Below are 52,683 nucleotides of genomic sequence, written 5' to 3' on the forward strand. Positions count from 1 at the left end.
GCGTTTCCGACTCTATCAGACTCTTTCGTGTCCGATTCCCGGTCGAAGCGGGCCCTCTGCGAAGCAGAAGATTTGTTACTGCGCTTTCCAGTTCTTCGCTTTCGCGTTTCCCTTTCCGGCGATTCCAACCTTACCAGACTCTTTTTCGTTTCCGTTTCCGGTCCGAATTTGATTCCGGTGGCCTTTGGAGTGGCCTTCGCCTTTCGGCGGATCCGACTTTATCAGAAGTTCTGAGTCGGAATTTCCGACCCGCTCGGGGCGGCCTCTGCGCACGAGTGCGCGGGTTGCTTCCCGGTCAGGCGGAGCCGTAAACGTACTGGAGCGGGGCGCCCGATGCAAATCGGTGGCCCCGCTCCGGAGTTCGCGCCTGTCGGAGGGTCAGACCTCGACGACGACGGGGAGGATCATCGGGCGCCGACGGTAGGTGTCGGAGACCCACTTGCCCACCGTGCGGCGGACGAGCTGCTGCAGCTGGTGCGGCTCCATCACGCCGTCCTGGGCGGACTTGTTGATCGCTTCCTCGATCTTCGGTACGACGGCGCTGAACGCCGCGTCGTCGATACCGGAACCCCTGGCATGGATGTCGGGGCCGCCCGTGATCTTGCCGGATGAGCTGTCGACCACGATGAAAACCGAAATGATGCCTTCGTCGCCGAGGATGCGGCGGTCCTTGAGGGAGGTCTCGGTGACGTCTCCGACCGAGAGGCCGTCGACATAGACGTAACCCGCCTGGACCTTGCCGACGATCTTGGCCTTGCCGTCGATGAGGTCGACCACGACGCCGTCCTCGGCGATGACGATGTGGTCCTTGGGAACACCGGTAAGAGCGCCCAGTTCGGCGTTGGCCCGCAGGTGGCGCCATTCGCCGTGCACCGGCATCAGGTTCTTCGGCTTGCAGATGTTGTAGAAGTACAGCAGTTCGCCGGCCGAAGCGTGGCCCGAGACGTGGACCTTGGCGTTGCCCTTGTGGACAACGTGGGCACCCCAGCGGGTCAGGCCGTTGATCACGCGGTAGACCGCGTTCTCATTGCCCGGGATCAGGGACGACGCCAGGATCACCGTGTCGCCCTGGACGATCCGGATCTGGTGGTCGCGGTTGGCCATCCGGGACAGCGCGGCCATCGGCTCGCCCTGCGAGCCCGTGCAGACCAGCACGACCTCGTCGTCCGGCAGGTCGTCGAGGGTCTTGACATCGACGACCAGGCCCGCGGGGACCTTCAGATAACCGAGGTCGCGGGCGATGCCCATGTTGCGGACCATCGAGCGGCCGACGAAGGCGACCCGGCGGCCGTACTCGTGTGCCGCGTCCAGAATCTGCTGAATGCGGTGCACGTGGCTGGCGAAGCTCGCCACGATGATGCGCTTCTGGGCGTTCGCGAAGACCGTGCGCAGGACGTTGGAAATGTCCCGCTCGGGCGGTACGAAGCCGGGCACCTCTGCATTCGTCGAGTCGGAGAGGAGGAGGTCGATGCCTTCCTCGCTCAGCCGGGCGAAGGCGTGCAGATCGGTGAGACGGCCGTCCAGCGGGAGCTGGTCCATCTTGAAGTCACCGGTCGCGACGGCCATGCCCGCGGGGGTGCGGATAGCGACCGCGAGGGCATCCGGGATGGAGTGGTTGACCGCGATGAACTCGCAGTCGAAGACGCCGATGCGCTCGCGCTGGCCTTCCGCCACCTCGAGGGTGTACGGACGGATCCGGTGCTCCTGAAGCTTCGCCTCGATCAGTGCGAGGGTCAGCTTGGAGCCGATGAGCGGGATGTCCGGCTTCAGGCGCAGCAGATACGGGACGCCGCCGATGTGGTCCTCGTGGCCGTGCGTGAGGACGATGCCCTCGACGTCGTCGAGGCGGTCCCGGATCGTGGAGAAGTCGGGCAGGATCAGGTCGATTCCGGGCTGCTCCTCCTCGGGGAAGAGCACTCCGCAGTCGACGATGAGCAGGCGGCCGCCGTACTCGAAGACCGTCATGTTGCGGCCGATTTCGCCGAGGCCGCCGAGCGGGGTGACGCGGAGGCCGCCCTTCGGGAGCTTCGGCGGGGTGCCGAGTTCGGGATGCGGATGACTCAAAAGACTCTCCTTACCACGCACGCCACGTACCGCTGAGGCACGTGGCGTGCATGTCATTCGTGCGCTTGCTGTTCTCTGACGTCGCTCTTGTGAGTGTTCTTCGCTTATTCAGTTGTGAAGTCTGTGGTTACAGCTGTACCCCGCCGGCGGCGAGGTCGATCTCGAGCTGGGCCGCTTCCTGTGCGGTGAGTTCCACCAGAGGAAGGCGCAGCGGGCCTGCGGGCAGGCCCTGGAGCGCCAGTGCGGCCTTGGTGGTGATCACACCCTGGGTGCGGAACATGCCGGTGAAGACCGGCAGGAGCTTCTGGTGGATCTCGGTGGCCTTCTGGACGTCACCGTCGAGATACGCCTCGATGAGGGCGCGCAGGTCGGGGGTGACGACATGGCCGACGACGGAGACGAAGCCGACTGCGCCGACCGAAAGCAGCGGGAGGTTCAGCATGTCGTCGCCCGAGTACCAGGCGAGACCGGACCGGGCGATGGCCCAGCTTGCGCGGCCGAGGTCACCCTTGGCGTCCTTGTTGGCGACGATACGCGGGTGCTCGGCAAGCCGGACCAGCGTCTCTGTGTCGATCGGCACACCGCTGCGGCCGGGAATGTCGTAGAGCATCACCGGGAGACCGGTGGCGTCCGCGATCGCCGTGAAGTGGCGGAAGATGCCTTCCTGCGGCGGCTTGTTGTAGTACGGCGTGACCGCGAGAAGGCCGTGGGCGCCGGAGCGCTCGGCCGTGCGGGCGAGCTCGATGCTGTGGCGCGTGTCGTTGGTGCCGATGCCGGCGACGACATGGGCCCGGTCCCCTACAGCTTCCAGGACCGCCCGTACGAGCTGGTCTTTCTCCGCGTCACTGGTGGTCGGGGACTCGCCGGTGGTGCCGTTGATGATCAGGCCGTCATTGCCTGCGTCCACCAGGTGGGCGGCGAGCCGCTGGGCACCGTCGAGGTCGAGTGCGCCGTCCGCCGTGAAGGGCGTGACCATGGCGGTGAGGACCCGCCCAAAGGGAGTCTGCGGAGTGGAGATCGGAGCCATGGGTAACACGCTACTCGCTGCTCAGCGCCCGGTCGTCCCTCGGGGGGACAAGGGAGAGGAGCCCGGCACTGCCTGCTCGGGGGTTCAAGCAGTGCCGGGTCCGTTTGATCAGCCTAGATGAACTTCACGAAACGTCGCAATACGGACACCGCTTACGGGGCTACGCGTCCATTCTTGTTGAAGGCTGCATGGGTGAGCGGCATGAGCCGCGCCCAATGCTCCTCCATCTGTTCGCCGACCATTTCGATCTCACGCTGCGGGAAAGACGGGACCTTGGCCAGCTCGTGCTGGGTACGCAGACCGAGGAAGTGCATCAGCGAGCGCGCGTTGCACGTGGCGTACATCGACGAGAACAGGCCGACCGGGAGCACGGCTCGGGCGACCTCGCGGGCGACGCCGGCGGCGAGCATCTCCTGGTACGCCTCGTACGCCTGGCAGTACGAGTCCTCCATCACGCGGCCGGTGAGCTCCTGCTGGGCCGCGGTGCCCTCGACGAACTCGTACTTGCCGGGGCGGCCCTGCTGGACGAGCTTGCGGGCCTCACCAGGAACGTAGAAGACCGGCTCCAGCTCCCTGTAGCGGCCCGATTCCTCGTTGTACGACCAGCCGACGCGGTGGCGCATGAACTCGCGGAACACGAAGATCGGTGCGCTGATGAAGAACGTCATCGAGTTGTGCTCGAACGGGGATCCGTGACGGTCCCGCATCAGGAAGTTGATGAGTCCTTTCGAGCGCTCCGGATCCTTGGTGACCTCTTCGAGAGACTGCTCTCCGGCCGTGGAGACACGGGCGGCGAACAGGACGTCGGAGTCGGCCGCGGAGTGCTTCACCAGCTCGACGGTCACATCGCTGCGGAAGCTGGGCTTTGCGGGCTCGGGGGTCTCGGTCACCGGCGGGGTCCTTCCAATTGCGTCGCTCGGGCGGCGCCCACTCTACGGGCCGCCACTGACAACGTGCCTCAGAAGGTCCGTCCGAGGATTTCTTCGGCGAATTCGGCGATTCGGGGCACCGAACAGGCCCACCGTGCGTCTGACTCGATAGCACCGCCCGTATCAGAGTTCAAGGAGACTTTCCTCATGTTCCGCCGGCGTGAAGCCGTCCCGTTCGCTTTCGTGGCCGAGGCCGACCGATTCCGCAGCAATGTCGCCCCGCCGCCCCGGGAGCGCGCCACCGTCTCGCAGCTGGCGGCCCGCTCCCTCGTGGGGCTGACCGTGATCGCCGGTCTCGCCGGATCGCTGCTCCTCGGCCTTCCCGCCCTCGCCCCGGCGCAGGCTCCGTCACACAGCCAGCAGACCGAGGCCGCCCACCGCTGACTCGTACGGACCCCTGGAGTGGTAGGGCGGGGGCCTGCTCGGTAGCCTCACCGGGCACAGCAATCGAGCGTGCTTGTGAGTGAGGATCAGTCGTGCCCCTGCCCTTTCTGACGGCCGACCGCGCGTTTGACGCGAGCGCTGAGGACATTGCGCTGCCGTTCGACGACCACGACAGCTGGCGGCGCCCCTACCGCCCCGGACCATGGCGGGTCGCGGCGGCGGCCACCTTGTTGTTGCTCGCCTCGTTCGTGCTCATCGCGGGCATGGTCACCGCGTTTGCCGGGGCGTTGCCCGGGGCTGCCCTATGTGTCGGGCTCGCCCTCGTGGTGATCTTCTGCGCCCTGCGACTGCTGAGGGTGGGTGCCTGGGTGAGCCGGCACGGGGTGCGGCGGGTGGGCTTCCTGGTGACGACGACCGTGCCGTGGGACGGGGCCGCCACGGTCCGTACGGTGCAGCAGCCGGTGAGGTGGCTCGGATTCCCACGCACCGTGCAGGGTCAGGCTCTGATCGTCGTACGGAAGGGTGGCGAGGCCGTGCCGCCGCTGCTCACCGACTGCACTGCGGACTTCCTCGGGCGTCGCGAGGCGTTCGACCGGGCCGCCGACACGATCGAGGCGTGGGGGGACGAGTACCGGCGCGGTTGAGGGTTGTCCCGTAATCCTTGGTGGATCGGCGCACGGCGTCAGATGCGGTGCTTCGCAAGGCGGAGGCGCGTCCTCATACTCGAGGCGGTCTCGACCGGTCGACGCATCACCCGTTGTGGATGATGCCGGCCGGAGCCGTCGCGGGTGGTGCAGTATCGGCCGCCTCTTCTGGCGGGGTCCGCCCGGGTGCCCGTCACCGCTCCCGTGTGCAGCTGACCCGAACTGAGCGTGAGGAAGTCTCGCGCGGCATCGCGGCGGGTGAGTCGGCTCGGGCGATCGCGCGCCGACCGGGCCGCTCACCGTCGACCATCCTGCGGGAGATCGCCCGCAACGGCGGTCGCGAGCACTACCGCGGCCAACGCGGAACAGGACGCCTGGTGAGCCGTCGTGTGCGAGACACCCGTCTCGGCTGCGGCATGGACGTGGCGTACGGCGGCCGGTTCTGTCCTCGGCCGCCGTACGCGCTCGAACGATGTCCTCAGTCGCCGGACGGGACCGAGGTGGCGGCCGCGCCCGGTGCGCCCGTCGGCGTCGGGTTCATGTGCAGGGCGATGGCGCGCTGCATGGCCTTGCGGGCGCGCGGGGTGTCCCGGGCGTCCTGGTAGGCGACGGCGAGGCGGAACCAGCAGCGCCAGTCGTCCGGGGAGTCCTCGGTCTCCTCGCGGCGCCGTGCGAACACCGCGTCGGCCGAGTCGCGGTCGATACGGCCTCCCGCGGTACGGACCAGTTCGTCGACCGGCAGGCCGCCCTCGGCGTCCAGCTCCGCAGCGAGGGCGTTGGCCCGGCGGACGAACTGGGTGTTCTTCCAGAGGAACCAGATACCGATCACCGGCAGGATCAGCACCGCGACCCCGAAGGTGACCGTGAGCAGCGTGCCGTTCTCGATGAGGAGCACGCCGCGGCTGCCGACCAGGACGAAGTAGAAGACCAGGACGGCAGCGGTGACGAGATAAGTGATCTTTGCGCGCATGGCGGTGGGCTCAGTCAGTTCAGGTCGAGGAAGTGTTCCAGGCCGAAGGTGAGGCCCGGGGTGGTCACCACGCGGCGTGCGCCGAGCAGGATGCCCGGCATGAAGCTGCTGTGGTGCAGGGAGTCGTGGCGGATGGTGAGGGTCTCTCCCTCGCCGCCGAGCAGCACTTCCTGGTGGGCCAGGAGGCCGCGGAGCCGGATCGCGTGGACCGGGACCCCGTCCACGTCCGCGCCGCGGGCGCCGTCGAGCGCCGTGGCCGTGGCGTCCGGCTGCGGGGCGCAGCCGGCCCTCCGCCGGGCCTCGGCGATCAGCTGGGCGGTGCGGGTGGCGGTGCCGGACGGGGCGTCGACCTTGTTGGGGTGGTGCAGTTCGATGACCTCGACGGACTCGAAGTAGCGGGCTGCCTGCTCGGCGAACTTCATGGTGAGGACTGCGCCGATGGAGAAGTTCGGCGCGATGAGCACACCGGTCTCCGGGGAACCGGAGAGCCAGGTGTTCAGCTGCGCGAGCCGTTCGTCGGTCCAGCCGGTTGTGCCGACGACCGCGTGGATGCCGTGCCGGATGCAGAAGTCGAGGTTCCCCATCACCGACCCGGGCGTGGTGAGTTCGACCACGACCTGGGCGCCGTTCTCGGCGAGGGTCTCCAGCTTGTCGCCTCGGCCGAGAGCGGCCACCAGTTCCATGTCGTCGGCGGCCTCGACGGCTCGTACGGCTTCCGATCCGATGCGGCCGTTGGCGCCGAGAACGGCCACGCGCAGCTTGCTCATTGCTCTGCTTCCTTACGGGTGGAGTTAGGAGACCGCTTCGTCGAGGCGGCCGGCCTGCTTGTCCTTGAGCGGGCCGATGACGGAGAGCGACGGTCGCTGTCCGAGGACTTCGCCGGCCACCGCCCGGACGTCATCGGGGGTGACCTGCGCCATCCGGGACAGCAGGTCGTCGACCGACATCTGCTCGCCCCAGCACAGCTCGCTCTTGCCGATACGGTTCATCAGCGCACCGGTGTCCTCCAGGCCGAGGACGGTGGAGCCGGAGAGCTGGCCGATGGCGCGGCCGATCTCCTCGTCGCTCAGTCCGTCGGACGCTACCCGGTCGAGCTCGTCACGGCAGATCTTCAGGACATCGTGGACCTGGCTGGGCCGGCAGCCCGCGTACACGCCGAAGAGTCCGCAGTCGGCGAAGCCCGAGGTGTACGAATACACGCTGTAGGCGAGGCCGCGCTTCTCCCGTACCTCCTGGAAGAGGCGGGAACTCATGCCGCCGCCGAGGGCGGTGTTGAGTACCCCGAGTGCCCAGCGGCGCTCGTCGGTGCGGGCCAGACCGGGCATGCCGAGGACGACGTGGGCCTGCTCGGTCTTGCGGTTCAGTACCTCGACCCGGCCTGCGGTGCGCAGGGTGCGAGATCCCTGGCGCGGTGCGACCGGGACGGCGTCGGTGCGGGTCAGCGCGCCGGCACGCTCGAAGGCCCGGCGGACCTGGCGGACGACCGTGGCGTGGTCGACATTGCCCGCCGCGGCGACGACCAGGTGGGTCGGGTCGTAGTGCTTCTTGTAGAAGCGGGCGATCTGGCCGCGGCTGAGCGCGTTGATCGTGTCGACGGTGCCGAGGACCGGGCGGCCGAGGGGGGTGTCGCCGAGCATCGTGTGCGCGAACAGGTCGTGCACGCAGTCGCCCGGGTCGTCCTCGGTCATCGCGATCTCTTCGAGGATGACGCCTCGCTCGGCGTCGACATCCTCGGGGGCGATCAGCGAGCCGGTCAGCATGTCGCAGACGACATCGATGGCCAGCGGCAGGTCGGTGTCGAGGACCCGCGCGTAATAGCAGGTGTACTCCTTCGCCGTGAAGGCGTTCATCTCGCCGCCGACCGCGTCGATCGCGGACGATATGTCGAGGGCACTGCGCCGGTCCGTGCCCTTGAAGAGAAGGTGCTCGAGGTAGTGCGTCGCGCCGTTCAGCGTGGGTGTCTCGTCGCGTGATCCGACGTTGGCCCAGATCCCGAAGGTGGCGGAGCGTACGGAGGGCAGGGTCTCGGTGACGATCCGCAGACCGCCGGGGAGGACCGTGCGGCGGACGGTGCCGACGCCGTTGCTGCCTTTGAGAAGCGTTTGGGTACGGGCGACGGCCCGCGCCTCGAAGGAGGCGCGGGCCGTCGTCACGGAACTACGGGACGTCACTTGGCGGCGTCGTCCTTCTTCTCGTCCTCTTCGCCCTCGATCACGGGGATGAGGGAAAGCTTGCCGCGGGAGTCGATCTCGGCGATCTCGACCTGGACCTTGGCTCCGACCGCGACCACGTCCTCGACGTTCTCCACACGCTTGCCACCGGCGAGCTTGCGGATCTGCGAGATGTGCAGCAGGCCGTCCTTGCCCGGCATGAGGGAGACGAACGCACCGAAGGTGGTGGTCTTGACGACCGTACCCAGGTAGCGCTCGCCGACCTCCGGCATGGTCGGGTTGGCGATCGCGTTGATCGTGGCGCGGGCGGCCTCGGCCTGCGAGCCCTGCTGGGCACCGATGTAGATGGTGCCGTCGTCCTCGATCGTGATGTCGGCGCCGGTGTCCTCCTGGATCTGGTTGATCATCTTGCCCTTGGGGCCGATGACCTCACCGATCTTGTCCACCGGGATCTTGACCGTGATGATCCGCGGGGCGTTCGGGGACATCTCGTCCGGGACGTCGATGGCCTCGTTCATCACATCGAGGATGTGGAGGCGGGCGTCGCGGGCCTGCTTCAGCGCGGCGGCCAGGACCGACGCGGGGATGCCGTCGAGCTTGGTGTCGAGCTGCAGCGCGGTGACGAACTGCTTCGTACCGGCGACCTTGAAGTCCATGTCACCGAACGCGTCCTCGGCACCGAGGATGTCGGTCAGGGCGACGTAGTGGGTCTTGCCGTCGATCTCCTGGGAGATCAGACCCATGGCGATACCGGCGACGGCGGCCTTGAGCGGCACACCTGCGTTCAGCAGCGACATGGTGGAGGCGCAGACCGAGCCCATGGACGTCGAGCCGTTGGAGCCCAGCGCCTCGGAGACCTGGCGGATCGCGTAGGGGAACTCCTCGCGCGACGGCAGCACCGGCACGATGGCGCGCTCGGCGAGTGCACCGTGGCCGATCTCGCGACGCTTGGGCGAGCCCACGCGGCCGGTCTCACCGACGGAGTACGGCGGGAAGTTGTAGTTGTGCATGTAGCGCTTGCGGGTCACCGGGGAGAGGGTGTCCAGCTGCTGCTCCATGCGGAGCATGTTGAGGGTGGTGACGCCCAGGATCTGGGTCTCGCCACGCTCGAACAGCGCCGAGCCGTGCACGCGCGGGATGGCCTCGACCTCGGCGGCGAGCGTACGGATGTCCGTGACGCCACGGCCGTCGATGCGGACCTTGTCCTTGATGACGCGCTCGCGGACCAGCTTCTTGGTCAGCGCGCGGTAGGCACCGGAGATCTCCTTCTCGCGGCCCTCGAACTGCGGGAGCAGCTTCTCGCCGGCGATCTCCTTGATGCGGTCCAGCTCCGCCTCGCGCTCCTGCTTGCCGGCGATGGTGAGCGCCTTGGCGAGCTCGGTGCTGACGGCGGCGGTGAGCGCCTCCAGGACGTCGTCCTGGTAGTCGAGGAAGACCGGGAAGTCGCCGGTGGGCTTGGCAGCCTTGGCGGCGAGGTCCGACTGGGCCTTGCAGAGGGCCTTGATGAACGGCTTCGCGGCCTCGAGACCGGCGGCGACGATCTCTTCGGTCGGGGCCTCGGCGCCGTCCTTGACGAGCTGGATGGTCTTCTCGGTGGCTTCGGCCTCGACCATCATGATCGCGACATCGCCGTCCTCGAGGACGCGACCGGCGACGACCATGTCGAAGACGGCGTCCTCGAGCTCGGTGTGCGTCGGGAACGCGACCCACTGGCCCTTGATCAGGGCGACACGGGTGCCACCGATCGGGCCGGAGAAGGGCAGGCCCGCCAGCTGCGTGGAGCAGGAGGCGGCGTTGATCGCGACCACGTCGTACAGGTGGTCGGGGTTGAGCGCCATGATCGTCTCGACGATCTGGATCTCGTTGCGCAGGCCCTTCTTGAAGGAGGGGCGCAGCGGCCGGTCGATCAGGCGGCAGGTGAGGACGGCGTCCTCGGAGGGGCGGCCCTCGCGGCGGAAGAAGGAGCCGGGGATCTTGCCGGCGGCGTACTGCCGCTCCTCGACGTCGACCGTGAGGGGGAAGAAGTCCAGCTGGTCCTTGGGCTTCTTGGACGCGGTGGTGGCCGACAGCACCATGGTGTCGTCGTCCAGGTACGCAACGGCGGAGCCGGCGGCCTGCTTGGCCAGGCGGCCCGTCTCGAAGCGGATGGTGCGGGTGCCGAAGGTTCCGTTGTCGATAACGGCCTCGGCGTAGTGGGTCTCGTTCTCCACTAGCGTTTTCTCCGATACATATCGTCTTCTCGCCCCCACGCCCGTGTGGCGGGGGACGGTGCGGAGAAGCCCTCCATCGGCGGGCCGGTCTTCGATCGAAGCACCCGGGTTGCTGTGTCCGGGGGCCACTACCGAGGACCGGCGGCGGGGAGGCTGCTTCCCGCTCGTCTGTAGGACGTTCTGGGACCAGGTTACTGAGAATCGGCTCAGCTTGGCATTCCGGTCGTCCGGGCGAGCCGGACACGTCCCGTGCATACAGCAAAGGGAGCGGCTCCCTCAGTCGTGGGAACCGCTCCCTTCACGGCGTCTTACTTGGCGCCGCCGGCCGCACCGCGGCGGATGCCGAGGCGGTCGACCAGGGCGCGGAAGCGCTGGATGTCCTTCTTGGCCAGGTACTGCAGGAGGCGGCGACGCTGACCGACCAGGATCAGCAGACCACGACGGGAGTGGTGGTCGTGCTTGTGGGTCTTGAGGTGCTCCGTCAGGTCCGAGATCCGGCGGGAGAGCATGGCCACCTGGACCTCGGGGGAACCGGTGTCACCCTCCTTGGTGGCGAACTCGGACATGATCTGCTTCTTCGTAGCGGCGTCGAGCGACACGCGGTACTCCTCTTTGATGTTCGATGCGCCCGCGAGTGCCCCTGGTCTTGATCTCAGGGGGTCTTCCGTTACTCGGGGGCGAAGGTCCGATGAGCGCAGCCCTCAGGATGATCCGGGGGCGCGTACACAAACGGCCGTCACACAGCGTACCAGGCCGGCGGAGCCGGTTCGGCCGGGGCGCGGTGGCCCGGGAGCGGCCGGGGGCCGCTTTGTTCCCGATCGCCCCACGGGCTTGTTTCTGCCCGGTTGACCCGGGTTTGACCGGGCGGGCCCGCAGGGTCAGCTGGTGAGGGCGCGGATCGAGTGGTAAAGATCGAAAACGGCGAGGCACAGGGGCATCAGCGTCAGGAGCACGCACGCTTCGGCGATCTCCAGGAAGCGCCCCCAGAACGGGGTGACTCCCTTGCGCGGCACGATCAGCCCTATGGCGGTGATCAGGGCGGCGCCGCCCGCGACGGCCGCGGTGAGCCAGATCGTACGGATGTCGAGCGCGGCGCTGTCCCCCGCGACGGCCTCGCGCAGCATTTCGGTCGGCGGATTGAGGGACAGGCCGAGGACCAGGAGCACGAGTGCGCCGAGACCCGCCGCCAGGGCGCAGCCGACCTGGGCCGTGTAGCGGAACAGGTGGGAGCGCATCAGCATGGCGACTCCGGTGGCGAGCGCCAACAACTGGCCCCCGATGTTGTCCGAGAACCCCAGGACGGCTGCGGCGCCCACGGCCACCAGCGCGCATCCGCCGACCAGGCCCACGAGCAGTTCGTGGCCGCGCCGCGCCTGGGCGGCAATGCGGTCGGCGTCGACCGGGCCCTGCGGCGCCGGTTCGGACGTCCCGTAGTCACCGACGGTGGTACGGGGCGGCTCGAAGCCGATGGGGAGGCGGGCGAAGCGGGTCGAGAGACCGGGCAGGAAGGCGAGGACACCCACGGAGAGCGGGGCACACACCGCCGCAGCCTCGACCGGCTCCATGTCGGCCATGATCGCGATGAAGGTCACCAGCAGGCCGATGGCGGCGGCGAACACGAACGCGACGAAGAGACCGTCCCCGCCGGGGGCGGCGATCATGAGGATCACAGCCACCACCAGCACGGCGGCGCAGGCGAGCAGGAACTGCAGCCTGCCGATGCCCTGGCCCTCGCTGAGCGGCAGCAGCCCCGCACCGGAGACTGCGGCGTTCGTCAGCGCGCCGATCCCCAGAGCTGTGGACGATCCCCGGTCGTCGTACACGCGCGCGCGTACGCAGGCGAGCGCGAGAGCGAGTACGGCGATGACGGCGGCAAGAACGCCCGGCAGGCCGTGCATGTCGTGCCGGGGGCCGGATGTCCACAGCACGAAACCGAGCAGGACCAGCAGGAGCGACCCGCCGAAGAGCCCGGCTCCGCGCATGAGGCTGTCGCCCCAGAGGGTGCGGTCCCGGGCGACGGCGGTGGCGACGGCGTCGGAGACGTCGTCGAAGACCGCGGGGGGCAGCGACTCGGAGAACGGACGCAGGGACAGCAGTTCGCCGTCGAGGATGCGCTGGCCGGCCAGTGTGCGGCCGCTGTCGAGGACGGTGCCGTCGCGGCGTACCAGGTGATAGCCGACCGGAGCGCCCTGGGCGGGGCTCTGTCCCGACAGCCGGAGGATCTCCGGGTACAGGTCTGCGACGGGGATGTCCTCGGGCAGCGCCACGTCGACGCGGCTGTCGGGCGCGACGACCGTGACCCGGCAGAAACCGGTTCCGTTGCCGGCCGGAACTCCGGGACCCGGTCGACCGGATCCGGTGGCTGCCGCTTGGGCCGTCATAGTCACCTGCTGCTCCCCCTCATCGTTCTCCTGAAACGAACCCCAGGATCGCGGGCGTCGCTCGCGCTCCGAATGACCGTTTCCTTGCGGTAGTTAGCGAATGCTCACACGCGTCGCGACACCCTACCGCTCCCGGGTCATCCCGTACGTCAGTAGGATCCTCCCGCGGATGGAACCCGTCGCCACGGGGGCGCCGATACGAACAGTTCTGTCCGGCAAGGGAATTGGTGAGCTGTGAGCCAGATTGTCGTCAAGCGAGCACCGCGGGCTCTGCCCTCCGAAGTGCTGGACGAGCAGGTGCAGTTGCAACCTCCGCCCGAGCTGCCTCGTGGTCAGCAGGAGGGGATGTTGATGCAGCTGCTGCCGATGCTCGGCATGGGTGGTTCCGTCGTCTTCTTCTTCATGACCCCGAACCCCGTCATGCGCATCATGGGCGTGATCATGATCGCGTCAACGATCGCCATGGCCGTTGCGATGATCGTCCGCCTCCGGCAGGGCACCCAGGGGCAGCTCGCGGACATGCGGCGTGACTATCTGAAGTATCTGACGCAGACAAGACGCGCCGTGCTGAAGACAGCCCGCAAACAGCGCGACGCACAGTTCTATCTCCACCCGTCCCCGGAGCAGTTGTGGGCGCTGGTCGCCGAGGGCAGCCGGGTGTGGGAGCGCCGCGTCGGCGACGCCGACTTCGCGCAGGTACGCATCGGCCTGGGCAGTCAGGAACTCGCCACGCCGCTCATCGCGCCCCAGACCGCACCGGTCGATGAGCTGGAGCCGCTGACCGCGGGGGCGATGCAGCAGTTCTTGACGACCCACAGCACGCTGGACGGCCTGCCCATGGCGGTCTCGCTGCGCGCCTTCTACCACCTGACCATCAGCGGAGAAGCGGAGTGCGTCCGTTCCACGGCCCGTGCGATGGTCGGTGCGCTCACCTCGCTGCACTCCCCCGAGGATCTGATCATCGCCGTCGCGACGGGCCAGGACGCTGCCCCGCACTGGGAATGGGCGAAGTGGCTTCCGCACGTCCAGGCCCCGGACTTCGTCGACGGCGCCGGCAGCCGCCGCCTGATCACCACCAGCATCGCGGAGCTGGAGGAGATACTCGCGGGCCGGCTCGACGGCCGGCCGCGCTTCCAGCCCGATGGCCAGCCGCTCATGGACCAGCCTCATGTCGTCGTCGTGCTCGACGGCCAGTCCGTATCGCCCGTGTCGACGCTCGCTGCGGCCGAGGGCCTCCAGGGCGTGACGGTCGTCGAGGTCGTACGGGGTGAGGTCAACGGGGCACGCGGCGGCCTGTCCGTCGTGGTGCACCCCCATTCGCTGCAGCTGGAGTCCGAGCACGGGCTGGTCTACGACGGCCTTCCCGACCAGCTCAGTTATGAGGCCGCCGAAGCACTGGCCCGGCAACTGGCGCCGCTCCATGCGGCGTCGGGCGGCGACGACGACGAACCACTGCTCGCCAACCTGGAGTTCACCGATCTGCTGAATCTCGGCGACGCCGCCTCGGTCGACGTCAGCAGGACCTGGCGGGCCCGCTCCCAGGCGGAGCGGCTGCGCGTTCCGATCGGCGTCGGCGAGGACGGCGGCCCGGTGATGCTGGACCTCAAGGAGGCGGCGCAGGAGGGCATGGGACCGCACGGCCTGTGCGTCGGCGCCACCGGTTCCGGCAAGTCCGAACTGCTGCGTACGCTCGTACTCGGCCTTGCCGTCACCCACACCTCGGAGACGCTCAACTTCGTCCTCGCGGACTTCAAGGGCGGTGCCACCTTCGCCGGTATGGCACAGATGCCCCACGTCGCGGCGGTGATCACCAACCTCGCGGACGATCTGACGCTGGTGGACCGCATGGGTGACTCCATCAGCGGTGAGCTCAACCGCCGCCAGGAGATGCTGCGCGACGCGGGCAACTACGCCAACATCCATGACTACGAGAAGGCGCGCGCCGCGGGTGCCCCGCTGCAGCCAATTCCCTCCCTCGTCCTGGTCATCGACGAGTTCAGCGAACTGCTCACGGCCAAACCCGACTTCATCGAGATGTTCGTACAGATCGGGCGTATCGGCCGTTCGCTGGGCGTCCATCTGCTGCTGGCCTCGCAGCGCCTCGAAGAGGGGCGGCTGCGCGGGCTGGAGACCTATCTGTCGTACCGGATCGGCCTGCGCACGTTCTCGGCGGGCGAGTCCCGGGCGGCGCTGGGTGTGCCCGATGCCTACCACCTGCCCAATGTCCCCGGTTCCGGCTACCTGAAGTACGGCACGGACGAGATGGTGCGCTTCAAGGCCGCGTACGTCTCCGGGGTGTACCGCTCGGGCGCCCAGCCGTCCGTATCCTCCGGCCCCCTGCCGGTGGACCGCAGGCCGGTGGTGTTCACGGCGGCTCCCGTGCCGGTGCAGTACGTACAGCCGAGCCCTCGGACCGGAGCCTCCGTACCCGACGCGCGTACGCCGGAGGACGACGCCCTGGCGGACACGGTGCTCGATGTGATCGTGCGCCGGCTGGAGGGCCGGGGGGCCTCCGCACACCAGGTGTGGCTCCCTCCGCTGGACAACCCGCCGTCACTGGACGAGCTCCTGCCGGGGCTCTCCGCGGTCGAGGGCCGTGGGCTGACCCAGCCCGGATTCGAGGGTTCGGGCCGGCTGGTCGTACCGCTGGGCGTGGTCGACAAGCCGTACGAGCAGCGGCGCGACACGCTCTACCGGGACTTCTCCGGGGCGGCGGGCCACATGCAGATCACCGGTGGTCCGCAGTCCGGCAAGTCCACGCTGCTGCGCACACTCATCGCGGGCTTCGCACTCACCCACACACCCCAGGAGGTCCAGTTCTACGGACTCGACTTCGGTGGCGGCGGCATGGCCTCGGTATCCGGTCTTCCGCACGTCGGCGGGATCGCCTCCCGGCTCGACCCGGAGCGGGTGCGGCGTACGGTCTCCGAGGTGTACGGGATCATGGCACGGCGCGAGGAGTACTTCCGCAGCGCCGGCATCGACTCCATCGCCACCTTCCGCAGGCTGCGGGCGCGCGGCGACATCTCGGCCACGGACCAGCCGTGGGGCGACGTCTTCCTGATCATCGACGGCTGGGGCAACTTCCGTACGGACTACGAGGGACTGGAATCGGCGGCCGTGGACATCGCGGCGCGCGGCCTCGGATACGGCATCCACCTGATCGTCACGGCGTCGCGCTCCATGGAGGTCCGGGCCAACCTCAAGGACCACCTGATGAACCGGCTCGAACTGCGGCTCGGCGACGTCATGGACTCCGAACTGGACCGCAAGGCCGCGGTCAACGTGCCGGCCGGCGTGCCCGGTCGTGGTCTCACGCCGGAGAAGCTGCACTTCATGGCCGCGGTACCGCGGATCGACGGCATCAACTCCGACAGTGACCTCTCCGAGGCAACGGCTGCCATGAACCAGGAGGTCGCCCGGCACTGGACCGCGGCTCCCGCCCCGGCGGTCCGGCTGCTGCCCCGCGAACTCCCGGCGCACGAGCTGCCGGCGGGCTACGCGCATCCGGAGCGGGGCATCGCGTTCGGTATCGATGAGAACAACCTGGAGCCGGTCTTCCTCGACTTCGAGCGCGATCCGTTCTTCCTGGTGTTCGGCGAGAGCGAGTCCGGCAAGTCCAATCTGCTGCGGCTGCTCATCAAGCAGCTGGCCGAGAGGTACGAGGGGAACGCCTGCAAGTTCTTCGTCATCGACAACCGGCGAGCGCTTCTGGACGTCACGCCTGCGACGCACCTGGCGGAGTACGTGCCCATGTCCAACAACATGGAGCACCACATGGACGCGCTGTACGACCTGATGAAGCGCCGTACACCGTCGCCCGACGTCACGGCGCAGGAGCTGCGCGAACGCAGCTGGTGGAGCGGCCCGACGGTGTACGTGGTCGTCGACGACTACGACCTGGTCTCCACGTCCAGCGGGAACCCGCTGGCCAAGCTCACGGAGATGCTGCCGTTCTCACGTGACGTCGGCGTCCGGTTCATCATCGCCCGTAGCACGGCGGGGGCCGGACGCGCCCTCTACGAGCCGTTCATGCAGCGCATCATGGAGCTGGGCGCGCAGGGCCTGATGCTCTCGGGCGACCCCATCGAGGGGGACGTCCTCGGCAACGTACGACCGCGCCCGATGCCCCCGGGGCGCGGGGTCTTCGTCACGCGGCGGCGGGGGAATCCGCTGGTGCAGTCGGGGCTCATGGACGGGGAGCGGTAGCGCCGCATGCGCGGCGGGCGGGGCAGCGGGGCCGGTCAATGTGGCTGTTCCCGCCCGCCTCGTACTCCGCGCCCTCTCCACGTCGGAAATGGGGCGGCGGCTCGCCCGGCTGCCGCCCCTCGACAGATCTGATTCCGGCAGTCCGGCGACAGGCGGGTGTGTGCCGACTGCTCAGCCCTCTGGTTCAGGAGAAGGGACCGGAGAGTCGCTACGACCTCGACAGCGACGAGCCTGACGCCCATGTCGCCGCGTGGGGCGTCGCGCACGACGACGGGAGCGACCAGGTCACCGCCGTGGACGGCGGGTTCTGGATGTCGCTGCGTACTCCCGACCGAGCGGCCCAGCTGATTTCCCTGCACCCGGGAAGCATCGGATGCCTGGTGCGGCCAGGGCCAATCACCCGGATTACGCCCGCGCGTTGACAGAGATCAGCTCTCCCGCCCCGTACCTGCTGAGCCTCTGAGACGGGGATGGTGCTGCTCCGGGGTCCGGTGACAACGCCCCTGCCTCGTGGCGGGGGTGCTGCGCTGTGCTCGGCTTGGTGTTCGGGACACAGGTCAGGGTGGGCACCTCCCGTGCGTGCCCACCCTGACTGTGTTTCGTCGAGAATTACTCGAAGTTGGCCCTCGCCCGCTTGTCGCCGGCGTGGTAGGCGGTTCCAGCATCGCGCACCTTGCGGGAGATCTCGCTCAGGGCCCTGTGGATCGCCGTGGCGTCGTCGTCCCAGCCGGCCTGAGCGACGTCGTACGCCTCCTTGGCCTCGCCCACCCAGAGCTCGGACACATTGGCAATCATCCGCTTGATCGACGCAAGGTCCTCCTGGAGCTGCTTGCTCTGCCGGTCAATGTCACCGGCTGCGAGATCCAGGCTCGAGTAAGTGACAACCATCGTGCCGTCGTTGTTGTTCGGCATGCGGTCCTCCCGTGTCATCTAGGTTCCGGTATGAAGGCTTCGTACGTGGTAAAGGCGCGGCAAGGTCAGAAGTCGTTGAGGTTCGACGTCCTGGCCTCCGCGGCCGCGTCACCCGAGTAGCCGCTGACGACGTCGACGCCCTGGAGGGCCTGCTTGACTTCGTCTTCGGTGTTGCCCGAAATGGTTCGGGCCGCCTTGATGGCCTCCTGATAGTTGAGGAGCCGATGGGCGATGCTGACCATCTTCTGGTTGATCTCGTCCTGCTTCGTGTTGAAGGCGCCGGCGCCGATGCCCTTCCAAGCGCCCTCCAGGCTGTCGATCGTCGCCTGCAGCTTCTTCAGCTGGCCTTTCACGGAGTCGAACCGCGTGGAGAGCTCACCCTCCAGCTTGAGGAGAGCGGCATCTGAGAGCTTCTGATCGGCCATGTTTTCGGCTTCCTTTCTGGTGCTCTTGTTCGGTCCGGCTTCACTCACCGGTGGGAACGGGTGAAGAACGTACGGTCAGTCAGGCGGCGTGGCGCTTACGGGCGAGAGCGAAGGCTCCGCCGCCGAGCACGATTACCGCTGCCGCTCCGCCGAGGATCAGGCCCAGCTGACTGTTGTCTTCCTTCTCAGCGCTGGATCCTGTCATGGCAGCGTCATCAGTCTTCTCATTCTTGTCGGGCTGTGACGAAGCTGATGCGGACGGGGTAGGGGAGGCCGAGGAGCCGGACGTCTTTTCCTTGGTGAGGGGGCTGATGTCCGGGGCGCCGGGGTTTCCCTTGCCCTTGAGGATGTTGACGGCTGGACGGATGATGCCGTGGCCGAGGTAATTACTGAGGGTGCCCTTCTCCCAGTCTCCTCGTCCAGCCGTATCGAAGAGGACGTTGAGAACTTGGTTGGCCGTCCAGTCGGGATGGGCTGACCAAATCAGCGCGGCGGCAGCTGACGTGATGGCAGTGGCCTGGCTCGTCCCACCCTCAGAATCGCAGTAGCGCTGAAACTTCGCATCGCACCACACTGGAATGCCATCTCCGGGGGCGGCGATATCTACGCTGCTCCCGTGCTGAGAGTACGTGGAAGCCTTTCCAGCACTGTCAGTTGCAGCGACGCCGACCACCTGCGGATACGAGGCGGGAAATTGTTCCTTGTTACCCTTCTTGGCGTTGTTTCCAACCCCAGCAAAGAAGAGCTTCCCCTTACTCTCCGCGTACTTGACTGCTTCTCGTTCTTCCCGGCCTGGGAAATCGCTCGCCATCGACATGCTGATGATCTGCGCATCGCTGTCCGCTGCGGCCCGGATTGCATCTTCGGTGTCATGGGCGTTCACGGAGTGCTTGTTCTGAAAATCCGTATCGGTGACTCGATACGGAATGATCTTCGCGCCCGGAGCGAGGCCTTGAAGCCCCCCGCCCCTGCCCGTTCCGGCAATCAGCTCGGCCATGGTTGTGCCGTGCCCGTCATAGTCGTCGTACTCGTCGCCGTCGGCTCCTGTAGCGTCAAACCCCTTCAGGACCTGTCCCTTCAGGGACGGCGTCAATGAGTTGACACCGGAGTCGATGACAGCAACCTTGATGCCTTCGCCCGTGGTGACCTTCCACATCTCCTCCGCGTGCATGGCGCTGAGGTACCACTGCTTCGATTGCACGTCTGCGGCCACCGCAGAGGGGGCAACCCCCGCAAATCCCGCACTCCAGGCAGCGACCACGGCCATCGTGCCAAGCAGACGTCCTCGCAATCCGACAGGCATACGGCACTTCCGGGTCTGGCTCATTCCTGCTGTCATCCTGACTTCCGGACCTTCCCTGTACCTACTCGATCACCGGCGGTGCGACTCCACGCCGTCCGGCCTCCCACGTCTCTCTGTCTTCCGTCAGGTAATCCGGACGCTGGGTGCCGCCGTTCTGGTCCTCGTCGTCAGAGTCCCGTCGGCCTGCGGGCCCACGTACGAGGCCCGCGCCCCCAGCAGTGAAGCCCCTTGTACCCGAGCCGGATCCGGCAGCACCACGAGGCGTACCCACGACGCCGTTGGAACTGGGAGTTCCCCGCCCACCAGGACGAGTCACACTGTTCGTTCCGCCAGCTCCGATAACCGTTCCGCGCGGAACACCACGAGCTCCCCCAGACGTACCTGCGCCCGGAACGGTGCGCTGCGGGGTCCCACCTACGATGCCCCTGGCCCGCCCAGTACGCGGGCCAGGGGACTTGGAGGTACTTGCAGGACCTCCTGCCGGGGGCCTGCCACCAGTCACACCGGACCGCCCAGCAGCGGGTGGCTGACTCCCGCCTCCACCAGGGCGCCCAGACGTGCTTGAGCCCGAGCCACCGCCCATGGGAGCCGGACGCCCAACCGGAGCTCCGGTGCGCCCAGTCGTCGTAGGGCCGCTCTTTCCGGGCTGCCCAATTGCTCTGGGCAGCCCGGTTGATGCCGTGGACCGCCGCGAGCCGCCTGTCACAGGGTTCACAAACTCATTCACCATGGGCGGAGTCGAACCTGTACTCGGGCCCATAGGATTCGCAGTCGACGGCGCGGGGGACGCGTCGGGGACTGTCACGGGGACCGGTGGCGCGGCCACACTATCGATCTTCGTCGAGGTGCCCGCACCCGGCGTGGGTGCAGTTCCGAGCGCCTCGATTGCAGCTCGATTGCTGGTGACGCCTGGGGTGCCTGTATCGACCGTGGCAGCGTGCTCTGAGACGCCCCGTGTCGTGCCGTTGCCCATTGTCACGGAGCCTGCGGAAGAGACGCGGGGTTCGTTCCTCTCCCCGATGTACCCCGTTGGCTTCGGCATCGCAACATCGAGCTTCTTATCGAACCGCGGCGGCTCCTGTGCCGCCAGCGTCTCCTCCGAAACCGCGTAGTACGAAGCCAGCCTGTTCGCCTGGTTGATGGCCTCCTGGCGGTTCTTCTCGACCTTCACCGCCGCAACGTACTCAGGGTTGCCATCGATCCGCTTCGGAGCCTCGATGTCCTCGACGGACTTGCGGTCCAGACGGTTGTCGCGCGGCGGCAGGGACTTGCGCACCGAGGCGAGGCCCGTGCCCGCGACCGTGATCTGTGTCCCGGCCGCTTGCGCGAAATCGCCCAGCTTCGTGGCGTGGGCGACCAGGCCGTTGCCCCAGTCGCGGAAGGCAGTTCCGGACTCGCCCTCCCAGTCGACATCCTTGATGAAGTCGCCCAGTTCGTCCGCGGCCTCCTTGATGGCCGTCCTTGCCTTCAGGAGCGCCGCACCCGCGTCTTCGAGGTGTTCCGGATTGGAGTTCTCGATCAGGTCGATCATCGCGTTGAGCTCGTGGCCCTCGAACGAAGTCCGTCCTGAGGAGCCCGAACGTCCGAAGCCGAATGACTCCATGACGTTCTGGACCTGCCGGTTGACGTCCGTGACGATCAGCTGGGCCTGGACTCGTTGCTGGTCCTGCGCCTGCTGTTCCTTGGGGGTCAGTTCCGGCTGCTTGTCGTCACTCATCAGCTATCACCCAAGTCGTCATAGGCAGAGCCGGTCTTGCTGTCGGAGCGCGCCTGCTCAGGCTTGTCAGCCTTCTCGGCCTGCGCCTTCTCCTGCTCCTTGTCCAGGCGGACCTGGATCTCGTAGAACCGGCGCCGCACGTCGTCGTCCACGTTGTCGAAACCCACGGCCGCCGCGTGCACGCCGAGGCTCAGGTATTCGATCTGGTCGCCGAGCGACTTGGAAAGCGATACGAGCGCCTCGTGCACGCGGTTGTACTGCGTGTACAGCCCGTCCGCCTCTGCGAAGCACGCGTTCTGACCGCTCAGGGCAGCGCGCGACACCGTCTGCGCCGCAATCTTCGACTTACCCGCTGCCGAACCCTCGAGCTCCGCAAGCAGCGTATTGACACGCCCCCTGAACTTCTCCAGCGCGCCAACACCACGCCGGAGGTCGCCCGAGCCTCTCCCGCTGCCATCTGGATCGGTCACGGTCCTACCTCTCCCCGTTTCCCCGTTTCCCCGTTTGCTCAGACTGCCACTCGTTGCTGCCGCACCCGAGTGAACAAGTCTGACCTCATTCCACAAACTGTATCCACTGGCTACGGGAGGACCAACTCACTTGTCAGCCAAGTAACTTCCGTGGACCTATTCCAGTTGACGGCCGCGTCAAGCATTGCCCACTCTTCCCAGGCGCCTGGATCGCTGTCGGCTATCGCGCACGGCCACGGCGGTACCCGCTATCGCGGCGACCAGCACTGCCCCGCCCACCACCACGTACGTCGCCAGGCGTGCGTTGCGTTCGTCCGCCGTCTCGCCCAGGTGGAGTTCAGCCGGTGTCGGTGCTTCGCCCTTGCTCACACCTTCGTGCGCCACCGGGCGTTCGATGGGCTTGTCGTCCTCGGTCAGGGCGCGCACCGGGTCGACGACGCCCCAGCCCACCAGACGGTCGTGCCCCGCGACCGAGCGTTCCGCCGTCTGCTGGATCTGGGCGACGATCTGCTTCTGCGTCCAGCCCGGGTGCTTGGCCTTGATGAGGGCGGCGACTCCTGCGACGTACGGGGCCGAGAAGCTGGTGCCGTTGTCGGCGCAGTGTCCTCCGCCGGGCACCGTCGAGATCATGTCCACGCCGGGGGCGGCCACGCCCACGAACTCGCCGGACTGGGAGAAGGCCGCCCGTTCGTTGTTGCGGTCCGACGCGGCCACGGCCAGGACACCGTCGTACGAGGCCGGGTAGGTCTCCTTGACGTTGCCGCCCAGCCCGTCGTTGCCGGCGGAGGCGACGATCACGATCTCCTTGGCCAGGGCGGCGTCCACCGCCTTCTGCAGAGCATCCGTGGGCTTCACCGCGTTGGCCGTGTCCTGCGAGATGTTGATGACGTCCGCGTGGGCTACATCGGCTGCGTAGCGGATGGAGGCGGCCAGCGTTTCGGCCGTTCCGTGGCCCTCGGCGTCGTTCTGCTGGATCGAAATGATCGTCGCGTCCGGAGCCAGGCCGGTGAAGCCCGTGCCCTTCACCTCTCGCGCGGCGATGATTCCGGCGACCTTGGTGCCGTGACCGACCCTGTCGGTGGTGCCGTTCTCCTTGCCGCGCTCGATCTTGTTGCCGTTCTCGTCCTTGAGGTTCTTCCGCAGGAAATTGCGGCCGCTTGCGGTGTCCACGGCCCCCTTGAGCTGAGGGTTCTTGACGTCTACGCCCGTGTCGATGACGGCCACCCGTACCCCCTTGCCGGTGGACTGCTTCCACAGCTCGTCCATCAGGACGCGCTGCAACGACCAGGGGCGGCCCGCGTACTTCTTTGAGGGGAAGGTGCACTGGGTGGAGTCGTCCGCGGCCGCGGGCAGTACCGGCAGTGTGACGAAGAGGACGGCGGTGGCGGCTGCGGCTGTCAGTGGACGTCGATACGGAGAGAAGTGCGTCGTCATGTGAATGCGCTCCCTCAGGAACCCTGCGGCTGGCGGGCCGCACCCGTCGACAGGCGTGGTCCGGTCGGCAGGAACGTGGACCAGGCGGCAGGGACGGGCGCGGGGTCGACGTCCTTGTACCCCAGCCGGTTCTGCGCCTGCTGTGCCTCCTGCAGGCGCTGCTCCTTCTCCTCCTTCGAGCCGGATTCGCCGATGCCGGAATCGTCCTGCGCGCTGTCGCCGTTGGACTGCATGGCGTAGCGCAGACCGGTGTCGGTCACCAGGAAGAGGGGGCCGGAGTCGGCGCTGGATCCCTTGAACTGCCGAAAGAGCTGCCCGGATCCAGGCGTGACGTATGCGCTGCTGGATCCGGTGGGGAGCGTGACGGGGAAGCCTGTGCCCGCCCAGGTGCTGAGCGTGGTGGCGCCGTTCTTCGCGGAGACGTCGCGCAGGACATTGCACACGGTGTTACGGCTTTCCGTCCCCGTGCTCGCGGAGTTGACGGGCGTCGGCGCGCTCGTGGGCCAGTCCATGTCCTGCTTGAACGCCTCACCGGGCACGAACGCTCCGGCGCTGACGGGCTTCGCCTTGCCGTCCTGGCCGAGCTTGACCAGGGCGCGGCTGCTGAGCAGGAGCTTGGCGACGAAGTCCGATACCGGGGCTACCCTGCCCGGCAGGACCACGTACTGCTGGGTCCTGGTACCGGAGGTCGCCGCGAGGACCATGCCCACCTTGTTCACGTCGGGCTGCAGCTTCCCCGGGACACCCGCGTCGGCGCCGGGAACTCCTTCTATGGCCGGGAAGGTGATCTCGTCTCCGGTGTGCAGCGTGGCCAGCCAGGCGGCGGACACCCGCTGGGGGACGCGGTCCTGGTCGACGAGCGTGCGCAGCAGCAGTTCGTCCTTCTTCACCTTGTACGCCGTGCCCGCGGCGTCCACGATGTAGCGGGTCCTGTCCGGTCCCGGTCCCTCGACGTACATCAGCTCACCGCCGTGCAGCCGGCCCGCGCCCTCGGTCTTCTTCTGGTCGCGCTCCGCGAAGACGAACGCCGCCTTCTGGATGGCCCTGCCGCCCTCGCCGGGCCGCTCGCAGACGGCCCACCGCTTCTTCGATCCGGCTTCGTCCTTGTCCGGCAGCCGGTCGGGGGCGTACGGGATACCAAGGGTGGCGCCGTGCGGGATCTTGCCGTTGTCGAGGACCGATTCGTCGACGTTGATGACCTTGCCCTTGTCCGGGTCAAGAAGGAGCTTGGCCGAGGACATGTTCAGCACCGGGTGGAGCTGCGTCTTGCCATCGGTTTTCAACACCACATAACGCGTGGTGGATTTACTGGCGATAATGACGTTCTCGTAGGGGGTGTCCCATTTCTGGGGTGCTACGGGCTTGAACATCCCCCAGGCTCCGAACGCCGCGAGGATGACGACGCCGACGATCGCACCGGGCACCACCGCGCGCAGGGGGCGCGGTGCGCCCTCCTCCGAGCCGGTCGGGTTGGGTTGCAGGAACTGTGCGATCAACCTCCGCTTTGCGAAGGTGTAGGCGTTGAGTTCGTCCCGCCGTGATGCCATCTGTCCGCTGCCCCTTTTCCCCAGTGGGCGACCAGGCTCCCACACACGCTGTGGGCCACTGTCGTCGACCGGGCCCCCCTACTATGCCTGTTGGCGCTTGACCGCCACTGCTCAGGTTAGGGTGATCGCCCGGTCAACGCCCGTGAAAAGAAACGGTAAACAGGGACACGAGGGGGCAATGCGGCGATGGGTGCAGCGACGCGCGAGCGCACGGGGCAATCTACCCATCGAACGTCCAGCCCTTCCCGAAGGCGACACGGCAACGAGCCGGATGGCGCAGCACCCACCCCGTCGGTGAACGCCCCTGCGGCGACGACTCTGCGGCCGATCTCGCGGACCGGTCGCCTCGGTCCCATGCTGCGCCAGATGGTGCTCGTCGAGGCTGCCCTGGCAGTCGCCTCGGTGGGTGCCGTGCTCGGCGGTGCCTGGCTGGTCCCCGCAGTCGCGGTCGCCTGCCTGCTGGTGCTTCTCGCGGTGGTACGTCGCCGGGGCCGCGCCGTGCAGGACTGGCTGTCGACGACACTCTCCCTCCGCGATCGCAGGCGGACCGCCGTGGCGTCCGCCGTGGATGCGGAGCCGCAGCTGGCGCCGGTGGCGGAAAATGTGCCGGGATTCGCTCCGTACATCTACGTCGACCGGGACCGCCGCACGGTGGGCATGCTCGGGGACGGCACGTTCCTGACCGCTGTCGTACGGGTCGAGGCCAGCGGTGAATCGCTCCGCCAGGCGCTCGGTGCGCGGGCGCTCCCGCTGTCCCTCCTGGGCGATGCCCTCTCGGTGGACGACATCGTGCTGGAGTCCGCGCAGCTCGTGCAGCAGGTACGCCCCGCTCCGGCGCAGCATCTGCCGCAGCAGTCGGCGGCGCGGCTCTCCTACGCCCCCCTTCAGGAGCAGACCGGGGCAACCGCGCTGCGGATGACCTGGGTGGCTGTGAAACTGGATCCGGAACTGTGCCGGGAGGCGGTCGAGGCGCGCGGGGGCGGAATCGGCGGAGCTCAGCGCTGTCTGGTTCGGGTCGCGGACCATGTGGCGAGCCGGATCACCGGCGCCGGATTCCGGGCCGTGGTGCTGGACCAGGAAGAACTGCACTCCGCCGTGGCGACATCCGCGTGTGCCAATCCCATCCTGTCGGCCGGCGCCGGACGCCGGGATGCCGCGCCGCAGCGGCGGACGATGGAGACATCGAGGGTCTGGCGGTGCGACGACCGTTGGCACACCGCCTATGCGGTGGACCGCTGGCCCGAGTTGGGCCGGGGGGCGACTCCTCTCCCGCGCCTCGTATCGCTGCTGACCTCGGTCCCCGCGTATGCGACGACCTTCAGCCTGACGGTGCGACGCGGTTCACACCAGGGCGACGTGTCCGTGTCCGGTCACGTACGGATCACCGGCGGCTCCGATACCGAACTGGTCGGGGTGCGAAGGACATTGGAGCAAGCCGCACGTCACGCCAAAGTCGGCCTGGTGCGACTGGACCGCGAGCAGTTGCCGGGCGTGCTGGCGACGCTCCCGCTGGGAGGCGCACAGTGACGAATCGCACCGAGCGGAGGCGGGGACTGCGCGGCCCTCGCCACGCGGGGCACACCCTGGCGACGGAGCACCTGGGCGCGCTGTCCTTGCCGGTCGGGGACGACGGCGTGATCATCGGCAGCGATACCGAGGGGCGCCCGCAGATGATCGGGTTCCACCGCCCGGCGCCGTACGACGTCCTGCTGATCGGCGGCCTGTGGACCGCGCAGGTGCTGGCGCTGCGCGCGGCGGCCACGGGTGCGCGGGTCGCGGTCGAGACCGGGCGCACCCAGGCCTGGACCACTCTGGCGCAAGCCGCGGGTGCCGGTCTTGAGTGCATCTCCCTCCATGACGTGGGCCGGGTTCCGCCGACCGGAGCGACCGTAGGCAGCCCGGTGGTGGTGGTGCGCGACTGTGGCATGCGCCCGCCCCGTGGCCGGGTGGTGTCCTCGCCATGGCAGTCGGTATTGACGCTGCTGCCCTACTTGAGTCCTGTGGCGCCCCGGTTGATGCGGGCTTCGACGCTCGTGGGTATCCAGCGGGTCTCGCCCGGAGAGGCGGACCAGATCGGCCGGATCCTGGGGCTCACTCGGGCCGAGAGCGAGGCCCTGCCCACCCTGGCGGACGGTGTCACGCTCTGGGCGGCGGGCCGCGAGCGCCACTGGGTGATGACCAGCGCGACGGATATCGAGAACGGCCTGCTGGGCACTGCTCGCCGGATGGACTGAATACTGTTTCGTTCGCAACCCCGGGCCTGTCACTTCCGGGGAGGATGGCCGGGGAACGACACGGTTCGATCGAAGGGACGCCGACATGGGCACCCAGCAGCAAAAGGAAGAGCTCTACGCTCTCGACATCTCGGATGTGGAGTGGCTGAGCGCACCGGGGACCGAGAACGTCGAGGAACGGGTCGAGATCGCGCATCTGCCGGGCGGTGCGGTCGCCATGCGCTCGTCGCTGGACCCGGAGACCGTGTTGCGGTACACGGAGGCCGAGTGGCACGCCTTCGTACTGGGTGCACGAGACGGTGAGTTCGACCTCACGTAGGCAAGGGCCAAGTGCAAGGGTGGCTGCCCGAACCAGGGCGGCCACCCTTTCATCACGCTTGGATATGGGGTGAATTGACCGCTTCGACCTGTGTGCTCCGCCGTGCTCGGGGCACTTGAGGGCGGTGCGTGACCTACTGGACAGTTTCTGCCGTGCGGTACGGCCTGCCGCAGTGAGCCCGATGACGATTAGGGTGGGTCGGGGGACAGCAGAAGAACCTGCGGGCGGGCGATGCGCGTCCCCAGGGGGAGAGCCGGGCGGATCGGACAACGGGAACGGTCGCCCCCACCCACCACGGCACAAGGGTGCTCGACCACACCAGGAGGCAAAGTGAACGGCGATCGGGACGAGATCCGCGGGGGCTGGAACAAGCCCGTCGACGAGTCGTCCGACGCGGAGCCCGCCGAGATGACGGGTGAGTTCACCATCGACTACACCCCGCCGGCCTGGTACACGCAGAACGCGCCGGGGGACCCGTCGGGCGGTGCCGGAACGCACCTGGCGCCGCCTCCGCCGCCCAGTGGAGCGCCGGTGTCCGTGCCCGCGCCGTCGGCCGGGGGCGGTTTCGATCCCAACTGGGCTCCGGCGCCGCCTGTTCCCGCGCCGGTTCACTCCGCGGCGGGTGACTCCGTTCCTTCGCCCGCTCCTACGCCTGCGGAGGGAGCGGGAGCGGTGACTTCCCACGGGATGACGGACCCGTTCGGAGGCGGCGATGTGGAGAGCGGCGCGACCATGCGGTTCTCGCCCGCCGCGCTGAAGCGGGAGATCGCGGAGCGCGAGGAGGCGGCGCGGAGCGCGGACGGGGTCGGCTCGGCTGCGGACTCGGGTACTGCGGAAAACGGTGCTGGTGCCGGAGTAGATGCTGGTGCTGGTGCTGGTGCTGGTGCTGGTGATGACCGTACGGACGAGGGCGAGGCCCTCGGTTCCGCGTCCGCAGAGGCCGCGGATGCACCCGCACAGTCGCCCGCCGATGAGCCCGAGGGCGCCGCCGCCACGGATTCCGGTGCCGATGCCGCGGCGCCCGCCGGTCCCCCCGGCAGCGACCCGACGAGCGGTGCCGTGGACGGGCCGGAGGGTGCCGCCGCGCCCTCGGACGCCGTCGCGGACGCGATGCCTTCCCAGGACGCGCCGTCCCCCGACGCACCGCAGGATCCCTCGGCGCCCGCCGCACCGGCGCCCTGGACCTCGGCGCCGCCGCAGGGCGCGCTGCCGCCGCTGCCGCCCGCCTTCCAGCCCGCCGCACCGCAGCCCATCGCACCCCAGGCGGCGCCGCAGTGGCCCGCTCCGGCTCCGGTCGGCCAGGGGCCCGGTGGCTACGGATTCCCGCAGGCCGGCGCGGTCCAGCCGCCTCAGGTACCCCAGCAGCCTCAAGGCGGTTACGGCTTCCCACAGCCGCCTCAGGCGCCCCAGCAACCTCAAGCGCCCCAACAGCCCCAGTGGCCCGCACAGCAAGGCGCACCCCTCCCCCCGCAGGTCCCGCAGGCGCCTCAGCAGCCGGTCCAGGGCACGCCCCATCTGCCCGCGCAGGCCGCCCCGCAGCAGCTCGGGCCCCAGCAGCCCTCCCACCCCCAGCCGCCGCAGCAACAGCAGCCACAACAACAGCAACAGCCCCACGGACAGCCCGTCGACCCGCGCACCGGGGCCGCCTGGCCGACCCCGGTCACCCACGACCAGCGCGAGCGTTCCGTGCCCGGCGCCCCGCTCGGGTACACGGCGGCGGTGGAGCTCTCCTCCGACCGGCTCGTCCGGGGCAAGCAGAAGGCGAAGAGCAGCCGTACGCCATCCGGCGCGGCCCGCTTCAAGCTCGGCGGCAAGAAGGAGGAGGCCGAGCGGCAGCGCAAGCTCGACCTGATCCGTACGCCCGTACTGTCCTGCTACCGGATCGCGGTCATCAGCCTCAAGGGCGGTGTCGGCAAGACCACGACGACCACCGCCCTCGGCTCGACCCTGGCCACCGAGCGGCAGGACAAGATCCTCGCCATCGACGCCAACCCGGACGCCGGCACACTCGGCCGCCGGGTGCGCCGGGAGACCGGGGCCACCATCCGTGACCTGGTCCAGGCGATCCCGTACCTCAACTCGTACATGGACATCCGCCGCTTCACCTCGCAGGCGCCCTCCGGCCTGGAGATCATCGCCAACGACGTGGATCCGGCGGTCTCCACGACGTTCAACGACGAGGACTACCGGCGCGCCATCGACGTGCTGGGCAAGCAGTACCCGATCATCCTCACCGACTCCGGCACCGGTCTGCTCTACAGCGCGATGCGCGGAGTGCTGGACCTCGCCGACCAGTTGATCATCATCTCGACACCGTCGGTCGACGGTGCGTCCAGTGCGTCCACCACGCTGGACTGGCTCTCGGCGCACGGGTACGCGGAACTCGTGCAGCGTTCCCTCACCGTCATCTCGGGCGTCCGCGAGACCGGCAAGATGATCAAGGTCGATGACATCGTGCAGCACTTCGAGACGCGCTGCCGAGGCGTGGTCGTCGTACCGTTCGACGAGCATCTGGCGGCCGGCGCGGAGGTCGACCTCGACATGATGCGTCCCAAGACCCGCGAGGCGTACTTCAACCTCTCCGCGTTGGTGGCGGAGGACTTCGCGCGCGCTCAGCAGCAGCAGGGGCTCTGGACGTCGCACGGCTCCAATCCGCCCCCGCAGTACGCCCCTCCGCTGCCCGGCCAGCAGTACGCCCCGCAGCAGCCGTACCCGCCGCAGCAACAGCCGTACGGCGGCCAGCAGCCCCCGCAGCCGTACCCCCCGCAGCCCGGCCCCGGAGTGCAACAGCACGGCTGGCAGCAGTCGTTGCCCTCCCAGGCCCAGTCCGCGGCGAGTCCGGCCGGTCCGCCGCCGCCTCACCAGCAGCCCGGCCTGCCTGGTCAGCCGAGGCAGCCCGGTCAGCCGGTCCCGCCCGAACTGCAGGGCCCCGTACCGCTCGCGGGCTGGCAGCAGCAGCCGCCGCCAGCGCCTCAGCAGTAAGGCAACAGAGGTCTGAACCAATGAGGGCCCGCACCGTTTCCACGGTGCGGGCCCTCCGCGCATTCCCGCAGACCACACGCCGTTTCGATGACCGTTGACGCGGCTCGACCACCGCTGATAAACCTTCGCTTCACCAGCTGGCGAACCACAGATCAACCCGCCTTCTCCGTGCGAGTCATGACGCGAGGTCCCTGACCATGGTCGAAAGAGTTCCACCACCCTCCGCCCAGCCACGCTCTCGTCTGCGTGTCCTGCTGGCCTCCGGCGCCGCCGCTCTGGCACTGACCGCCGGTTCCGTCGTCGGCGTGCCCCTGGGTGCCGCGCCGCAGCAGGCGCAGGCCGCCGACAGCGGCAAGTCGACGCTGACCGTCGCCGTCGCACAGAGCGTCGATTCCCTGAGCCCGTTCCTCGCTCAGAAGCTGATGAGCACGAGCGTCAGCCGGCTCATGTACGACTTCCTGACGAACTACGACCCCAAGGACAACCACGCGGTCCCCGCCCTCGCCACCAAGTGGGAGCCGTCCGCGGACAAGTTGACCTGGACGTACACCATCCGGTCCGACTCCAAGTGGTCGGACGGCCAGCAGGCCACCGCCGAGGACGCGGCGTGGACGTTCAACAAGATGATGACCGACGAGGGCGCCGCGCAGGCCAACGGCAACTTCGTCGCGAACTTCAAGAAGGTGACGGCTCCGAGCCCGACGCAGCTGGTCATCGAGCTCAAGGAGCCGCAGGCCACCATGGCCGCGCTCGATGTGCCGATAGTCCCGAAGCACGTCTGGGAGAAGGTCGGTGACTTCTCCAAGTTCAACAACGACACGAAGTTCCCGATCGTCGGCAACGGGCCGTTCATCCTGACGGACTACAAGGTCGACCAGTATGTGAAGCTCAAGGCCAACAAGGACTTCTGGCGCGGTAAGCCGAAGTTCGACGAGCTGGTCTTCAAGACGTACAAGGACCAGGACGCCGCGGTCGCCGCACTGCGCAAGGGCGAGGTCTCCTTCGTCGCGGGCTCCCCAGCCCTGACGCCCGCTCAGGCCGCCTCCCTCAAGGGCGAGAAGAACGTCAAGGTCAACGAGGGTCCGGGCCGCCGCTTCTTCGCGCTGGCCACCAACCCGGGCGCGCAGACCAAGGACGGCAAGAAGTTCGGCAACGGCAACAAGGCCCTTCTCGACCAGAAGGTGCGCCAGGCCCTCTTCCTGTCCATCGACCGCAAGACCATCATCGACAAGGTCTTCCAGGGCCACGCCGTCGAGGGCCAGGGCTACATCCCGCCGCGCTTCTCCACGTACTTCTGGCAGCCCTCCGCCGAACAGAGCCTCGCGTACGACCCGGCCAAGGCCGCCAAGCTCCTCGACGAGGCGGGCTACCCGCTCAAGGGCGACCAGCGCGTCGGCAAGGACGGCAAGCCGCTCGACCTGCGCATCCTCTGCCACGCCACGGACCCGAACGACAAGGCGATCGGCAAGTACCTCCAGGAGTGGTGGGGCAAGCTCGGGATCGGCCTCAAGGTCGACTGCCGCGACGACGTCTCCGTGCCCTGGTACGCGGGCGAGTACGACCTCGCCTTCGACGGCTGGTCCGTCAACCCGGACCCGGACTTCGTCCTCGGCATCCACACCTGCGGCGCGCTGCCCGCCAAGGCCAAGGACAGCGCCACCACCGACAACTTCATCTGCGACAAGACGTACGACGAGCTCTACAAGAAGCAACTCGCCGAGTACGACCCGGCCAAGCGTGCGGAACTCGTCAAGCAGATGCAGTCGTGGATGTACGACTCGGGGTACATGAACATCATCGCGTACCCGAACGCGGTCGAGGCCTACCGCACCGACCAGATCAAGTCGATCAAGACCATGCCCGAGGCGGCAGGCAACATCTACGGCCAGGACGGGTACTGGAGCTGGTGGTCGGCCGTTCCGGCGGGCAGCAGCAGTTCGGACAGCTCCGGCGGGTCCGGCTCCACCGGAGTCGTCGTAGGCATCATCGTGGCGGTCGTGGTACTCGCCGCTGGCGGGCTGTTCATCGCGAAGCGCCGTCGTACCACCGCGGACGACCGCGAGTAGTCACGCGGACGGGTTGAGAGGGGCCGGCCGGGGCGGCGCTCAGCCGCCCCGCCGGTTCCCTCTAAGTGCAGCACGAGTAACGAGAGTTCCCCATGACAGCTGAAAGCACTCCGGCGCTCGTGCAGGTCGCGGACGCGGACACCGAGGGTCCGGCTCAGGCCGAACCGTCGGCCGCCCGTGGCCCACGGACGCGTAACACCAAGGCCTACCTCCAGTACGTGGCGGCCAAGATCGTGGGAGCGGCCGTCTCCCTGTTCGCGGTCCTGGTCACCAGCTTCTTCCTCTTCCGGCTCATTCCCAGCGACCCGGTGAAGCAGATGACGGGCGGCCGTCCCGTCTCCGCCGAACAGCTCCAGTCGCTGCGTCGTCAGTTCGGCCTCGACCAGCCGATGTGGCGGCAGTTCACCAGCTACGTCGGCGACGCCCTCACGGGCGACTTCGGCACTTCGTTCCAGTTCCACGCGCCCGTCATCGACAAGATCACCGAGGCGCTCCCCGCGACCCTGCTCCTCACTGGCACGTCATACGTCCTGTACACCGCGCTCGGCATCTGGCTCGGCACCCGTACCGCGTGGCGCAACGGCTCCATGAGCGACCGCTTCAACACCGCGTTCGCGCTCACGCTGTACTCGGTGCCGGCGTTCTGGCTGGGCCTGCTCCTGATCATCGTCTTCGCGGTGGGCATCGGACCGATCCCCGGGATGTTCCCGACCGGCGGAATGCAATCGGGCGGCGAGAGCGGATTCGCGTACATCCTCGATGTGGCGCATCACCTGGTCCTCCCGGTGGTCACGCTGGTCGCGGTCGGGTACGCGCAGACGCTTCTGGTGATGCGCTCCTCGCTGCTGGACGAGATGGGCAGCGACTATCTGACGACGGCCCGCGCGAAGGGGCTACGGGACGATGTCGTACGCCGCAAGCACGCCGTGCCGAACGCGATGCTGCCGACGTTCACGCTCATGTTCGTGAACCTCGGCCATGTGGTCGCCGGGCAGATCCTGGTCGAGACGGTGTTCTCCTGGCCGGGCCTCGGCGGTCTCTTCTACCAGGCGCTGAGCGTGCCCGATCTCCCCCTCGTGCAAGGACTGTTCTTCACCTTCGCCACCGCAGTGATCCTGGCGAACACCCTCGCCGACGTGCTGTATCCGCTGCTCGATCCCCGGGTGGGCCGATGACGACCGAATCCATGCCCACGCCCACGAAGGCCGAGCCGGCCGGGAATCCGCGCGCGCTCGCCCGCGCCCGCAAGCGGCAGTCCGCCGCCCGGTTCTGGCGGGAGTACCGCAAGCACAGGAGCGGACTGTGGGGTCTGGGCGCGCTCGTCCTGATCGCGCTGATCGCCGTCTTCGCACCGCAGCTCGTCGGCGCCGATTCGCAGAGCGTCACCGGCGCGCCCGGTGGCGCGCTGGAGTCGCCGAGCGGTGAATTCCCACTCGGTACGGACCAGTTCGGACGCAGCGTGCTGGCCCTGCTGGTGTGGGGCGCCCGGGTCTCGTTGACGGTCGGTCTGCTCGCGGCGTTCCTGTGCGTCGCCATCGGCACGGTCGTCGGCATCGTCGCGGGGCACTTCCACGGCTGGTACTCGACGGTCCTGATGCGGATCACCGACTGGTTCCTGGTGATGCCGACCCTGGTCCTCGCGATCGCGCTCGCCACCGTGATGGACCGCTCGATGTGGACGGTCATCATCGCGATCGGCGTCACGACCTGGCCGACCACGGCCCGGCTGGTCCGCGCCCAGACCCTGGCCGTGGAGTCCCGACCGTACATCGAGCGGGCCCGTGCCCTGGGCGGCGGCCACGGACACGTCATGGTCCGGCACGTCCTGCCGAACGTGATGCCGCTGGTCCTCGCGCAGACCACGCTGGTGATCTCCAGCGCGATCCTCACCGAGGCCACCCTGGCGTTCCTCGGCCTGAGCGATCCGACCGTCACCTCCTGGGGCGGCATGCTCCAGGACGCCCGCGAGGCGGGCGCGGTGAGCGCGGGCGACTGGTGGTACCTGGCACCGCCCGGCATCGCCATCGCCGTGGTTGCGCTGGCGTTCACGCTGTGCGGCCGCGCCATCGAGTCCGTCCTCAATCCCAAGCTGGGGGTGGCCCGTTGAGTACGACGAGCATCCAAAAGACGCCGCTTCTCGACGTACGGGACCTCACGGTGACGTACGCCGGTGGAGCACAGGCCGTCCGCGGGGTGAACCTCACCGTCGACGCGGGGCAGAAGCTCGGCATCGCCGGTGAGTCGGGCTGCGGGAAGTCGACGCTGGCGCTCGCGCTGCTGCGGCTGCTGCCCGCCGGGGCGAAGGTCTCCGGCGAGATCCTGCTGAACGGCGAGGACGTCCTCGCCATGAAGTGGGGCCAGGTCAGGGCGGTGCGCTGGGCGGGGGCGTCGATCGTGTTCCAGGGCGCGATGCACTCGCTCAACGCGGTACACCGCATCGGCGACCAGATCGCCGAACCGATCCTGCTGCACCACAAGGCGACGCAGGCAGCGGCGGCGAAGAAGGCCGGCGGACTCCTGGAGCAGGTGGGGCTCCCGGCCGCCCGCGCGAACGCCTATCCGCACGAGCTCTCCGGCGGACAGCGGCAGCGCGTGATGATCGCGATGGCGCTCGCCTGCGATCCGGGGCTGATCATCGCGGACGAGCCGACCACGGCCCTCGACGTGATGATCCAGGCCCAGATCCTGCGGTTGATCGAGCAGCTGGTGTCCGAGCAGGACCTCGGCCTGATCATGATCAGCCATGACCTCGCGGTGCTCTCGGACACCTGTGACCGGCTCGCGGTGATGTACGCGGGCCGGGTCGTGGAGGAGGGCCCGGCGTCCGAGGTCTACGAGAACGCGCACCACCCGTACGGCAAGGCCCTGTCCGGCGCCTTTCCGCGCATCGGCGACCCGGCCTCCCGGTTCGCGCCCCGCGGGCTGCCCGGCGACCCGCCGGACCCGTCGGCGCTGCCCGGCGGCTGTACGTTCCACCCGCGCTGTCCGGTGGCCCTGGACTCCTGCACGACGCAGGACCAGGTGCTGCGGGAGGCGGGGCCTGAGCGGCGGGCGGCCTGTGTGCTGGTGGAGCCGGGGGCCGCCACGGCCCCGGCCCTGCCGGGTGCCGAGGAAGCAAGGAGCACATCATGACCACCACCACTCCCCTGCTCAGCGCCGAGGGGCTGAAGGTCACCTTCCCCGGCCGGCGCGGAGCCGACCCGGCGCGTGCCGTGGACAGCGTCGACCTGGACATCCGGCCCGGTGAGATCGTCGCGCTGGTCGGCGAGTCGGGCTGCGGCAAGACGACGCTGGCGCGCTCCCTGCTGGGGCTCGTCCCCCCGACGTCCGGCCGGGTCACGTTCGGCGGCGACCCGCTCGACTACTCGGGCCGTGCGCTGAAGGCGTACCGCAAGCGCGTCCAGCTCGTCCTGCAGGACCCCAGCGGCTCGCTCAACCCGCGGCACACGGTGTACGACGCGGTCGCGGAGGGGCTGCGGATCCACGGGTACGCGGGTGACGAGCGGACGGCGGTCGCGGAGGCGCTGTCGCGGGCGGGGCTGCGGCCTCCCGAGCGGTTCTTCCTGCGCTATCCGCACGAGCTGTCGGGCGGGCAGCGCCAGCGCGTCGTGATCGCGGGCGCCCTCGTCCTGGAACCGGAACTCATCGTTGCCGACGAACCCGTGGCCTCGCTCGACGCCTCGGTGCGCGGTGAGATCCTGGCCCTGCTGCTGCAACTGAGGGATGAACTGGGGCTGTCCGCACTGGTGGTCACGCACGACCTGGGGCTGGCGTGGAACATCGCCGACCGGGTCGCGGTGATGTATCTCGGCCGGATCGTGGAGACGGGCGAGGTCGAGCAGATTCTCACAGCTCCGCAGCATCCGTACACCCAGGCACTGCTGTCGGTGCTGCCGGAGGCCGGGGGCGATCCGGTGATCCTCACGGGCGAGCCGCCGGACCCGGCCAAGGTGCCCTCCGGCTGCCGGTTCCATGCCCGCTGCCAGGTCCTCGCGTCGGGCGAGGCCGAGCGGGCGGGGGTGGCGGATGCCTGCCGTACGAAGGATCTTCCGGTGCTCGCGGGCAGCGGGGAGACGCAGGTGGCGTGCCACTGGGCGCACGCGATGGCGGGCGTGGAGGTGTAACGACACGCGCCCTGTACGGCTCCGGCCGGGACCGCTGCCCGCGGTTCCGGCCGGAGGCGCTCCCGAGGAAGGTCAGCCGCGGTCGTGCGCCGCGATCAGCTCGCCGGCCCGCTTCACATCGGCGGCCATCGCCACCAGCAGGTCCTCTATCGAGTCGAACTTCTGCATCCCGCGGACGTACGCGAGGAAGTCGACGGAGACATGGAGCCCGTACAGATCAAGACCGACGCGGTCGATCGCGTACGCCTCGACCGTCCGCTCCGTGCCGTCGAACTGCGGGTTCGTGCCGACCGAGATCGCGGCGGGCATCGCCTCGTCGTCCACGTTCAGCCAGCCCGCGTACACGCCGTCGGCGGGGATCGCGGTGTGCGGCAGGGTCTCCACGTTCGCCGTCGGGAAGCCCATTGCGCGGCCGCGCTGCGCGCCGCGGACGACGATGCCCTCGACCCGGTGCGGGCGGCCCAGGACCTCGGCGGCGCCCGCCACATCGCCCTCGGCGACGAGTCTGCGGGTGAGGGTGGAGGAGAACGGCTCGCCGCCGCCCGCCTCGCCGCTCAGAACCAGATCGATGACCTCGACGCCGTAGTCGTACGTCGCGCCGCACTCGGTGAGCAACTGCACGTTCCCCGCGGCCCTGTGACCGAAACGGAAGTTGGGGCCCTCGATGACGAGCTGCGCATGCAACTTGTCGACCAGCACCTTCACGATGAAGTCGGCGGGCGCCAGCTTCGAGAACTCGGTGGTGAACGGCAGGATCAGCAGCGCATCCACGCCCAGCTCGGCCATCAGCTCCGCGCGCCGGTGGTGCGGGGCGAGCAGGGGCGGGTGGCTGCCGGGCCGTACGACCTCGCTGGGGTGCGGGTCGAAGGTCACGACGACCGACGGCACGCCGAACTCGCGCGCCCGGTCGACGGCTCTGCCGATGATCAGCTGGTGTCCGCGGTGCACCCCGTCGTAGGAGCCGATGGTGACGACGCTGCGTCCCCAGTCCTGGGGGATGTCCTCCAAGCCACGCCAGCGCTGCACTCTGACCGCTCCTCGCCCGAACCTGTGTACGTGGGTGTATCTCTTATGCAGGTCTAAGACTGCCATGCCCACGACCCGCGGCCCGCATCGGCATCGGCATCGCGGTGGACACCGCCTCCACGGTCCGCCGCGCACCGGGGCCGATGACCGCCGCCCACTCCTGCGGGGCATCGGCCAGCCACCCGGTGACCAGTTCCGCAAATCCGGACACGTCCCGGGCCAATTCGACCAGTCGGCGGTCGAAACAGGCGGCGCCCTCAGGAGTGCGGACCAGCAGCATCCCGGTGCGGTGGACGAGCGCCCGGGTACGGGCCGGCGCCCGCCGGTCGGATCCGGCGGCCGCCGCGCAGAGCAGCGCGTCGAGGACGACCGGGTCCCGGTGGGCGCCCTCCTCGAACTCCAGCAGGACTTCCAGCAGCTCGGGCCCGCAGCACTCCGGAGGCGGGCGTACCCGGCGCGGCAAGCACCCGGGCGAGCGCGCCGCGCACGGGCGCGGGAGCGGGCCGGTCCCGCAGCAGGTCGGTCACCAGGGGCAGCAGCAGGGCGCGGGCGGCGGGCCCGCGCTCCAGCCTGCGGTCGAGGTACGCGGCCATGTGCGCGCCGCCGTCCGGATGGCTTTCGGTGTACGCCCGCACCAGCCCGGCCGCGTGCAGGGCCAGCGCCGGGGCGTCGATCCCGGCGAGGGAGCGCAGCGCCTCACCCGCACCGTCCCCGGGCCGGGTGAGCCGGTCCCGGAACGCGCCGATCACCGGCTCGCGATGCGTCGGCAGGGCGACGGCGAGCTCGGCCGCGGTGACGATCCGCCCGGCCCGGCCGAGCGTACGGGCGATCGCGTCGGCCACCGAGGTGTCCTCGGCCAGCAGGTCGGCGCCACGCAGCCAGACGGTGAGGGCGGGGTCGGAGCCGCGGGCGCGGCGGGCGGCGTGCGCGACGAGTTCGGTGGTGCGGCCGGTACCCGGCACTCCCACCAGGCCGAGGACGACCTCGGGACGCTCCCCGGCGGCCGTGAACGCCGTGAACTCCGCAGTGGTGTCCGGGCGTTCGACGGGGTCGGGCCAGGCGCCGGCACCGCCTGCCGAACCGATCGACATCGCGGTGAGCTGCAGGGCGCCGGCAAGGTTGAGGTCACGCCCGTACCCGGGGACCTTTGTCGCGTTGCGCCGCAGCAGCGCGCCCAGCGGTCCTTCGGCTTCCCCGCCCGTGAGCGGCACCGCGAATCCGGCGGCAGTGTGTGCGGCGCGCAGGGTGGTGCCGAGCACCGCGATGACGGCGCCGGTCTGCGGATCGAGCACGGGCCCGCCGATCGCCGCGCCGCGCAGCCGCAGGGCGTCGCCGCCGTCCGTGCCGAGCGCCAGCTCCAGGGCGGCGCCGACCCGGTGGGAACCGCCGGCCGCGCCGTACATCACGGGCATCACCCCCAGCACCCGCGCCTGTCGCCACCCATGGGCGGCGACGCGTACGTACGTACCCGGTTCGATCCGGTCCCGCAGGACGATCGGCAGCGGCTCCACGCCGAGCACATCGAGCCCCCCGGTGCGCACGAGCGCGAGGTCCAGCTCCGGGAGCGCGGTGATCGCCTCGGCCCCGACAGAGCGGCTCCGGTCACCTGTTCCGTACAGGACGAGCCGGACAAGTCCGTCGACCGCTTCATGACTGGTCACGACCGTGCCGCGGTCGTCCGCGACGGACCCGGTCCCTCGCAGCCGGCCGGCCGGATCGCAGATGCGTACCAGCGTCGACCGGTCCCCGCTTCCCATGGTCCGACGTGAGGTCGGCGATGATCGGCGCGAGAACCACTCGCAGCAAAAGCGCCCCCAAGTGCACCCCTGAGTCACTCCGAGCGCCTGCCCATTCAGGTGATTCAGTGGGTTCCGGTGGACAGACACCGGAGGGGGGATCGTGGAGCGGGCACAGGGGGCTGCCCGCTCCACGATGGGGAACCGGATCAGGGACCGGCGGAACCCGTCCCGTCAGGCGAAGACGGCGAGGCTCCTGGCCTTGCCCTTCTGCTCCTCGACGAGCACCAGGAAGGTCCCGTCGGGCCCGAAGACCGCGACCGGCCCCGGCGGGTAGGAGGGCATGTCCAGCCGCACGCCGTTCAGCAGCAGCTTGGCCCGCTTCTCGTCCACGTCCCAGCGCGGGAACGCCGCGGCGGCGGCCTCCGCGACCGGCATCACGGTCAGCTTCTCCTGATGCTGATCGAGCGTCCGCGCCGCATCGAGACCGTACGGACCGACGCGGGTGCGCCGCAGCGCGGTCAGATGCCCGCCGACGCCGAGCCCGGCGCCGAGATCGCGGGCGAGGGCACGGATGTACGTACCGGAGGAGCAGACGACGGAGACGACCAGGTCGACGACCGGGGTCCCGTCCTCCGCGACCGCCTCACGGACGTCGTAGACGTTGAAGGACGAGATGGTCACCGGCCGGGCCGGGATCTCGAACTCCTCGCCGCCGCGCACCCGGGCGTACGACCGCTTGCCGTCGATCTTGATGGCGCTGACCTTGGACGGCACCTGCATGATCGCGCCGGTCAGTGCCGCGACACCCGCGTCGATGCCCTCACGCGTGACGCCCGACGCGTCGGTGGACGACGTGATCTCGCCCTCCGCGTCGTCCGTGACGGTGTCCTGGCCGAGGCGGATCGTGCCCAGGTACTCCTTCTCGGTCAGCGCCAGGTGACCGAGCAGCTTGGTGGCCTTCTCGACGCCGAGCACGAGAACGCCCGTCGCCATCGGGTCCAGCGTGCCGGCATGGCCGACGCGGCGGGTGCGGGCGATGCCGCGCATCTTGGCGACGACGTCGTGCGAAGTGAAGCCGGACGGCTTGTCGACGATGACAAGGCCGTCCGGCGTCCTGCTCTGCTGTGTCATTCGGAGGCTGAGCCCTCGTTCTCGTCGGACTCGTCGGCGGCATCCTCCGGCTTGCGGTACGGGTCCGCGTCGCCCGCGTACTTCGCACCGGTCGACACCTCGCGCACCTGCGCGTCCTTGGCCCGCGCCTTGTCGAGGAGGTCCTCGATGGTGCGCGCGTTGTCCGGCAGGGCGTCGGGGACGAAGGCCAGGGTCGGTGTGAACCGGACCCCGGTCTGCCGGCCGACCTCGGACCGGAGCACGCCCTTGGCGCTCTCCAGCGCCGCGGCGGAGGCCGCCCGCTCCTCGTCGTCGCCGTAGACCGTGTAGAAGACCGTGGCCTCCCGCAGGTCGCCGGTGACCCGGGCGTCCGTGATCGTCACGAATCCGAGCCGCGGATCCTTGATACGCCGGTCCAGGGTCTCCGCGACCACGACCTGGATGCGATCGGCCAGCTTTCGGGCCCGCGCGTTGTCGCTCACCGGTCCGTCACTCTTCCTTCTGGGGTTGCTTACGGTCCGACGCTTCCGGCGTCCTGCGCTTCCGCGTCGGACGATTTCACGTCTGACATTTCTGACGTTGTTCAGTCTTCGTCGCTGTGCAGCCGCCGCCGAACCGACAGCAGCTCCACCTCGGGCCGGGCGGCCACCAGCCGCTCGCACCGGTCCAGTACGTCCGTGAGGTGTCCGGTGTCCCCGGAGACCACGGCAAGACCGATCTCGGCCCTGCGGTGGAGATCCTGTCCACCCGTCTCCGCCGCACTCACCGCGTACTTGCGCTGGAGTTCGGCAACGATCGGACGGACGATGGAGCGTTTCTCCTTCAACGACCGTACGTCGCCGAGGAGCAGATCGAAGGACAGTGTCCCCACATACATGGATGTCCGGATGTCCCGCCGGTTCGGGTTCGCGCCCTGCCAGTACTTGGCAGGGACACAAGAACCGTACACGGAACGGCCGGGGCCGATCGACGGAAATACGACCCGTCGACCGGCCCCGACTGTTGAGGTACGGATCAGCCTCGCGGCTTCTCGCGCATCTCGTACGTCGCGATGACGTCGTCGATCTTGATGTCGTTGAAGTTTCCGAGGTTGATACCGCCCTCGAAGCCTTCGCGGATCTCGGTGACGTCGTCCTTGAAGCGGCGCAGACCGGAGATGTTGAGGTTCTCCGCGATGACCTTGCCATCGCGCAGCAGGCGCGCCTTGGTGTTGCGCTTGACCTCGCCGGACCGGACCAGCACACCGGCGATGTTGCCCAGCTTGGACGAGCGGAAGATCTCGCGGATCTCCGCCGTACCGAGCTCGACCTCTTCGTACTCCGGCTTGAGCATGCCCTTGAGGGCCGCTTCGATCTCTTCGATCGCCTGGTAGATGACCGAGTAGTACCGGACGTCCACACCTTCGCGCTCGGCCATCTGCTGCGCACGCCCTGCGGCGCGCACGTTGAAGCCGATCACGATGGCGTCGGAGCCGGTCGCCAGGTCGATGTCCGACTCGGTGACCGCACCCACACCGCGGTGCAGGACCCGGATGTCGACCTCGTCACCGACGTCGAGCTGGAGCAGCGAGGACTCGAGAGCCTCCACCGAACCGGACGCGTCGCCCTTGATGATGAGGTTGAGTTCCTGGACCAGACCGGCCTTGAGCGCCTCGTCGAGGTTCTCCAGGGAGAACCGGACACCCTTGCGGGCGAAGTTGGCGTTGCGCTCACGGGCGGCACGCTTCTCGGCGATCTGACGGGCCGTACGGTCCTCGTCGACGACCAGGAAGTTGTCGCCGGCGCCCGGGACATTGGTGAGACCGAGTACGAGGACGGGGGTCGACGGACCCGCTTCCTCGACGTTCTCGCCCTTGTCGTCGAGCATCGCGCGGACTCGGCCGTACGCGTCGCCGACCACCATCGTGTCGCCGACCCGCAGCGTGCCTCGCTGGACCAGGACAGTCGCGACGGCACCGCGGCCGCGGTCGAGGTGGGACTCGATCGCAATACCCTGCGCGTCCTGCTCCGGGTTGGCCCGCAGGTCGAGCGAGGCATCGGCGGTGAGGACGACGGCCTCCAGAAGAGCCTCGATGTTGAGGCCCTGCTTGGCGGAGATGTCGACGAACATCGTGTCGCCGCCGTACTCCTCGGCCACCAGCCCGAACTCGGTGAGCTGACCGCGCACCTTGGTCGGGTCGGCACCCTCGACGTCGATCTTGTTGACCGCGACCACGATCGGCACGTCGGCCGCCTTGGCGTGGTTCAGCGCCTCGATCGTCTGGGGCATCACACCGTCGTTCGCCGCCACCACGAGGATCGCGATGTCGGTGGACTTCGCACCACGGGCACGCATGGCGGTGAACGCCTCGTGACCCGGGGTGTCGATGAAGGTGATCCTGCGGTCCTCACCGTTGACCTCGGAGGAGACCTGGTACGCACCGATGTGCTGCGTGATGCCGCCGGCCTCGCCCGCGACGACGTTCGTCTTGCGGATCGCGTCCAGCAGTCGGGTCTTACCGTGGTCGACGTGACCCATGACGGTCACGACCGGCGGACGCGAGACCAGAGCCTCTTCGCCGCCCTCGTCCTCGCCGAACTCGATGTCGAAGGACTCGAGCAGCTCGCGGTCCTCCTCCTCGGGGCTGACGATCTCGAGGACGTAGTTCATCTCCTCGGCCAGCAGCTTCAGCGTCTCGTCCGAGACCGACTGCGTGGCGGTGACCATCTCGCCGAGGTTCATCATCACGGCGACGAGCGACGCCGGGTTGGCGTTGATCTTCTCCGCGAAGTCGGTGAGGGAGGCACCGCGCGACAGACGGACAGCCTGCCCGTTGCCGCGGGGCAGCATGACGCCGCCCACCGACGGGGCCTGCATGGCCTCGTACTCCTGGCGCCTCTGCCGCTTCGACTTGCGACCGCGACGCGCGGGACCGCCGGGACGGCCGAACGCACCCTGTGTGCCACCACGGCCACCGGGGCCGCCGGGACGTCCACCGAAGCCGGGACGACCGCCGAAGCCGCCGCCGCCACCACCGGGACGGCCTGCGCCGCCACCGCCACCGCCGCCACCGGGACGACCGGCGAAACCGCCGCCACCGCCGCCACCGGGACCGGCCGGACGACCGGCGAAGCCGCCGCCGGGACGACCTGCACCGCCGCCGGGACGGCCTGCGCCGCCACCAGCGGGACCACGGCCACCGCCGGGGCCACCACCGGGACGCGGGCCGGCAGCGGGACGCTGCGGCATCATGCCCGGGTTCGGACGGTTACCACCGGGCGCACCGCCCGGACGCGGAGCCTGCGGACGGGGCATGCCGCCCGGAGTCGGACGGGCACCGCCCTGGCCCTGCGGACGCGGGGCGCCACCGGGGCCGCCCTGCGGACGCGGGGCGCCGGGACGCTCCTGGCCGCCACCGGGACGCGGGGCGCCACCGGGACGGGGTGCCTGCGGACGGGCCATGCCCGTCGAGCCACCGGAGGTGAAGGGGTTGTTGCCCGGACGGGGACCGGCCGGACGGGCGCCGCCGGGGCGCGGGGCGCCCTGGCCTGCGGGACGGGCCGGACGATCGCCACCACGGCCACCGTCACGCTCGCCACCACGGCCGCCGTCACGCTGACCGCCGGCCGGGGCCGGACGGGCGGGGCGAGGACCGGGGGTGGCACCCGCGGGACGCGGGGCCTGCTGCGGCGCGGCCGGCTGGGCCGGGGCCGGAGCGGAGAACTCTGCCGCGGGCACCGGGGTGACCGGAGCGGGCTTCGGCGCGGGCTTCGGACCCGGACGCGGGCCCGCCGACGGCGCGGAAGGCGCGACAGCGGAAGGGGTGCTGCTGGGGGCCTCGGCTGCGGCCGGCTTGGGGGCCGGGGCGCCGGGCTTCGGGGCAGCGGGACGTGCCGCAGCGGCCGGGGAGGGCGCTGCGGGCTTTACGGGCGCGGCCTTGCGGGGCGCGCCAGGCTTCGCAGCGGACTTGCCGGCGTTGCCGCCGGGCCCCTGCAGTGCGTCAGTCAACTTGCGTACAACCGGCGCCTCGATCGTCGAGGACGCCGAACGGACGAATTCACCGAGTTCTTGGAGCTTGGCCATGACGACCTTGCTCTCGACGCCGAACTCCTTGGCGAGTTCGTATACCCGGACCTTAGCCACTTCGCTCCTTTTAGGTCCGGGTTACCGCCGGACCGTCGCTACTTCATGGGCGTACTCATCGCGTACTCATCGAGTGCTCATCGCAATCTCGACCTACTTCCAACTCGCGAGGTACCTGACCGCACGGGGTCCCGTGCCGTTCTCGTTTCTTACGGTGTCACCCGCTCGACATACCGCTGCAGTGCCGCGGAATCGAACGGCCCCTTGGCCTTGAAGGCCCGGGGGAATGCCCGACGGCGAACCGCCAGGTCGAGACAGACAGTGACGGGGTGCATATATGCACCCCGGCCGGGCAGCGTACCGCGAGGATCGGGGACGCATGCGTCCTCGTCCACCACGATGCGCAGCAGCTCGCTCTTGGCCGCTCGCTCCCGGCATCCCACACAGGTTCGCTCAGGGCAAGCGCGGGCGTGCGTCCGGCCAGACACGGTTAAGTCTACCTCCCCGCACCGACCTCACCCCTTTGGGGCAAAAATCGAACGGACGTTGTCGTGATCTCAGCGGCATTCCGCGTGGATTTATTCCCCGGGACCGGCATCGGTCCCGTACTCCGGACCCGGGCCCGGCCGGTCTCCGGACCGGTGCGGTCCATCGTCCGGACGGGTGCCGGTCCACTCCCGGAACCGGCACCGGTCCCGTACCGGTTCAGCCGCGCTCGGACCGGTCCCGGGCCCGCTCGGCCCGCTCACGGTCGGCGATGTCCCGCTCGGCGTCGGTCTCGGTGTCCGGGCGGATGTCGATGCGCCAGCCGGTGAGGCGGGCGGCGAGGCGGGCGTTCTGGCCCTCCTTGCCGATGGCGAGCGAGAGCTGGTAGTCGGGGACCGTGACCCGGGCGGACCGCGCTCCGAGGTCCACGACCTCGACCTTGCTCACGCGGGCGGGCGACAGCGCGTTGGCCACCATCTCGGCCGGGTCGTCCGACCAGTCCACGATGTCGATCTTCTCGCCGTGCAGCTCGGCCATGACATTACGTACACGGCCGCCCATCGGGCCGATGCAGGCGCCCTTGGCGTTCAGACCCGAGCGGGTCGAACGGACCGCGATCTTGGTGCGGTGGCCGGCCTCGCGGGCGATCGCGCAGATCTCGACGGAACCGTCGGCGATCTCCGGGACCTCCAGCGCGAAGAGCTTCTTGACCAGATTGGGGTGCGTCCGGGAGAGAGTCACGGACGGACCGCGGACGCCCTTGGCGACCCGCACGACATACGTACGCAGCCGCAGCCCGTGGGTGTACTCCTCGCCCGGCACCTGCTCCTGCACCGGCAGGATCGCTTCGAGCTTGCCGATGTCGACCAGGACGTTCTTCGGGTCCTTGCCCTGCTGGACGACACCGGTGACGACATCGCCCTCGTGGCCCGCGTACTCGCCGAACGTCCTGTCGTCCTCGGCGTCGCGCAGCCGCTGCAGGATGACCTGCTTGGCGGTGGTCGCGGCGATCCGGCCGAAGCCGGACGGGGTGTCGTCGAACTCCTTCGGCTCCTGGCCCTCTTCGAGGTCGGCAGGGTCCTCCTTCGCCCACACCGTCACATGGCCGCGCGCGTCGAGATCCACGCGCGCACGGCGGTAGCTCCCGTCGGTGCGGTGGTAGGCGATGAGGAGGGCCGACTCGATCGCCTCGACGAGCACGTCGAAGGGGATCTCCTTGTCCTGTGCCAAGCCCCTCAAGAGCTTCACATCGATGTCCACGGCTACGCCTCCTCTTCCTTCTTGTCCTTGCGGTTGAATTCGATCTCCACGCGCGCCTTGGCGATCCCGTCGAAGGGGACCCGGCGGGACGTGGGCTTGCGGCCCTTGACGCCCGGCACTTCGAGGTCGAGCCCCTCGTCGTCGACGGCGACGATGCGGGCGACCAGTTCGCCGCCCTCATGCAGCTGCAGCTTGGCCAGGCGACCGGTGGCGCGTACGTAGTGGCGGTGCTCCGTCAGCGGACGGTCGGCACCGGGAGAGCTCACTTCGAGGACGTACTCGTCCTCACCCATCGCGTCGGTCTCGTCGAGCTTCTCGGAGATCGCGCGGCTCAGCTCCGCGCAGGCGTCGAGCTCCACGCCCTCGTCGGAGTCCACGACGATGCGCAGCACACGTCGGCGGCCTGCCCGGGACACCTCGATCTCTTCAAGATCCAGCTGCTTGGCGCTGACGAGCGGTTCGAGCAGCCCGCGCAGCCTCTCGCTCTGGGTGGTGCTCATCCGGGTGACTCCTCGGCCGCGTGTGCTGTTGTGTGGTTCGTCGCGTGTCAGGTCAAAGGGTATCCGGTCCCGAGGGGTGTTGCCGTCCGCCGACCGCTCAGCCGCAGGTACGCTCGCCTGCGGTGATCACTTCAGGACAGATCCAGTCAGGACAGATCAACGCCCGAAGGAGAACAGGTGCGGCGCACGGGGACGACGCGCAGGGGTGCGCTCACCGTAACGGGGGCGATCGCCCTGGGGGCGGCGCTGGCCGGCTGCGGAGACGGCGACAGCGGCGACGGCCGAAAAGGTTCTGCGCCGGCCGGTGCGCGGGACGCGGCGGCGAAGGCGGAGAGCGCGCTGCGGATGACGGCCGCGCGGACGAGCGGCACCCTGCTCGCCCAGTACGAGCAGGTCGTCACGGCCCATCCGGCGACCGCGGCCGGGCTCGCACCGCTGCGGGACGCCGTACGGGCCCATACGGAGGCGCTGTCGCCCGGGGCAAACAGGACGGCGCGGCCGAGTGCCGGCGAAACCGCGGGCACGACTGCGATGCGCGGCGCGGACCGGGCACCGGCCGTTTCGGGTCCACCCACCCCCTCGGGTTCGCCCACCGTTCCGGGTTCGCCCGCCGCCGACGCCAGGACCGCCGTCAAGGAACTGGCGGCGGCGGAACGCCGCACCGCTGACGCCCACACGGCGACGCTCCTGGCAGCGCCACCCGAGCTGGCCCGGCTGCTCGCGTCGATCGCGGCCGCCGGCGCGGCACACGCCTACCTGTTGACCGAACTGGCCAAGGAGACCTCGTCATGAGTGCGCAGACGCTGCAGGCGGCGCAGGCGGCGCTCGCCGCCGAGCATGCGGCGGTGTACGGGTACGGGGTGGTCGGCGGCCGGGTCGCCGGCGGCCGCCGGGCGGAGGCGACGGCCGCCTACCGCGGGCACCGGGCCCGGCGCGACGCCCTGGTGCGGACCGTACGCGACCTGGGCGGTGAGCCGGTGGCGGCGGGGTCCGCGTACGCTCTGCCGTTCGCGGTGCCGGATTCGGCAGCAGCGGTGAAGCTCGCCGCCGTGCTGGAGGACCGGATCGCGGGCGTCTACTCCGATCTCGTACGGGCTGCCGGGGGGCCGCTCAGGCGAGAGGCCGCAGACGCACTGCGGGAGGCCGCGGTGCGTGCGGTCCGCTGGCGGGGCAGCGGCGTAACCTTTCCCGGACTCACCGAGCGGTCCGCCGACGGCACCGTCTGAGCGGGCGGGCCTGCAGGGCTGATGCGACGGGCATGACCGACGCAAAGACCGGGACCGGTCCGACGCACTCATGAACGCTCTGAAAGGGAACACAGCACGTATGGGTTTCGAACCGCCGCAGCGTCTGGTGCGAGCGCTCGGCGAGGTGCACGGGGAGACGGCCGCCGCCGACTGGCTCGCGCGGCTCCCCGAGCTGATCAACGAGTCGCTGTCCGCCAACGGGCCGGAGCTGGCTGTCGAGCGTACAGCTGCCCCCGGTGGGCGCAGCAGCCTGGTTCTGCTGGTGCGCCGCGCCGACGGCACCCCGGCCGTGCTCAAGATCGCTCCCGCCGGTGCGGCGCCCGATCTGGAGCAGGCGGCACTGGCGCACTGGAACGGCTGGGGAGCGGTCCGGCTTCTCGGCTCCGGCGGCGGCGCATTGCTGCTGGAACGGCTGCATCCCGAGATGTCGCTGCGATCGCTGCCGGAGGCGAAGGCACTCCTGGAGGCTGCGGGTACGGTTCGACGGCTGTGGGTCGAGCCGCCCAGCGGGCACTCCTTCGAGACGGTCGCCGAGCGGACCGGCCGGTGCACGGACCCGATGCGGGCCGCCGCAGCGGCCGACCCGGCGCTCGAACCGCTGGTCTCCGCGGCCCTGGCCGCGCGGGCGGAGCTCGTCGCCCACTCCCCCGAAGTCCTGCTGCTGCACGGCAACTTCCGCCAGAGCAAGGTGCTGGCCGGGGAACGGGCGCCCTGGCTGACGGTCGGCCCTGAGCCGCTGGTCGGCGAGCGTGCCTACGACCTGGCGCGGCTGGTACGCGACCGGGTGGAGGACCTCATCGCCTCCCCGGGCGGACCCGTGACGGCCCGTCGCCGGATCAACAGGCTCGCGGATTCACTGGACGTGGACCGGGAACGGCTCCACGGCTGGACGTTGTTCCGTGCGGTGGAGTCGGGCACTCGCGCGCTGACCGTCGGCCGTCGTCAGGAAGGCGAACTGTCGCTGGAGTTCGCGGGCTGGCTGTAACGGCCTGCCCCGCAGAACGGCCGAAGGCCCCCGTGCTGTCGGACAGCACGGGGGCCTTCGGCGATTCCGGGTGTCAGCCCTGGGCCACGAGACGGGCGATCGCCTCGTCGACCGTGAGCTCCTCGCGCTCGCCCGTACGGCGGTCCTTGAGCTCCAGGACGCCCTCGGCCGAGCGGCGGCCCGCGACCAGGATCTTCGGGACACCGATCAGCTCGGCGTCGGTGAACTTCACACCGGGCGAGACGCCCGCACGGTCGTCGACCAGGACCCGCACGCCCGCGGCGCCGAGCTTCTCGGCGACGTCGAGGGCCAGCTCGGTCTGGAGCGCCTTGCCGGCGGCGACCAGGTGGACGTCGGCCGGGGCGATCTCGCGGGGCCAGCAGAGACCCTGCGCGTCGGCGGTCTGCTCGGCGAGAGCGGCAACGGCGCGGGAGACGCCGATGCCGTACGAGCCCATGGTGACCCGGACCGGCTTGCCGTTCTGGCCGAGCACATCGAGCTGGAACGCGTCCGCGAACTTGCGGCCCAGCTGGAAGATGTGGCCGATCTCGATGGCACGGTCCAGCTTGAGGCCGGTGCCGCACTTGGGGCACGGGTCGCCCGCCTCGACCACGACGACATCGAGGTAGTCGTCGACCTCGAAGTCGCGGCCGCAGACGACGTTCTTCGCGTGGGTGCCGGGCTTGTTGGCGCCGGTGATCCAGGCGGTGCCGGGGGCGATGCGCGGGTCGGCGATGTAGCGGACCTTCTCCAGACCCTGCGGGCCGACATAGCCACGTACCAGGTCGGGACGGCCCTCGAAGTCCTCTGCGGTGACCAGCTCGACCACGGCGGGGGCGAGGTGCTCGCCGAGCTTGCCGAGGTCGACCTCGCGGTCGCCGGGCACGCCCACGGCGACGATTTCGCCGTCGACCTTGACCAGGAGGTTCTTCAGCGTCGCGGAGGCCGGGACATCGAGGTGCGCCGCGAGCGTCTCGATGGTCGGGGTGTCGGGGGTGTCCAGCTCCTCGACGGGACCGTGCGCCGAGCCGTCCACGGGGGTGGCCTTGAAGGTCACGGCCTCCGTGTTGGCCGCGTAGTCGCAGGCGGGGCAGTCGACGAAGGTGTCCTCACCGGCCGGGGCGGGTGCCAGGAACTCCTCGGACGCCGAGCCGCCCATCGCACCGGAGACCGCGGAGACGATGCGGTGGTCGAGACCGAGCCGCTCGAAGATGCGGATGTAGGCGGCGCGGTGCAGCTGGTAGGCCTCGATGAGACCCTCGTCGGTGGTGTCGAAGGAGTACGAGTCCTTCATCTGGAACTCGCGGCCGCGCAGCACACCGGCGCGGGGGCGGGCCTCGTCGCGGTACTTGGTCTGGATCTGGTACAGGATCACGGGCAGGTCCTTGTAGGACGTGATCTGATCCTTGACGACCTGGGTGAAGATCTCTTCGTGGGTGGGGCCGAGGAGGTACTCGGCGCCCTTGCGGTCCTTGAGCCGGAAGAGCAGGTCGCCGTACTCGTCGTAGCGGCCGCTCGCGTCGTACGACTCCTTGGGCAGCAGTGCGGGCAGCAGGACTTCCTGGCCGCCGATGGCGTCCATCTCCTCGCGCACGACGCGGGTGATGTTCTCCAGGACCTTCTTGCCCAGGGGCAGCCAGGTCCAGATGCCGGCCGCGGTGCGACGTACGTAACCGGCCCGGACGAGCAGCTTGTGGTTGAGCGTCTCGGCGTCCGCCGGGTCGTCGCGCAGTGTCTTGATCATCAATCGGGACATGCGCTGGACCTGGGCCATGATGAACTCCTGCTCGGAAGGGTGATGTGCAGGAGGTTAGCCGGGTGGCGGGGGCGGGCGGAAATCGATTGGTTCAGCCCCGGTCCCGGCGGCGCAGGGGAAGAGGCGCTCCCATCACCGCGTACGGCTTGGGAGCACTGGGAAACAGCACCTGCCTGGCCAGGTCCCGGTAGCCGAGGGTGCGATACAGACCACGTGCCGGGCTCTCCGTGTCGATGGCGGAGAGGATGGAGCGCGGCTGATCGACGGCGTCCGTGATGGTGGTGATCAGGGTGCGGCCGATACCCCGGTTCTGGAACTCCGGATGGACATGCAGTTCGGTGATCACGAAGGAGTCGTCGAGCCAGTCCTCAGAGCCGGTGGCCCGCAGATAGGGCTCGACGACGGTGGACCACCAGTGGCCGCGTTCGTTGGGCATGCCGTAGACGAACCCGACGAGCCGGCCGGTCGCAGTGGTGGCGCCGAGGGCGCGGGCGCAGGGGTGCTCGAGGTGTCTGAGGACGATATGGCGACGTACCTGGACCTCGTCGTGACCGAGGCCGAAGGCGACGGCCTGCACGGCAAGCGCCTCGTCCACCCGCGCGGCGAGATCGATCGGCCCGACCAGAACACCGGGAGTGCGGGCGCCGCCCCCTGAATCAGCTGCCATGCGCCGAACCCTACTGTCCGCGCCGCGCTGTGGCATACGTGTCAGGAGTGCTCGCCGTTGCGAGTGGGAGCACTGCCGACGGCGGCGTCGAGCGGACACTTCGGCGAGGCCGTGCCGCTCCCAGCCACTTCGTCCCGGTCAGAAGAGCACGCTCATGAACGCGCCGACCTCACGGAAGCCGACCCGCGTGTATGCCCTGCGGGCCGCGGTGTTGTAGTCGTTCACGTACAGGCTGACGACCGGTGCGACATCGGCCAGTGCATAGCGCAGGACCGCTGCCATCCCGGTCTCGGAGAGGCCGCGGCCGCGGTGTTCGGGGGCGACCCAGACGCCCTGGATCTGGCAGGCCTGCGGGGTGGCAGCGCCGATCTCCGCCTTGAAGACGACCTTGCCGTCCTCGATCCGGGCGAAGGAGCGGCCGGTGCCGATGAGTTCGGCGACGCGTGCCTGGTAGAGAAGTCCGCCGTCACCGGCCAGCGGCGAAATGCCCACCTCCTCGGTGAACATCGCCACGCAGGCCGGCATCAGGACATCTATCTCGTCCTTGCGGATGCGGCGTACCAGCGGGTCGGGCGTCACACCGGCGGCGGGGCTCTCGGTGACCATGAGCGGCTGGTTGGCCCTGACCTCGCGGGCGGGGCCCCAGCCCGGTTCGAGCAGCCGCCAGAGCTGGGCGGTGGGCTCGGCGGGACCGACGATCGAGGAACAGCGGCGGCCGGCCCGACGGGCCCGGTCGGAGAACGCCCTGATGGCCTCGGGGGTGGCACAGATGGGTACGAGATTGGCGCCGGAGTAGCAGAGCGAACGCAGTCTGCCATCCGCGTACCAGCCCCACATCTCGCCGCCGAGGCGCCAGGGATCGAGCCCTGCGATCTGGACCCGGGACGTCACGAAGGCGTTGGCGACGGGGTCGCTCTCCAGGATGGCGAGCGCGGCGCCGAGGTCGCTGGGTTCGAGGACCCGGGTGGTGGTCTGCGTCAACACAAGGGGGCCTCACCATGCGGTCTGCTGATTTCCGCACTGTACCGAAAGAGGCTGGCAGGCGCCGCCCCATGCCCGTCAACAGCGTCCACGGCCACCGTGAGGTCTCTCACGACCGTGCCCCGCCCGACGGCTTGTTCGTCGGACGGGGCACGGTCACAGAAGCAAGAATTCGGCATCGGCCGCTTCGGCCTCAGCTGATGGAGACCTCGGGCTCGCCGGAGGCGACGCCGTCCTTCTCCATCTGCTCGGCGATCTTCAGGGCTTCTTCGATGAGCGTCTCGACGATCTTCGACTCGGGAACCGTCTTGATGACCTCGCCCTTGACGAAGATCTGCCCCT

Annotated in this window: 44 protein-coding genes and 3 pseudogenes; 17 read left to right on the forward strand and 30 right to left on the reverse strand. The window is 69.2% G+C overall.

The window, feature by feature from the left end:
- Positions 1-234 (forward strand): hypothetical protein (locus tag ACGFSA_RS27970; protein ID WP_393308812.1); only part of this gene is annotated, 234 nt, incomplete at its 5' end.
- Positions 235-378: 144 nt separating this feature from the next.
- On the opposite strand, the gene ACGFSA_RS27975 is transcribed toward ACGFSA_RS27970, so the two are convergent.
- The 3 genes from ACGFSA_RS27975 to thyX all read right to left on the reverse strand — a co-directional run bounded on the left by ACGFSA_RS27975 (position 379) and on the right by thyX (position 3,981).
- Entirely contained in the window at positions 379-2,064 is a 1,686-nt protein-coding gene (locus tag ACGFSA_RS27975) for a ribonuclease J (protein WP_393308814.1), read from the reverse strand.
- A gap of 127 nt (positions 2,065-2,191) precedes the next feature.
- Positions 2,192-3,091 carry a 4-hydroxy-tetrahydrodipicolinate synthase gene (gene dapA, locus ACGFSA_RS27980; protein WP_393308816.1) on the reverse strand — a complete coding sequence of 300 codons (900 nt, stop codon included), beginning with the start codon at positions 3,089-3,091 and terminating at the stop codon, positions 2,192-2,194.
- A gap of 152 nt (positions 3,092-3,243) precedes the next feature.
- Positions 3,244-3,981 carry an FAD-dependent thymidylate synthase gene (thyX, locus tag ACGFSA_RS27985; RefSeq protein ID WP_393308818.1) on the reverse strand — a complete coding sequence of 246 codons (738 nt, stop codon included), beginning with the start codon at positions 3,979-3,981 and terminating at the stop codon, positions 3,244-3,246.
- Between the two features lie 186 nt (positions 3,982-4,167).
- Between thyX and ACGFSA_RS27990 the strand changes: the two genes are divergently transcribed.
- The 3 genes and pseudogenes from ACGFSA_RS27990 to ACGFSA_RS28000 all read left to right on the forward strand — a co-directional run.
- Positions 4,168-4,404, forward strand: a complete 237-nt coding sequence (locus tag ACGFSA_RS27990) for a hypothetical protein (RefSeq protein ID WP_393308820.1) — start codon at positions 4,168-4,170, stop codon at positions 4,402-4,404.
- A gap of 92 nt (positions 4,405-4,496) precedes the next feature.
- Positions 4,497-5,048, forward strand: coding sequence for a hypothetical protein (locus ACGFSA_RS27995; RefSeq protein ID WP_393308821.1), 552 nt, complete (start codon positions 4,497-4,499; stop codon positions 5,046-5,048).
- Positions 5,049-5,170: 122 nt separating this feature from the next.
- A pseudogene (locus ACGFSA_RS28000) lies at positions 5,171-5,368 on the forward strand (helix-turn-helix domain-containing protein); the annotation flags it as partial.
- Positions 5,369-5,526: 158 nt separating this feature from the next.
- Here ACGFSA_RS28000 and ACGFSA_RS28005 read toward each other — a convergent pair.
- The 6 genes from ACGFSA_RS28005 to eccD all read right to left on the reverse strand — a co-directional run bounded on the left by ACGFSA_RS28005 (position 5,527) and on the right by eccD (position 12,780).
- A complete protein-coding gene (locus tag ACGFSA_RS28005) occupies positions 5,527-6,018 on the reverse strand; it encodes a hypothetical protein (protein WP_393308823.1) in 492 nt (163 codons plus the stop codon).
- Positions 6,019-6,032: 14 nt separating this feature from the next.
- Entirely contained in the window at positions 6,033-6,785 is a 753-nt protein-coding gene (gene dapB, locus ACGFSA_RS28010) for a 4-hydroxy-tetrahydrodipicolinate reductase (protein WP_393308825.1), read from the reverse strand.
- A 24-nt stretch (positions 6,786-6,809) separates the two neighbouring features.
- Positions 6,810-8,189 carry a M16 family metallopeptidase gene (locus ACGFSA_RS28015; RefSeq protein WP_393308827.1) on the reverse strand — a complete coding sequence of 460 codons (1,380 nt, stop codon included), beginning with the start codon at positions 8,187-8,189 and terminating at the stop codon, positions 6,810-6,812.
- The gene (locus tag ACGFSA_RS28020) at positions 8,186-10,399 is read right to left on the reverse strand and encodes a polyribonucleotide nucleotidyltransferase (protein ID WP_393308829.1); all 2,214 of its coding nucleotides are present in this window, start codon (positions 10,397-10,399) and stop codon (positions 8,186-8,188) included. Before ACGFSA_RS28020 ends, ACGFSA_RS28015 begins: the two co-directional genes overlap by 4 nt.
- A gap of 308 nt (positions 10,400-10,707) precedes the next feature.
- A complete protein-coding gene (rpsO, locus tag ACGFSA_RS28025) occupies positions 10,708-10,998 on the reverse strand; it encodes a 30S ribosomal protein S15 (RefSeq protein WP_030933198.1) in 291 nt (96 codons plus the stop codon).
- Between the two features lie 279 nt (positions 10,999-11,277).
- A complete protein-coding gene (eccD, locus tag ACGFSA_RS28030; protein WP_393308879.1) occupies positions 11,278-12,780 on the reverse strand; it encodes a type VII secretion integral membrane protein EccD in 1,503 nt (500 codons plus the stop codon).
- Positions 12,781-13,014: 234 nt separating this feature from the next.
- Here eccD and eccCa point away from each other — a divergent pair, with 234 nt between their 5' ends.
- A complete protein-coding gene (eccCa, locus tag ACGFSA_RS28035) occupies positions 13,015-16,989 on the forward strand; it encodes a type VII secretion protein EccCa (RefSeq protein ID WP_393308831.1) in 3,975 nt (1,324 codons plus the stop codon).
- 609 nt (positions 16,990-17,598) lie between these two features.
- Here the strand turns inward: eccCa and ACGFSA_RS28040 are convergent.
- The 7 genes from ACGFSA_RS28040 to eccB all read right to left on the reverse strand — a co-directional run bounded on the left by ACGFSA_RS28040 (position 17,599) and on the right by eccB (position 24,797).
- The gene (locus ACGFSA_RS28040) at positions 17,599-17,901 is read right to left on the reverse strand and encodes a WXG100 family type VII secretion target (protein ID WP_393308833.1); all 303 of its coding nucleotides are present in this window, start codon (positions 17,899-17,901) and stop codon (positions 17,599-17,601) included.
- Between the two features lie 65 nt (positions 17,902-17,966).
- On the reverse strand, positions 17,967-18,326 hold the full coding sequence (locus ACGFSA_RS28045; protein WP_393308835.1) for a WXG100 family type VII secretion target: 360 nt from the start codon (positions 18,324-18,326) through the stop codon (positions 17,967-17,969).
- 79 nt (positions 18,327-18,405) lie between these two features.
- On the reverse strand, positions 18,406-19,665 hold the full coding sequence (locus ACGFSA_RS28050; RefSeq protein ID WP_393308837.1) for a S8 family serine peptidase: 1,260 nt from the start codon (positions 19,663-19,665) through the stop codon (positions 18,406-18,408).
- Positions 19,666-19,690: 25 nt separating this feature from the next.
- Positions 19,691-21,346, reverse strand: a complete 1,656-nt coding sequence (locus ACGFSA_RS28055; protein WP_393308839.1) for a hypothetical protein — start codon at positions 21,344-21,346, stop codon at positions 19,691-19,693.
- Complete coding sequence (locus ACGFSA_RS28060; protein ID WP_393308841.1) at positions 21,346-21,816, reverse strand: hypothetical protein; 471 nt, start codon at positions 21,814-21,816, stop codon at positions 21,346-21,348. Before ACGFSA_RS28060 ends, ACGFSA_RS28055 begins: the two co-directional genes overlap by 1 nt.
- A 177-nt stretch (positions 21,817-21,993) precedes the next feature.
- Positions 21,994-23,250 carry a type VII secretion-associated serine protease mycosin gene (gene mycP, locus ACGFSA_RS28065; protein ID WP_393308842.1) on the reverse strand — a complete coding sequence of 419 codons (1,257 nt, stop codon included), beginning with the start codon at positions 23,248-23,250 and terminating at the stop codon, positions 21,994-21,996.
- 14 nt (positions 23,251-23,264) lie between these two features.
- Positions 23,265-24,797: a type VII secretion protein EccB gene (gene eccB / locus ACGFSA_RS28070; protein WP_393308844.1), complete on the reverse strand. Its 1,533-nt coding sequence runs from the start codon at positions 24,795-24,797 to the stop codon at positions 23,265-23,267.
- Between the two features lie 186 nt (positions 24,798-24,983).
- Between eccB and eccE the strand changes: the two genes are divergently transcribed.
- The 9 genes from eccE (at position 24,984) to ACGFSA_RS28115 (ending at position 36,522) form a co-directional block, all read left to right on the forward strand.
- Positions 24,984-26,324: a type VII secretion protein EccE gene (eccE, locus tag ACGFSA_RS28075; RefSeq protein WP_393308846.1), complete on the forward strand. Its 1,341-nt coding sequence runs from the start codon at positions 24,984-24,986 to the stop codon at positions 26,322-26,324.
- Positions 26,321-27,031, forward strand: coding sequence for a hypothetical protein (locus tag ACGFSA_RS28080; protein WP_393308848.1), 711 nt, complete (start codon positions 26,321-26,323; stop codon positions 27,029-27,031). Before eccE ends, ACGFSA_RS28080 begins: the two co-directional genes overlap by 4 nt.
- An 85-nt stretch (positions 27,032-27,116) precedes the next feature.
- Positions 27,117-27,350 carry a DUF397 domain-containing protein gene (locus ACGFSA_RS28085; RefSeq protein ID WP_393308850.1) on the forward strand — a complete coding sequence of 78 codons (234 nt, stop codon included), beginning with the start codon at positions 27,117-27,119 and terminating at the stop codon, positions 27,348-27,350.
- A 330-nt stretch (positions 27,351-27,680) separates the two neighbouring features.
- The gene (locus ACGFSA_RS28090; RefSeq protein ID WP_393308852.1) at positions 27,681-30,332 is read left to right on the forward strand and encodes an SCO5717 family growth-regulating ATPase; all 2,652 of its coding nucleotides are present in this window, start codon (positions 27,681-27,683) and stop codon (positions 30,330-30,332) included.
- Positions 30,333-30,529: 197 nt separating this feature from the next.
- On the forward strand, positions 30,530-32,398 hold the full coding sequence (locus ACGFSA_RS28095; RefSeq protein ID WP_393308854.1) for an ABC transporter substrate-binding protein: 1,869 nt from the start codon (positions 30,530-30,532) through the stop codon (positions 32,396-32,398).
- Positions 32,399-32,490: 92 nt separating this feature from the next.
- Positions 32,491-33,573 carry an ABC transporter permease gene (locus ACGFSA_RS28100; RefSeq protein WP_393308856.1) on the forward strand — a complete coding sequence of 361 codons (1,083 nt, stop codon included), beginning with the start codon at positions 32,491-32,493 and terminating at the stop codon, positions 33,571-33,573.
- Entirely contained in the window at positions 33,570-34,505 is a 936-nt protein-coding gene (locus ACGFSA_RS28105; RefSeq protein ID WP_393308858.1) for an ABC transporter permease, read from the forward strand. The genes ACGFSA_RS28100 and ACGFSA_RS28105 overlap by 4 nt, the downstream gene beginning before the upstream one ends.
- Positions 34,502-35,530: an ABC transporter ATP-binding protein gene (locus ACGFSA_RS28110; protein ID WP_393308860.1), complete on the forward strand. Its 1,029-nt coding sequence runs from the start codon at positions 34,502-34,504 to the stop codon at positions 35,528-35,530. The genes ACGFSA_RS28105 and ACGFSA_RS28110 overlap by 4 nt, the downstream gene beginning before the upstream one ends.
- On the forward strand, positions 35,527-36,522 hold the full coding sequence (locus ACGFSA_RS28115) for an oligopeptide/dipeptide ABC transporter ATP-binding protein (RefSeq protein WP_393308862.1): 996 nt from the start codon (positions 35,527-35,529) through the stop codon (positions 36,520-36,522). Before ACGFSA_RS28110 ends, ACGFSA_RS28115 begins: the two co-directional genes overlap by 4 nt.
- A gap of 72 nt (positions 36,523-36,594) precedes the next feature.
- On the opposite strand, the gene ACGFSA_RS28120 is transcribed toward ACGFSA_RS28115, so the two are convergent.
- From ACGFSA_RS28120 to rimP, 10 genes and pseudogenes are all read right to left on the reverse strand, one after another.
- Positions 36,595-37,548 (reverse strand): bifunctional riboflavin kinase/FAD synthetase, encoded by a 954-nt coding sequence (locus tag ACGFSA_RS28120; RefSeq protein ID WP_393308864.1) that lies wholly within the window; start codon positions 37,546-37,548, stop codon positions 36,595-36,597.
- A 43-nt stretch (positions 37,549-37,591) separates the two neighbouring features.
- Positions 37,592-37,828: a hypothetical protein gene (locus ACGFSA_RS28125; protein WP_393308866.1), complete on the reverse strand. Its 237-nt coding sequence runs from the start codon at positions 37,826-37,828 to the stop codon at positions 37,592-37,594.
- 505 nt (positions 37,829-38,333) lie between these two features.
- A pseudogene (locus ACGFSA_RS28130) lies at positions 38,334-39,305 on the reverse strand (trypsin-like peptidase domain-containing protein); the annotation flags it as partial.
- 213 nt (positions 39,306-39,518) lie between these two features.
- Positions 39,519-40,418, reverse strand: a complete 900-nt coding sequence (truB, locus tag ACGFSA_RS28135) for a tRNA pseudouridine(55) synthase TruB (protein ID WP_393308868.1) — start codon at positions 40,416-40,418, stop codon at positions 39,519-39,521.
- Positions 40,415-40,879: a 30S ribosome-binding factor RbfA gene (rbfA, locus tag ACGFSA_RS28140; RefSeq protein ID WP_266980906.1), complete on the reverse strand. Its 465-nt coding sequence runs from the start codon at positions 40,877-40,879 to the stop codon at positions 40,415-40,417. Before rbfA ends, truB begins: the two co-directional genes overlap by 4 nt.
- A 101-nt stretch (positions 40,880-40,980) precedes the next feature.
- Positions 40,981-41,274 (reverse strand): DUF503 domain-containing protein, encoded by a 294-nt coding sequence (locus ACGFSA_RS28145; protein ID WP_030933278.1) that lies wholly within the window; start codon positions 41,272-41,274, stop codon positions 40,981-40,983.
- A gap of 137 nt (positions 41,275-41,411) precedes the next feature.
- The gene (gene infB / locus ACGFSA_RS28150) at positions 41,412-44,519 is read right to left on the reverse strand and encodes a translation initiation factor IF-2 (protein ID WP_393308869.1); all 3,108 of its coding nucleotides are present in this window, start codon (positions 44,517-44,519) and stop codon (positions 41,412-41,414) included.
- Positions 44,520-44,668: 149 nt separating this feature from the next.
- Positions 44,669-44,947 (reverse strand): YlxR family protein, encoded by a 279-nt coding sequence (locus ACGFSA_RS28155; RefSeq protein ID WP_393308870.1) that lies wholly within the window; start codon positions 44,945-44,947, stop codon positions 44,669-44,671.
- 217 nt (positions 44,948-45,164) lie between these two features.
- Positions 45,165-46,205 (reverse strand): transcription termination factor NusA, encoded by a 1,041-nt coding sequence (gene nusA / locus ACGFSA_RS28160; protein WP_393308871.1) that lies wholly within the window; start codon positions 46,203-46,205, stop codon positions 45,165-45,167.
- 2 nt (positions 46,206-46,207) lie between these two features.
- Positions 46,208-46,705, reverse strand: a complete 498-nt coding sequence (rimP, locus tag ACGFSA_RS28165) for a ribosome maturation factor RimP (protein WP_393308872.1) — start codon at positions 46,703-46,705, stop codon at positions 46,208-46,210.
- Between the two features lie 177 nt (positions 46,706-46,882).
- Between rimP and ACGFSA_RS28170 the strand changes: the two genes are divergently transcribed.
- The 3 genes from ACGFSA_RS28170 to ACGFSA_RS28180 all read left to right on the forward strand — a co-directional run bounded on the left by ACGFSA_RS28170 (position 46,883) and on the right by ACGFSA_RS28180 (position 48,937).
- Positions 46,883-47,497: a hypothetical protein gene (locus tag ACGFSA_RS28170; protein WP_393308873.1), complete on the forward strand. Its 615-nt coding sequence runs from the start codon at positions 46,883-46,885 to the stop codon at positions 47,495-47,497.
- Positions 47,494-47,931, forward strand: coding sequence for a DUF4439 domain-containing protein (locus ACGFSA_RS28175; RefSeq protein ID WP_393308874.1), 438 nt, complete (start codon positions 47,494-47,496; stop codon positions 47,929-47,931). Before ACGFSA_RS28170 ends, ACGFSA_RS28175 begins: the two co-directional genes overlap by 4 nt.
- A 100-nt stretch (positions 47,932-48,031) precedes the next feature.
- Complete coding sequence (locus ACGFSA_RS28180) at positions 48,032-48,937, forward strand: aminoglycoside phosphotransferase family protein (protein WP_393308875.1); 906 nt, start codon at positions 48,032-48,034, stop codon at positions 48,935-48,937.
- 73 nt (positions 48,938-49,010) lie between these two features.
- Here ACGFSA_RS28180 and ACGFSA_RS28185 read toward each other — a convergent pair whose 3' ends face one another.
- The 4 genes and pseudogenes from ACGFSA_RS28185 to ACGFSA_RS28200 form a co-directional block, all read right to left on the reverse strand.
- Entirely contained in the window at positions 49,011-50,711 is a 1,701-nt protein-coding gene (locus ACGFSA_RS28185; RefSeq protein WP_393308876.1) for a proline--tRNA ligase, read from the reverse strand.
- Positions 50,712-50,784: 73 nt separating this feature from the next.
- Positions 50,785-51,360 (reverse strand): GNAT family N-acetyltransferase, encoded by a 576-nt coding sequence (locus ACGFSA_RS28190; RefSeq protein WP_393308877.1) that lies wholly within the window; start codon positions 51,358-51,360, stop codon positions 50,785-50,787.
- Positions 51,361-51,498: 138 nt separating this feature from the next.
- Positions 51,499-52,344: a GNAT family N-acetyltransferase gene (locus ACGFSA_RS28195; RefSeq protein WP_393308878.1), complete on the reverse strand. Its 846-nt coding sequence runs from the start codon at positions 52,342-52,344 to the stop codon at positions 51,499-51,501.
- Positions 52,345-52,534: 190 nt separating this feature from the next.
- Positions 52,535-52,683: pseudogene (locus ACGFSA_RS28200) on the reverse strand (4-hydroxy-3-methylbut-2-en-1-yl diphosphate synthase); the annotation flags it as partial.

Origin of the sequence: Streptomyces sp. NPDC048496 (assembly GCF_043200055.1) — a bacterium.
Taxonomy (GTDB): Bacteria; Actinomycetota; Actinomycetes; order Streptomycetales; family Streptomycetaceae; genus Streptomyces.

Excerpts from the sequence above, each read along its gene's own strand:
- dapA (WP_393308816.1), bottom strand. The coding sequence starts at position 3,091 with ATGGCTCCGATCTCCACTCCGCAGACTCCCTTTGGGCGGGTCCTCACC.
- ACGFSA_RS27990 (WP_393308820.1), top strand. The coding sequence starts at position 4,168 with ATGTTCCGCCGGCGTGAAGCCGTCCCGTTCGCTTTCGTGGCCGAGGCC.
- ACGFSA_RS28005 (WP_393308823.1), bottom strand. The coding sequence starts at position 6,018 with ATGCGCGCAAAGATCACTTATCTCGTCACCGCTGCCGTCCTGGTCTTC.
- dapB (WP_393308825.1), bottom strand. The coding sequence starts at position 6,785 with ATGAGCAAGCTGCGCGTGGCCGTTCTCGGCGCCAACGGCCGCATCGGA.
- eccD (WP_393308879.1), bottom strand. The coding sequence starts at position 12,780 with ATGACGGCCCAAGCGGCAGCCACCGGATCCGGTCGACCGGGTCCCGGA.
- ACGFSA_RS28040 (WP_393308833.1), bottom strand. The coding sequence starts at position 17,901 with ATGCCGAACAACAACGACGGCACGATGGTTGTCACTTACTCGAGCCTG.
- ACGFSA_RS28045 (WP_393308835.1), bottom strand. The coding sequence starts at position 18,326 with ATGGCCGATCAGAAGCTCTCAGATGCCGCTCTCCTCAAGCTGGAGGGT.
- ACGFSA_RS28050 (WP_393308837.1), bottom strand. The coding sequence starts at position 19,665 with ATGACAGCAGGAATGAGCCAGACCCGGAAGTGCCGTATGCCTGTCGGA.
- ACGFSA_RS28055 (WP_393308839.1), bottom strand. The coding sequence starts at position 21,346 with ATGAGTGACGACAAGCAGCCGGAACTGACCCCCAAGGAACAGCAGGCG.
- mycP (WP_393308842.1), bottom strand. The coding sequence starts at position 23,250 with ATGACGACGCACTTCTCTCCGTATCGACGTCCACTGACAGCCGCAGCC.
- eccB (WP_393308844.1), bottom strand. The coding sequence starts at position 24,797 with ATGGCATCACGGCGGGACGAACTCAACGCCTACACCTTCGCAAAGCGG.
- eccE (WP_393308846.1), top strand. The coding sequence starts at position 24,984 with ATGGGTGCAGCGACGCGCGAGCGCACGGGGCAATCTACCCATCGAACG.
- ACGFSA_RS28085 (WP_393308850.1), top strand. The coding sequence starts at position 27,117 with ATGGGCACCCAGCAGCAAAAGGAAGAGCTCTACGCTCTCGACATCTCG.
- ACGFSA_RS28095 (WP_393308854.1), top strand. The coding sequence starts at position 30,530 with ATGGTCGAAAGAGTTCCACCACCCTCCGCCCAGCCACGCTCTCGTCTG.
- ACGFSA_RS28100 (WP_393308856.1), top strand. The coding sequence starts at position 32,491 with ATGACAGCTGAAAGCACTCCGGCGCTCGTGCAGGTCGCGGACGCGGAC.
- ACGFSA_RS28105 (WP_393308858.1), top strand. The coding sequence starts at position 33,570 with ATGACGACCGAATCCATGCCCACGCCCACGAAGGCCGAGCCGGCCGGG.
- ACGFSA_RS28115 (WP_393308862.1), top strand. The coding sequence starts at position 35,527 with ATGACCACCACCACTCCCCTGCTCAGCGCCGAGGGGCTGAAGGTCACC.
- ACGFSA_RS28125 (WP_393308866.1), bottom strand. The coding sequence starts at position 37,828 with ATGCTGCTGGTCCGCACTCCTGAGGGCGCCGCCTGTTTCGACCGCCGA.
- truB (WP_393308868.1), bottom strand. The coding sequence starts at position 40,418 with ATGACACAGCAGAGCAGGACGCCGGACGGCCTTGTCATCGTCGACAAG.
- ACGFSA_RS28145 (WP_030933278.1), bottom strand. The coding sequence starts at position 41,274 with ATGTATGTGGGGACACTGTCCTTCGATCTGCTCCTCGGCGACGTACGG.
- rimP (WP_393308872.1), bottom strand. The coding sequence starts at position 46,705 with ATGAGCACCACCCAGAGCGAGAGGCTGCGCGGGCTGCTCGAACCGCTC.
- ACGFSA_RS28175 (WP_393308874.1), top strand. The coding sequence starts at position 47,494 with ATGAGTGCGCAGACGCTGCAGGCGGCGCAGGCGGCGCTCGCCGCCGAG.
- ACGFSA_RS28180 (WP_393308875.1), top strand. The coding sequence starts at position 48,032 with ATGGGTTTCGAACCGCCGCAGCGTCTGGTGCGAGCGCTCGGCGAGGTG.
- ACGFSA_RS28185 (WP_393308876.1), bottom strand. The coding sequence starts at position 50,711 with ATGGCCCAGGTCCAGCGCATGTCCCGATTGATGATCAAGACACTGCGC.
- ACGFSA_RS28190 (WP_393308877.1), bottom strand. The coding sequence starts at position 51,360 with ATGGCAGCTGATTCAGGGGGCGGCGCCCGCACTCCCGGTGTTCTGGTC.